A 52,488-nucleotide genomic window follows, 5' to 3' on the forward strand; every position below is an offset into this window, starting at 1 on the left:
CGCACGCTCGGCTATTCCGAGAGCCAGATCGCCGAGATCGAGGCCTATGCGGTCGGCCACGGCAATCTCAACCAGGCGCCCGGCATCAACCCCGGCTCGCTCAAGGCCAAGGGTTTCAGCGATGACAAGATCGCCGCACTCAATGCGGCGCTGAAGTCGGCCTTCGACATCAAGTTCGTATTCAACCAGTGGACGCTCGGCGCCGACTGGGTGAAGGAAACCTTCGGCTTCACCGACGAGCAGCTCAACGACTTCTCGTTCGAGATGCTGCCGGCGCTGGGCTTCTCCAGGAAGGACATCGAGGCCGCCAACATCCATGTCTGCGGTGCCATGACGCTGGAAGGCGCGCCCTTCCTCAAGGCCGAACACCTCGCCGTGTTCGACTGCGCCAGCCCCTGCGGCAAGATCGGCAAGCGCTCGCTTTCGATCAACAGCCACATCCAGATGATGGCCGCCGCGCAGCCCTTCATCTCGGGCGCCATCTCCAAGACCATCAACATGCCCAACGATGCGACAGTGGAGGACGCCAAGGGCGCCTACATGCTGTCGTGGAAGCTGGCGCTGAAGGCCAACGCGCTCTACCGCGACGGCTCGAAGCTGTCGCAGCCGCTCAATGCCTCGCTGCTCGCCGACGGCGAGGAGGATGAGGACGAAGCCGTCGAGCAGCTGATCCAGGCCCCGGCCGCGGCGCGCGCGGCGCAGATCACCGAGCGGATCGTCGAGCGCATCATCGAACGTGTCTCGCGCGAGCAGGAAAAGCTGCCCGGCCGCCGCAAGGGTTATACGCAGAAGGCCAAGATCGGTGGCAACACCATCTTCCTGCGCACCGGCGAATATGATGATGGCCGCCTCGGCGAGATCTTCATCGACATGAACAAGGAAGGCGCCACGCTGCGTGGCCTTCTCAACAACTTCGCCATCGCGATTTCGCTCGGCCTGCAATACGGCGTGCCGCTCGACGAATATGTGCACGCCTTCACCTTCACCAAGTTCGAGCCGGCCGGCATGGTCATCGGCAACGACGCCATCAAGAGCGCGACGTCGATCCTCGACTACGTGTTCCGCGAACTCGCCATCTCCTATCTCGGCCGCAACGACCTCGCCCATGTCGACCAGTCGGACTTTTCCAACACCGCGCTCGGCCGCGGCATCAGCGAAGGCAAGACCGACGCCGTCTCCAAGGGCCTGACCCGCGGTTCGCCGGTGAAGCTGGTGTCGAGGGCAATCGGCAACGAGCCGAAGGGCTTTGCCGGCGCCGGCATCCCTGCCCGCTCGGCGCCGACCGCCTTCTCCGGCTCCAACGTGCTGGCCCTGAAGCCGGCCAGCGACGAGGCGATCGCCTACAAGCGCGACTATGAGGAGCGGGCCAAGGAATTGGCCGAGGACATCGCCTTCGAGGAGGCGGCGGGCTCCGCTTCGGAGACTTCGGACGCCACGGCGGCACTGTTCACCGATGCGGCAGCGAACGAAGCCGCCGAAGCCAAGAAACTCGCCGCCGACCGCCGCGCCAAGTCACTGCTGCAAGGCTACACCGGCAATTCCTGCTCCGAGTGCCAGAATTTCACGATGGTGCGGAACGGGACCTGTGAGAAGTGCGACACGTGCGGCGCCACGAGCGGGTGCAGTTGAGGCCTGATGCCACCTCGGCTCACGGTTCGCGAGGTTATTCGCTTGCTGGAGGCCGACGGCTGGTATCTGGTTGCAACCAAGGGCAGCCATCGCCAATATAAGCACAAAATCAAAGCCGGCCGCGTCACCGTGGCCGGCAAGCCGTCTGAAGAGGTTGCGCCAGGCACACTGAACAGCATCCTTAAGCAGTCCGGTTTGAAGGAGTGACTATATGCGCTACGCGGTCGTGATCGAAAAAGCAGGAAACAATTTCTCCGCTTATGTGCCGGACTTACCGGGCTGCATTGCGACTGGTGCGACCGTGCCAGAAGTGGAAGTCGAAATTCGCGACGCAATACGCTTCCACATTGAGGGTCTGCGCGCAGATGGGCTGGACGTGCCAAAAGGCGTCAGCCTCGCAGAGTACGTAGAGGCATAGGGTAGGCAACCGCGCTCAGGAACTCGGCGCTTACCCCGCGGGCAACACTCGCAGCGTCTGCTCGTCGAACAACGGCTCGTCCTGGCCAGCGCGCACGAATAGCAGCTTCCGCCGCCGGCGAGGCGTCGCCGCTCACCCATCTCCATGTCGCTTTCCGGGTGAAGAACAAGGCGGAGGTCGAGGCCTTCTATCGCGCGGCACTTGAGGCGGGCGCCGAGGACAATGGTGCGCCCGGGCCGCGTCCGAATTACGCGGAGAATTATTACGCCTGCTTCGTGCTCGATCCAGATGGCTATAATATCGAGGCGATGATCAACGAGGGGTGACGCGCCCTTTCCTTCTCTCCTTGTGGGAGAAGGTGGATCGGCGGGATAGCGCCGAGACGGTTTAGGGGTGTTCCAGCGAAGTGAGGCGTTGGTGTTCTCTGGAACACCCCTCATCCTAGGGGCCCCACAAGGGGTGAAGGGAAAAGGTCCCTTCAAGCCGCCTTCACAGCCAGGAAGGTGTTCCATTCCTCGCTGTTGCGGCCGATGTTGAAATCGTCCCTGAGAAGCACCAGGCCGGCGGCTTCAAGACGGGCCGCGAAGTCGTCCCTGCGCCACAAAACAGTGTGATAGTTGCTGTCCGTCTCGCCGTCGCCATTGCGCATCGATACGAGGAAGGCACCGCCTGGCCGCAGCGACTGCGCTACCTTGGCAAGCACCTGGTCGGTCTGGTCGCGCGGCACATGGATCAGGACGGCGAGCGCGAGGACAGCGTCATAGGGGCCGCCGAGATCGTCGGTGAGGAGATCGAGAAGCTCACCATGCTTGCCGCGCGCGGCCTGCAGTTCGAGAAAGCGCTTCGTCGCGTCGGTGCGGCGGACCTTGACGCCCAGGGCCTCCAGAAAGTCCGCGTCGTAGCCCGCTCCGGACCCGACTTCCAGAATCCGGCCTGACGTGCCGGCAATCGCCACAAGCCGCTTCAGCGATGCCTGCTCTCTTTCGTTGGGGACATGCCGCACGATGGCATCGTAGCGATCCGCATAGTCCTCATAGGCGCTGATCGTTTGACGGCTCCTCGCCAGAGCCTGCGACAACAAATCCATCTTGCCCTCCCTTGCATCCATGTGAGCCAAAAAAAGCTTCTTCAGCGAATGGTGCCGGGAGGCACGTGGCCGTCAAGGACACCGATGTCGCGCAGGAAATGATCCGACAGCGAACGCTGGTCAAGCAGGCCGCGCCGGCTGGGCCTGAACGGCGCGGTGAAGAGATCGAGCACCGGGCGACGAAGCGTGTTGTAGAGGGTCATTGCCGTGGTCCTTTCGGGTTCGGGTTGATGACCAGATCATGCCTGTTCGCGGTCTTGGATTCCAATCGAACGTCGCGTACTATGCATCAGGAGGATTGATGCGTCATGAGTTGGGAGCTACCGCCCTTAGGGGCCATCCGAGTGTTTGAAGCCGCCGCACGGCTGGGCAGTTTCACCAAGGCGGCAGAAGAACTCGGCATGACCCAGTCGGCGGCCAGCTATCAGATCAAGGTGCTGGAAGAACGCGCCGGAACGCCGCTTTTCATAAGAAAAACGAGGCAGATCGCCTTGACCGAGGCCGGACAGCAGCTGGCGCCGCATGCATCCGGCGCGTTCTCGGCGCTGGCGGATGCCTGGGTCGCCACCAAGGGTGGAGCGACCGGCGTGCTGTCTGTCACGACCATGGAAACCTTCGCGACGAACTGGCTGGCCGTGTGGCTTGGAACATTCCAGCTGATGCATCCCGATCTTGCCGTGAAGGTCAATACATCGCCCCGGCTGGTCGATTTCACACGCGAGGACATGGATATCGGCATCCGGACCGGCACCGGAAATTGGCCCGGCCTGACGGCGCACTATTTGTTCAAGGCCGACTACACGCCCATGCTCAGTCCAAAACTGGCCGAGAGCGTGGGTGGCATCCGCCGCCCCGAGGACCTCTACAAGGTGCCGCTGTGCTGTGCCGACGATCCCTGGTGGAAAATCTGGTTCGAGGCAGCCGGGGTACCCTTCGAGCCCGATCGCGTCATTGCGGGCCCGATGCTGGGTTCGCAGGCCTACGACGCCATGGCGGCTTTGACCGATCGGGGCGCGGCCATCCTTACCCGCAATATCTACAGCGCCCTGCTGGCGAACGGCCAGTTGATACAGCCCTTCGAGGTCCTCGGATCCGACGGCGACGGCTATTGGCTGGTGCACCTGGAAAGCCGCCGCAACGTGCCGAAGATCAAGGTGTTCCGCGACTGGGTGCTGGCCCAGACCGCCGAGATTCGGGCGCAAGAAGAGCGCCGGGCGGAACCGGTGGGATTGGCGGCCCGTTAGCAGCCGCAGCGTTGCAAATGCCGTCGACACGATGACGTGATGGATGGGTAATTTGACGAGCGATGCGATCCGATGGAGAAATTCTCAGCGAGGATAGCCGGAAGGTGGCCATGAGTGACGAAACCGACGACGACACCGACATCGTCAACCAGCTCGCCTATGTCAGAGCCGATCCAACTCAGCACGACACGTTGACACTTCTCACCATGATCGACGCCGCGATTGCCGAGATCATGGCGTTGAGGAGACAGCTGCGGCTGAGCGAGGACAAGAATGCCGGAAGCGACCAGCTCCAATAGGCGGCAGAACCCGAGCGAAGGGCGATGCGAGCCCTAGTCCGCGTCGGCCATCATCTGACGGCCGCCGCCACCGGCCCAGGCGCGCCATTGCCGCTCGTCGCCATGGAAGACGTTGAGGTCGATGCGGCCGGTCACGCCGTGCGACAGGCCGGATCCGGAATACTGCCAGAACAGCCATTTGCGGCCGGGATAGACCTTTGACGGGTGCCGTGCCACCGCGCGCAGCCAGAACGGGTAGTCGAGAAAAGCGCCCTGGAGGTTGTCGCGATAGAAATCCGGGGATGTGTAGATGATCGGACGCTGACCGTAATGCCGTTCAAGCTTGTCCATGAACACCTGCATCTTCTCCAGCACTTTTTCCCTTGATGGGCGCCGCTGGCAGCTGGAATCGCCGTTCCATTCGACGTCGATGACCGGCGGCAGCGCACCATCGACCTTCGGCACGTTGCGGATGAACCAGTCGGCCTGCTCGCCGGCGGTGCGGCACCAGTAGAAGAAATGATAGGCGCCGCGCTTGAGCCCGGCGGCATCGGCATTGCGCCAGTTCCTGTTGAACATCGGATCGAGATGGTCGCCGCCATCGGTCGCCTTGATATAGGCGAAGTTGGCGCCCTGGGCGCGCAGCTTTTCCCAGTTCACGTCGCCTTGCCAGCGCGACACGTCGACCCCGTGCACGGCAAGGTGGCGGGGCGATGAGCGGCCGAAATTGATCGGCTTGGCATCGCGAAAGCCATAGCGCGTGACCGGCCCCGCAAGCATCAACGGTGCGGCGCGCGACAAGAGTTTCGGTGGCGAGACCAGGGCCGCGGGCTCAACGGGCGGATCGACATTGTCCGGCAATTCAGGCGCCGAAAGCGCCACGGTTTCTTCCTCGGCCAGTCCAAAGGGCCGGTCAGGACCGTCCTCGGGCGCGGCCTCGGCCGGCTTGCGCGCATTGCTGGCCTTGCTCACCGGAACCGATGCGATCGGTGCGCTTGGCCGCACCACCGAGCTGGTGGTTTCATTCGACGGCTTCTGCATGTCGAGGGCGTCCATGCCCGATGTCGACGAGCAGCCGGCGAGGCACAGCGATGCGATCACGAAACTGATGGCGCCTGGTAACCGCATCTGGACCTGTACTCAAAACACAACAGACCGAAGGCAACGGCCGACGGACAACCGGGCCAGTTATGAACGAGAAATTACCAATAAAGTTTGAATCAAGTTTTTTACCATGACTGTGACCCGTTTCAGACATTCGCCGTCGACGCCGCCGGCCCAGCCTTGACAGTGCCATGATGTGGCTGTTGAGACGGAAGGCGGCGTCTGCCGCAGGCATTCCCACGATTTCTAGAAAAGGCACCCGATGACTGCGTTGCAGCGGCTTCTCCTAGTCCCCCTGCTCGCGGCCCTCTCCTGCGGCGGTGCGCTGCTGGCCGAGGCCGCGCATGCCAGCGCGCTGATCGTCGTTCCCCCCGGCAATCGCTCCGAAACGCAGCCACCAATCCCGGATGCCTCGGCGACGCGAACCCGCGCCTTCAAGACCAGCTACGCGGAAAAATACAAGAAGATCGTCGCGCTGCTGAAACGCGAGAAGAAGTTGGTGGCGCATATCAAGCAGGTCGCGGCGGCTTACGATATCGACCCTATCCATATTGTCGGCGCACTGGTCGGCGAACACACCTACAATGTGACGGCTGTCGGCTCGGTCCAGACCTACTATGTGAAGGCGTTGTCCTATTCCGGTCTCGACTTTGCCTTCCGCTACAAGGGCGTGCCGGTGCAGAGCTTTGTCCAGCGGCCGGAATTCGCAGGCTGCGCCGAGGCGAAAGACAGTGCCTCCCTGTGGAGCTGCCGCGATAGGGTCTGGGTCGACCATTTCCGCGGCAAGACGGTCGACGGCGTCACCTACGACGCCCAGACCTTCCAACAGGCCTTCTTCCAGCCCTTCTTCGCCGGCCAGACATTCGGCCTCGGCCAGATCAGCCCGCTGACCGCGCTCGAGGTGACCGATCTGGTCAACAAGGTCAGCGGCTACGACAAGCTCACGCCGGACCATCCGCGGGCGATCTATCGCGATGTCATGGATCCCGACCGCAGCATAGTCTACATCGCCGCGATCGTGCGCGACGCCATCGACGCCTACAAGGAACAGGGCTTCGACATCTCGGACAATCCAGGCATCACGGCCACGCTCTACAATGTCGGCCAGCCCCGGCAGCGGGCGGCCGACCTGCGCGCGGCGCTCGCCGGCGGCAAGGGTCGCAAGCTGCCGGTCGAGAACTATTACGGCTGGCTCGTCAACGACAAGCTCGACGAACTCAGAAGCCTGCTCGATAGCGGCAGCTGAGAAACGCTTTCAACAGGAGCTTGCGTGCAGGCGTTCATCAACCAGAGCGTTTGTTTCATCGAGAACCATCAGGCGTGGGCCGGCCTCGTGGTCGGGCTGCTGGCCTTCGGCGAGTCGCTCGTGCTGGTCGGCATCCTCTTGCCCGGCACCACGGTGCTCATCATCGTCGGCGGCCTGGTCGGGGCCGGCATCGTCCAGCCTTTGCCGGTGCTTCTGGCCGCGATGATCGGGGCGGCGCTCGGCGATACCATCTCCTACTTCCTCGGCAAATGGTTGGGGCGCAGTGTCGTCCACAAATGGCCGCTCAATCGCTACCGCCGCGAGGTCGCCAGGGCGCGGCTGTTCTTTCACCGCTATGGTTTCGCAGCGGTTTTCGTCGGCCGTTTCTTCGGCCCGGTCCGCGCCACCGTGCCGCTGGTCGCCGGCATGATGGGCATGCACCGGCGCCGCTTCCAGATCGCCAACATCCTGTCGGCGATCATCTGGGCTCCGGTCGTGCTGTCGCCGGGTTGGCTGGTGGCCAAGGGCGCCGGCAGCATCCCCGAACTCGATGTGACCAGCCTGTTCGGGCTGGCGGCAATCGGCGTCGCCCTGATCATCATGGCGGTGATCGCGCTCAAGCTTCGGCGTAAGCGAACCGTCCGCGCCTAGCCGCGCTTCCTGAACACGCCGATCATCGGCCCCAGATTCCAGTAGTCGTCGTTGCGACCGATGGCAGGCGCGAACAGGCTCGATATCGTGCCATCGAGAAACAGCGCATTGTCGCAGCCGAGCGCATCGCGGAACAACCGGGCGAATGCATGGAAGTTCACCGTGCCGTTCGAAATGGCAAAGACCGCGACACCATCCTTGCGTACCCCGACGCCGTCGCGGGTCTTGCGCGAGGTGCCGTCGGACTGGAATTTCGGATGAAGCTGGCCGTCGATCACCAGCATCGGCCCGGACTGCGTTGCATAGTCGGTGGACGGCCGCTTCCTGACGAAGTCCCTAGTCTCCTGGACCGCGGCCTTGCCACCGCTGATGGAGAAGATACCATTCGGCTGCAGCGAAAAATTGCCGCTTCCCGATCCCGTCTTCACGCTGGCCTTTTCCTGGCCACGCTCGACATAAAGGCCAACCGGCCTCAGGTCGGGATGATACATGCCGGCATTGATGGCAAACAGCATGGTGCGGCCGGCCGCGCGCTGGGCCGCGTCGAGATTGTGGAGCGATTGGAAAGGCTTGCCGGCCGGATCCTTCCAAAACAGTTCGATCGAATACAGCTTCGGATCGACCTCGCAAATGAGATAGCTGGTCGCCTCGAAGGCAAAGTCGCGGCACGGCGGCAGCGACACGAACCATTGGCTGAATGCCATCGTGCTGGCGACGGCCTGCGGCAGCGCGGCTTTGACAAGGCCCAGCAGCAGGGGCGCCGAGTTCAGAAATGTCAGAAAGTCCATGCGCCTGCGGATGCCAGCTTCGATCAGCTGTGGTGGTTATCACCACTTGCTGGCACCATGGAAGACCGGCACGAAAGGATCGGTTCGAGGTTCATGCCGGGCGCGGGGGAGCCGACCCGGCTATTTGACGGCGCTGACCAGCTGTTCGTCACCACCCAGAATGGAGACCCAGTGCCCGGTGTTGTCGCTCGCCTGCCGCTTCAGGTAGCGATAGCTCGTCTGGTTCCAGAAGCGGACCTTGTCGGTCAGATTGTCGAGGATGAAGTCGCCCTTGTCGGTGCGCACCGTCAGCACGGCGTGACCCTCGCCATCAGGCTTGCGAACCACCGTCATCAAAAGATTGGCTATGGCAATGCCCATGCCGTTGAGCTCACGCCGCTTTTCCAGCGCGTAATCCTCGCAGTCGCCAAACCCATTGTCCGGATAGGCCCACCATTCGTCCTTGCCGTAATTGTCCATGTCGCTCATCGGCTTGACGCGCGTGTTGACAGAGAGATTCACGGCCGAGATATCGTGCAGCAGCTTGCTGGTCAGATGTTCCGGTACGCTGTCGGGCGAGCGGATCGAGCATTCGGCGACATGGATCTTGCAAAAATCATAGTGGCCGATCGGCTGGGAGGTCGAGCCGCCGACAACCATCGAAGCAGGCGCGGCATAGACCGAACCCGTCACCGAACAGAGAACGGCCACCGCAACCGCCAGCCCCTTCGCCTTTCGGCGCCAACCCATCGAGGATGCCATCCGGCCCCACCCACCTGTTTTGTTAACAGAATGTTAAGGGCGGTTACATTCCGAAGTCAATCAACCCTGGCGATCACATCTCCGAGGGAGCGACTCATGCACTCAACTGATGCCGGCACGCAACACTGGGCTGTCAAGCCAGCCATCCCATCGCCAGGCCGAGCAGCAGGACGGCGCCGAGCAGGCCGCGATAGATGACGAAAGGCCAGGCGGAGAAGCGTTCCAGCACCCGCATCAGACCCCAGATGGCAAAGAAGGCGGAGATCGAGGCGACGATCAACCCGGTGGCAAGAACCGACCAGCCATGGGCGTCGAGGTGAACCTTGTGCAATTCCCACAGCTCCTTGAGACCGGCAAGCGCGATCGCCGGCAGCCCGAGCAGGAACGAGAAGCGCGCCGCCTCGGCCCGCTTGAAGCCGAGCCCCAGCGCCGCCGTCAGGGTCGAGCCCGAGCGCGAGACGCCGGGGATAAGCGCGCCGATCTGGGCAACGCCGACAAGCAGCGCGTCGGCGAGCGACGCTTCGCCAATGGTGCGCCTGTGCCGGGCGAAAATCTCGGCCAGTGCCAGCAGGATCGCCATGGCGATACAGGACCAGCCGATCACGGTCAGGCTGCGCAGCGGCGAATTGCAGGCATTGAGAACGCCCGATAGCGCGACGCCGGCAATGACGATCGGGATCGTCGCCAGCACGATCCAGGACGCCAGCCGGAAATGCCGGTCGGAAAAATCGCGCCGCGTGAGCGCGTCGAGCGAGCCGAACAGGAGATCCCTGACATCGCCCCAGAAATAGCTGATTACGGCGGCAAGGGCGGCAAGCTGCATGGCGGCGGAGAAGGCGGAGCCCGGGTCCTGCCAGCCGAGTACCGCCGGCACGATGCGCATATGGGCGGTCGAGGAAATCGGCAACAATTCGGTGATGCCTTGCACCAGGCCGAGAAAGGCGACCTTGGCAAATCCCAGGCCGACAAAGCCCGTATCCACGCCCTGGGTGCAGATGTCAGCCATGTCGAGCCTTTCCGTCGGAGAATCTTGAAGAGCGGTCCGCGCGAGCAATAGACTCGCGATGCGCGGAATCCTATTTACGGATTTGTAAGGCGCCGCTTGACAAGCCGCCCGTTCATATTATTCTCCGCTAATCTTACACTGTAAGTTAAATGACGGAGGAGAGCCATGCTGACCGCCCTGTCAGAATTACAGCCCCTGCCCGAACCGCACTTGCCAGCCATCGCGATCGACGATGTCTCGCGCGACCTCAGCCGTATTATCGAGCGCGCCGAGGTGAACGCCTGGCTCGACCTCTATGCCGCAGCACCGGCCGATTTCGCCGCACGACAAGGCCTTTCGATAGCGGGAGAAGGCGACCTCGCCTGGACGACCTGCACGACGATCCCGTTCGTCCACTTCAACTGCGTGAAGAATTTCGGCGTCGACAGCCCGGCCTCCGAAAGCCAGCTCGACGCGCTGCTGGCGCACTACCGCGCCGCCGGCATTTCGCGGCCCTGGTTCTATGTCAATCCACACGCCGAACCATTACGCCTCAGATGCTGGCTCGAGGCGCGCGGCCTGCAGCGCCAGGGCGGCTGGGAGCGGATTTATCGCGAGGCCGAACCGCTCGCGTCCGAGCCGCTCTTTGCGGTTGACGGGGTTTCAGTCGAACGCGTGACGAGGGCAGCATCGGCAAGCGAGTGGGCCGGCTTTATCGACAAAAGCTACCGGCTGCCCACCTCACCCTGGCTGCTGGCTCTGGTCGGCCGACAGGGCTGGCATCACTATATGGCCAAACGGGATGGAGCAGTGGCCGCGGTGCGCTCGCTGTTCATCGGCGCCGACGGCGCGGCCTGGAGCGGCATCGACGCGCCGGTGCCGGGCATCATGGCGCCGAGCTTCGATCTCGACGCGGTGCTTGGAGAAGCGCTGGTGCGCGACGGGATTGCGGCCGGCGCCAAACTGTTCGTCGCCGACATCGAGGCGCCGCACGAGGAACGCGACGGCCCGGCCTATCGCAACTATGCGCGCCTCGGCTTCAGGATTGCCTATTTCCGCAGCCATTACAGCTATTTGCAGCCTAGCTCAAACTGACCGCGCCTAGCTGCGCAGCCATTGCTGGAAACAACTTCTGGCCACAATATGGGCCGGCGGAACGACCGGCTGATCGGCGTGTACGTCATCGGGCGCCCGGCTGCGGGCCTGCTCAAGCAGCATTCGTACCTGTTCTGGGCGCACACGGTCGCGCTCCATGACAAGCAGGACCATCGGATCGCTCAAAAGCTCGTCCAGGGTGCTGATGCTGTCGTTCATCCGTCGTCTCCTCGATGCCGGCCCGCGCAGCATAGATAGGAAGACAATGATGGCCCGCCAATGACGTTTTGCCGGCTATCGCGTGATGTTTTGGATCAATTTTTGGTCATGGTCCCGCCTTCCCTTTTCCCCTTGCGGGAGAAGGAAGACCTAGCCTGGCAGCGGAGCGCCTTCATATTGCGGCAGGCCGTCATCGAGCACCACCCAGGGCTGTTTCGAGGCGGTGAAAATATGCATCTGTGGCCTGAAGAAAGAGGGATCGTCGAGCGAGCCGGTGGTGATACCGATGATGCCGGCGGAGTCGCGCCGCGAAAACATCGTCGTGCCGCAGCTCGGGCAAAAACCGCGCTTGAGATCGGGCGAGGTGTTCACGGTCGCTAGCGGCCCTTCGATGGTCACATCATCGATGCGAAACAGCACGCGGGCATTGAAGGCGGCGCCGATCGCCTTCTGGCAAAGCCGGCAATGGCAGATGCGTTCGTTGATAGGCGCCGCGTCGGTGCTGTAGCGCACCGCTCCGCACAGGCACCCGCCCTGATGTTTGGCCATCACCGTGATCCATGATGAGAGTATGCGATCGAGGTAAATGGCGGGACGGATTGGGTCAATTGAAAAGCTTTGATACTGTTTCATCGATTACCGTGATGAGGGGACCGTGACGCAAGACATCGAAACCATCGGCATTGCGGATCTGTTCGGGCCGCCCTCGCCTCGCCGCGACCGCACCGACGCCCGCATCATGGCCGCGGCCTCGGGCATCGGCTTCATGGCGGTTCGAAATTTTCCAGGAGACGCCTGGCTGACGCCGGAACGCCGAGCGCAATTGCTGCGCATCTTCGCCCTTCCCGAAACCGAGAAGCAGAAATTGCTGCGCTGGAATTTCGACCGCACCAGGAAGAATGTCTATCGCGGCTGGTTTCCGCTGCAGCCGGCAGCCGTTTCCTACAAGGAAGGCATCGACATGGGGCCGGATATCGCCGATGCAGCCGGCGTTTCGGACTCGGACGATCCGCTGTGCGAGCCGACGCCCTTGCCGGCCGAGGACGCCCTGCCCGGCTGGCATATGGCGGCAGCCGATTATTATCGGGCAATTGAGAGGGTCGGCAACGCGCTGATGCGGTCGATCGCGCGCGGGCTTGGCCTGCCGGAAACGATCTTCGATCCCTATTTCGAGCATGGCATCTCGACGCTGCGCTTGATCCGCTACCCCCTGCGCGATGCCAATGCCGGTATCGACTTCAGCGGGCCTGACTTCTCGGTGATCCACAAGGGGGAAACTCGCACCATCATCGGCCGCGAGCATGCCGATTCCGGTTTCGTCACCTTGCTGGCGCAGGACGGTGTCGAAGGCTTGCAGGCCAAAAACCTCGCCGGCGAATGGATCGACGTGCCGCCCGCCGACGGCACGCTGGCGGTCAATTTCGGCCAGTTGCTGGAGCGCTGGACCGGCGGGCGGGTGCGGGCGACGCGGCATCGGGTGATCGCACCGAAGACAGCGCGGTTTTCGATCCCGTTTTTCTATGAGCCGCGTGTCAACGCCGAGATCGCGCCGCTGCCGCTGAGCGGCGCAGAGCTTTTCGAACCGTTTCTATACGGTGACTATCTCTGGGAGTCGGCGACGAATTTCGTCGAGATGAGCGGCATCAAGCATCTCAGGCAGCCGCGTCGGGCAAAAGCTTCCTAAACAATCCGCCGGCCGTCCCTCTCGAGACAGCCGGCGGAGATGGCATTCCGTCATTCCGTTTCGCTGACCACCTCGTCCCAGCTCTTCACATTGGTCTGGCCATTGAGGAACGGCAGTGCGGCGGCCGTCAGTTCAGGGGCGAAGAAGACGTCGTAATGGGTGCGGTTGGGCAGGATCGCCAAGCGGTTCTGCGACAAGTTCTCACGCATCCAGCCGGCGTCCTTCAGCCCGCCGCCGAGCATCTGGTAGAACTTGATTTCGTGCTCGGGCTTGTACATGTCGCTGTCGCCATAGGCCAGCATGACCGGCATCTTCAGCTTGGGAACATCGGCCGAGAAGTCATAGTCCTGACGCATCAAAATGCCGAGCGCGTCGAGCAGTTTCGGAAAGTCCTCCGGGTGCGGCGCCACCGCGACGTAGGATTTGTACATCGGCGTGTCCTTCATGAATTCGGCCGCCGCCGCGCCCACCTGCGCCTGCTGCGGGCGCATCTCGTCATAGAAGCCGTTGGCGGCATAGCCGGTCGAAACCAGCACAAGCCGGCGCACGGTCTCGGGATGCTGGACCGCCATGCGGAAGGCGACGCCGCCGCCCAGCGAATAGCCCATGACGTCGACTTTGTCATAGCCGAGCGCCTTGGCGATATCGGCCATGTCGTCGCCGATCGCCTCCAGGCGGAACGGCCGGTCGCCCAGCGCGGTGCGGCCATGTCCCTGCAGGTCGACGCCGATCACGGTGCGGTTTTCGGCGAGCTTGGGCAGGATCGGCGCGAACATGTCGATGGAGCCGAGACCGCCATGCAAGAGAAGCAGCGGTTCGCCCTTGCCGTAGACTGCGTAGTAGTAATTCAGGCCGTTGACCGGCAGCAGGCCGGACTTTTCGGGTTTCGGCAGTTTCGTTTCGATGGTCATGGCAGGTTTTGCCTCCTCGGCATTTGTGGTGCTCGGACAGCTGAGAAGCGCTGCGACCGAAGCAAGAATGGCGAAAAGCAGGGTCTTGGACATGTCGTTTTCCTCCGTCCTGCCGATTCAAAGCGTCTTGGCGAGGTCTTCGAGCTGGTCGGTGCACTGGCCCCAGCCCAGGTGAAAACCCATCGCCTCGTGTCGTTCGCGGTCGGCAACACTCCAGTGGCGGACGCGCGCGATATAGCGGGTCCGGCCCTCGCCTTCGTCCTCAAAGGTCAGCACACCGGTCATGAACGGCTTTTCCGAAGGCTCCCATGCCTGAGTGTAGGCATCGGTGAAGATGATCTTCGTGCCCGGAACGACTTCCAGGAACACCCCGGGGTTCGGAAATTCATTGCCGTCGGGGCCGGCCATGACGACAAGGCTCGAACCGCCCGTGCGCACATCCATTTCGGCGCGCGGCGTCGTCCAAGGTTTCGGGGCGAACCACTGCGTCAAAAGCCTGGTGTCGGTCCAGCAGCGATAGACGTTCTCGCGCCGCGCATCGATGATGCGCGCGACAACCAGTTCGCGGTCATTGGCGGGGGCGATGTCGAGCTTGGTGGTCAAGGTGGTCTCCTCGGTTTGATCTAGCTTCCGTCCCAAGGACGAGCCGACAGAACGCAACCCGACAAGGTCAGTGAAAAATTGCCGGCAGGCTTTCAATGCTGCGAGGACGAAGGAGGTGTCAGTGGCGCTTGGCTTGCACCAGATAGGCGTCGATCTCGGTCTCGCCGAGCCACCTGGCCGCTTCCAGCCGGTGCAGACCTTCAACAAGGATATGGCGCTTGCCGTCGTGGCGGACCTGGATCGGCGTCTTCATGCCGTTCTCCAGAATATCTTCTGCAAGATGGCGGACGGTCTCGGGGTGCAATGTCTTCTTGCGCGCCGTCGGCACGTAGATCTCGTCGACCTTGACCTTTTGCACTCTCAGCATACTGGCTCCCCAGGCGGAACATACCGCCTCGCCTGAAATAGTCGCTTTGCCGGATGCGGCCAAGGGCGGCTAAGCAATTGCTGGCCCGATCGTTTCCATTTGACGCTTGGCCGGCAGATGGCCGAAATGGCGGCCTTCGATCCTTTCCGGTGTTCATGACCCATCTGCCGACCGAATTCCCCGATTTCGGACTGACGCCCGAGCAGCGCCGCGAGGCGGTGCGCGGCCATTACTATGAGTGGCCAGGCATGGATGGCGAGCGCGGCGAAATCTGGTGCTACTCGGATCGCTTTTCCTATCGCGCCGGCGAGATGGTGACGCTGCATGTCAGTTCGACAGCGCCGACATTCGGCATGACGATTACTCGCGACGGCGGCAGCGAGACAAAAATGTTCGAGAAATCGGGTATTGCATCGCGCTGGCAGGAAAGCCCGGACCAATGCTCGGCCGAGGGCTGCGGCTGGGAAGCGTCCTTCGAATTTCGCGTCGGCAGCGACTGGCCGTCCGGCGCCTACCGGGTAACGCTGACCGCTGATGGCCGTGACGGCAACCCAATTCGCAGCCACCATCTCTTCATCGTCTCTCCCCAACCCGGCAAGAAGCCAGGCCGTGTGCTGCAGGTGGCGGCGACGGGCACCTGGCTTGCCTATAACACCTGGGGCGGCTCCAACCATTATCAGGGCATCACCGGGCCGGACCGCAATCAGTACTCGCCTGTTGTGTCCACGCAGCGCCCCTGGTGCCGCGGTTTCGTCGTGCTGCCAAAAGATGCGCCGCGCGTGCCAATCGAGGTGGCCGTGCCACCCAAGACGGTGCCACGCTACCCCCATATGGAATGGGCGCTGGCCACCGGTCATTCAAAGAAATACGCCTCGTCCGGCTGGGCGAGCTACGACAGCCACTTCTTCCGCTTCGCCGAGCGGGCCGGCTATGCCATCGACCTCGCCAGCCAGCACGATCTGCATGTCTCGCCCGACATTTTCGACGGCTATGACTGCGCCGTCTTCGTCGGCCATGACGAATACTGGACCTGGGAAATGCGCGACGCGGTCGACAATTATGTCGAGCGCGGCGGCCATGCCGCGCGTTTCGCCGGCAATTTCATGTGGCAGACCAGGCTGGAGGACGAAGGCCGCCGGCAGGTCTGCTACAAATACCGCGCCCGGGCCGAAGACCCGGCCTATCGCGGCGGCGACGTCACTCGTGCCACCAATTCCTGGGAAGCACCGGAAATCGGCCGGCCGGGTTCAGCAACCTTCGGGCTCAACGCGACGCGCGGCGTCTATGCCGGCTGGGGCGGCTGCGCGCCGCGCGGCGTACGTGGTTTTCCGGTCTACCGGCCGGAACACTGGGCCTTTGCTGGAACCGGCATCTATTACGGCGACCTGCTCGGCGCCGACAGCCATGTCTATGGCTACGAAGTCGACGGGCTCGACTTCGAGATCCGCGGCGGCCTGCCCTACCCCGCCGAGACCAGCGGAGCGCCGGATGGCTTGCAGGTTCTTGCCGTCGGCATGGCCAGCCAGGTCGAAGAAAGCGCCGACATTCCGATCGAGGACCAGTTTCTGACCGACGAGGATGGCCGCTTCACCGCCGAGACTTTGTTCGGCGAGGCGAGCGACGCCAATTTGGAAAAAGTCAAACGCGGCAATGGCATGATCGTCAATTTCCCACGCGGCAGGGGCGAGGTGTTCCATGCCGGGAGCTGCGAGTGGGTGGCCGGCCTGCTAAGGCAAGACCCGATGGTCGAACGCGTCACCCGCAATGTCCTTGATCGTTACCTTGGAAAGTCCTGACATGTCGAAAGTCCAGCCTTCCGCTCCAGACGCAGAAGCCCGCCACCAGTCGCATTTGTTCTATCTGTCCAGCCTGCGCCGGCCGCTGATCGATCGCGCCGAGGGTATCTATATGTGGACGCGGGACGGCCGCCGCTTTATCGACGGTTCGAGCGGCCCGATGGTCGCCAATATCGGCCATTCCAACCACAACGTGCTCGATGCCATGAAGCGGCAGATGGACCGCGCCACCTTTGCCTATCGCCTGCATTTCGAGAACGAGCCGGCGGAGGAACTCGCGCGTGAGCTTGCCGGCAAACTGCCGGAAGGCATGGACCGCATCTTCTTCGTCTCGGGCGGCTCGGAAGCGACCGAATCCTGCATCAAGCTGGCCCGGCAATGGGCGGTTGCCACCGGCCAGGCCAGCCGCTGGAAGGTGATCACGCGCTTCCCCTCCTATCATGGCGGCACGCTGGGTTCGCTCTCGATCACCGGCGACGACGCTCTGGCCGAAACCTTCGAGCCGATGATGCGGGTGATGCCCACCGTGCCGGCGCCTACTGGCTGGCGCGACCGCGACAATCTTTCGATGGAGCAGCGCGGCATCCGCTATGCCGACATGCTGGAGGACAAAATCCTCGCGGAAGGACCGGAAAGTGTCGTCGCCTTCATCATGGAGCCGATCGGAGGTGCCGCTACCGCGGCGCTTGTTGCGCCGGACAGCTACTATGCGCGTATCCGCGAAATCTGCGACCGCTACGGTATCCTGCTCATCCACGACGAAGTGATGAGCGGCGCCGGCCGCACCGGCAAATTCCTCGGCGGCGACCACTGGAACTGCAAGCCCGACATTGTCGCGCTGTCGAAGGGGCTGGGTTCGGGCTACGCCCCGCTCGGCGCACTGGCCGCACCAATGCGGCTGGTGCAGCCGCTGCTTGCTTCCGGCGGCTTCCAGCATGGCCATACCTATGCCGGCAATCCGCTGGCATGCGCCGCAGGCCTTGCCGTGCTTGGCGAGATGGACCGGCTCAACCTGATCGCCAATGCCGCCGCCATGGGCGACGTGCTGATGGACGGGCTGAAGGGGCTGGCGAAACGCTTTCCCTTCATCGCAGACGTGCGCGGCAAGGGCCTGCTGACCGGCGCCGAGATGGTCGCCGATCCCGAGACACTGCGGCCGATCGACCAGAACAAGAAAGCCACGCAGCGTCTGCTCGACCTCGCCTATGAGCGCGGGCTGATCATCTATGGCCGCCGGGTCAAGGGCGGCGTCGACGGCGACAATTTCATGGTCGCCCCGCCGATGATCGTCACCGCTGAACAGGTCGGCGAGATCATTTCCATCATCGGCGACTCGCTGGAGGTTCTGGCATCGGAGCTCGACCTGCCAGTCGAAGGCCGGAGGTAAAGAATGGCGCCGCGAAAAGTCATCATCACCTGCGCCGTCACCGGCTCGGTGCACACGCCATCGATGTCACCCCATCTGCCGGTGACGCCGGACCAGATCGCGGCGGATGCCATCGCAGCCGCCGAGGCCGGCGCGTCGATCCTGCATCTGCACGCCCGCGACCCCAAAGACGGTCGGCCGACCGCCGATCCGAACGTGTTCATGCAGTTCCTGCCACGCATCAAGCAGGCGACCGATGCGGTGATCAACATCACCACCGGCGGTTCGTCGCTGATGACCTTGGACCAGCGGCTGGCTGCCCCGTTGCGGGCCGAGCCCGAAATGTGCTCGCTCAACATGGGTTCGATGAATTTCGCGCTGTTTCCGATGCTCGACAAACCAAGGGAATGGCAGCATGAGTGGGAGCCGAAGTTGCTCGAGGCCACGCGCGACACCATTTTCAAGAACACCTTCGCCGACATGGAAGGCGTGCTTGAGCGGCTGGGCAAGGGTTGCGGCACGCGCTTCGAATTCGAATGCTACGACGTCGGCCATCTCTATTCGCTGGCGCATTTCCGCGACCGCGGCCTGGTGTCAGGGCCGCTGTTCATCCAGTTCGTGCTCGGCATTCTGGGCGGCATCGGCGCCGATCCGGACAATCTCGTCCACATGAAGCGCATCGCCGACAAATTGTTCGGCGACAGCTACCAGTTCTCCGTTCTGGCCGCCGGCCGCCAGCAGATGCCGCTGATTGCCATGGCCGCGGCGATGGGCGGCAATGTCCGTGTCGGGCTGGAAGACAGTCTCTATGACGGCCGCCAGCTGGCGAAATCCAACGCCGATCAGGTGCGGCGCATCCGGGGCATTCTAGACGGCCTGTCGCTGGAGGTCGCCACGCCGCCCGAGGCGCGCGAGATGTTGGCGCTGAAGGGCGGCGACCGGGTGGCTTTCTAGAAGCGAGGAAGGAGCTGATATGGAAAGGGTTCTCGTCTCCGCCTGCCTGCTCGGCAGCCATGTCCGCTACAACGGCTCCTATCGCCTAAACGGTCATCCCGTACTGACACGCTGGCAGGCGGAAGGACGGGTCGTGCAAATCTGTCCGGAGGTCGCCGCAGGCTTTTCCACGCCGCGTCCTGCAGCGGAAATTCACGGTACAGCCGACGCTGTGCTCCACGGCAAGGGGCGAGTGGTCGAGCAGACGGGGAGAGATGTGACCGCACTTTATCTCGACGCCGGGCAGCTCGCGCTCGAACTCGCCCAAGAAACAGGATGCCGCTATGCCGTTCTTACCGACGGCAGTCCGTCCTGCGGCAGCAGCTTCGTCTATGACGGCAGTTTTTCAGGCAAGCGCCTAGCCGGTCGCGGCACGACCGCCGCTCTATTGGAAGCCAATGGCATTCGCGTCTTTTCGGAAGACAGTATCGGCGACCTTGATGCTCTCCTGAATAGGCCCGGTTCAGTCGAAACTACGGCCTGATCCATGGCAGGCAAGATCCAGACCGTGACTAGCGATATCGTCATCCGCCCCGGACGAATCGAAGACGCCGAAACCATTCACGCCGCGCTTCTCAAACTCGGCACCCATATCGGCGCGCATCAGGAGATCACCTCCACACCCGATGATCTCCGCCGCTACGGATTCGGCGACAAGCCGGCCTTCTCCACCCTGATCGCCGAAGTCGACGGCGAATTCGCCGGTCTTTGCCTGTATTTCCCGATCTTTTCGACCTGGATGGGGCGGCCCGGCGTCTATGTGCAGGACCTCTATGTCGAGGACCGGTTCCGTGGCCGCAAGATCGGCGAGCAGCTGTTGCGGCGCGTGGCCGCGGAATGCCGGAAGGACGGCGGCGTTTATCTCAGGCTGTCGGTCGACACCGACAATGAGGGCGCCAAGGCTTTCTACGAGAGGCTGGGCATTGCCTGGTCGAGTTACGAACAGACGCAGAAAATCATCGGCGAGGCCTTTTTTGCCTTCGCCGACGCGCGAGAGGAGCAGGAATGAAGGCCTTTTACGCCGAAGAGCAGAAGCGCCACGACCCAAAGGCGTTTCTTTCCAGTGGTGCGGCGCAGCCTAACCCGGAAAAGCCCGAGCGCGTCGAGAGATTGTTAGCCGGCGTAAAATCTGCCGGCTGCACGATCGAGCGGCCGCGCAATCACGGTCATGGCCCTGTCTCCGCAGTGCATACGCCCGAATATCTCGACTTCCTCGAACATATTTTCGAGCGCTGGCAGCGCATCGAGGGCGCTTCGGCGGAAGTGATCCCCAACATCCATCCGATCGCGCGCAACGGCTCCTATCCGGCCTCGGCGGTCGGCCAGGCCGGTTATCATATGGCCGACACAGCCTGCCCGATCTCAGGCGAAACCTGGCAGAGCGCGCTGTGGAGCGCCTGGAGTGCGGTCGAGGCGGCGGAAACAGTGATGGCTGGCGCGCAGGCTGCCTATGCGCTGTGCCGTCCGCCTGGCCACCATGCCTTTGCCGATGTCGCCGGTGGCTTCTGTTTCATAAACAATTCGGCGGTTGCGGCGCAGGTGCTGCGCAAGCAGGCGGCGCGGGTGGCGATCCTCGACGTCGACCTGCACCACGGCAACGGCACGCAAGGCATCTTCTATGCCAGACCCGATGTGCTAACGGTCTCGCTGCATGCCGATCCGGTGCGGTTCTACCCGTTCTTCTGGGGTCATGCCGACGAGCGTGGCGAAGGCCCCGGCCTCGGCTATAATTTCAACTTGCCCTTGCCGCGCAAATCCGCCGACGCGGCGTTTCTGGAAGCGCTTGGCGTTGCGTTCCAGCGCATCCGCGCCTTTTCACCGGATGCGCTGGTGGTGGCACTCGGTCTCGACGCCTTCGAAGGCGATCCGTTCGGCGGGCTTTCGGTGACGACGTCCGGCTTCTCCCGCATTGGTGAGGCGATTGGCAAACTCGGCCTGCCGAGCGTCATCGTCCAGGAAGGCGGCTATCTCTGCGACGCACTCGGCGACAATCTCACCGCCTTCCTCACCGGGTTCGGCGGCAAGGTGCGGTGACGGTTTCTCCTGGCGTCAGGAGCGCAGCTGCCTGAGCATGGCGATGACCCGGTGCACGCTCTCCAGCGTCTCATCGATTTCGGCCGCCGTGTTGTAATGGGCGATGCCGATGCGCACGACACCCTGCTCGGCTGGAATGCCGAGCTGGTGGACGATCTCCCAGGCGTAGTTGTGGCCGGACCACAGGAAGATGTTTTCGGCATTCATCTGCCGCACGATCGTCTCCGGTACGATGCCGTCGACCGTGAAGGAGACCGTCGGCACCCGATCGGTTAGCCGCTCGCGATCGGTGATGCCATGGATGGTCAGGCCTGGAATGTCGGACAGGCCATCGATCAGCCTTTGCGCCAGCGGGTTCTCATAGGCGATGGAGACTTCGAACGCCTTGGAGATCTTCTGCCTGCGCGAACCACCCTCGCCCGCTGCCGCACCCAGCCCGGCAAAATAGTCGACCGCCGCCGTGAGGCCGGCCATCAGCTCGATCTGCGGCGTGCCGAGCTCGAACCGCTCCGGCAGGCCATTGGACGAACAGCGGCATTTGTAGGGGTTCAGGCCATCAATGATTTCGCGCCGCCCCCACAAAATGCCCATATGCGGACCGAAGAATTTGTAAGCCGAGCAGATCAGGAAATCGCAGCCGAGCTCCTGCACGTCGATCAGGCCATGCGGCGCGAACTGCACGGCGTCGACATAGACCAGGGCGCCGGCCCGTTTTGCGATGGCGGTCAGGGCTTTGACCCGGTTGATCGAACCGGTCAGGTTCGAGGCATAATTCAACGCGACCAGCCGTGTCCTGTCGGACAACAGCCCGGTCAGCGTCGCCTCCTCGACCTGCCAGCTCTTTTCATCGAATGGCAGCCAGCGCACCACGAGGCCCAAATCCTCGGCCAGTTGCAGCCAGGGCGACACATTGCCCTCGTGGTCCATGCGGGTGAGGACGAGCTCGTCGCCGGGCTTCAGCGCGCGGCCGAGTGTGCGCGACATGTGATAGGTCAGCGTCGTCATATTGGCGCCGATGATGATTTCCTCAGGGGTCGCCGCGCCGAGGAAGTCGGCCATCGCCTGATGCGCCTCGTCGACGACGGATTGAGCGGCGATCGTCGTTTCGAAATAACCGCCGAGATTGGCGTTGGTGGTGAGCAGGCAGCGCGACACCGCATCGGCGACGGCCTGCGGCACCTGCGTGCCGGCGGGGTTGTCGAGATAGATGCGACGGCGGCCCTTGTCGGCCAGGGAAAGCGCTGGAAATTGTCCACGCACGGCCTCGATCGAAAAATCCGCCATTGTCTCCACCCCTTTGTTATTCCATGATAATCCATCTCCGCCGATCAGGGACAGGGATTGCCGACCCGCTGGTGGATCGCGTCCACCGCCTTCTGCATCTCCTCGGTCCAGACAACATCCACCGAAGACAACGCCATTTCGAGCTGCGGAATGGTCGTTGCACCGATGATGTTGGAGGTAACGAACGGCCTGCTCGACACATAGGCATTGGCAAACAGCGCCGGTTCTAGGCCAAAGGAGCGCGCCAGTTCATTGTATTCGAGCAGCGCTTCCGCTGCATTCGGCGTCTCGTAGCGCTGGCCGCGATTGAACAGCTGCGTGCGCGAGCCCTCCGGCCGGGCGCCATGGTCGTATTTGCCGGTCAGATAGCCCTGAGCCAGCGGCGAGTAAGGCAGCAACGACACCTGTTCGCGCTCGCAGACCTCGGCAAGGTTCACCTCGAAGGTGCGGTTGACGAGATTGTAGGCGTTCTGGATCGACGCAACGCGCGGTCCGACGCCTTTGTCGGCCTCGGCGAGAAACCGCATGACGCCCCAGGAACTTTCGTTCGACAGGCCGAAATGACGGATCTTTCCCACCTTCACCAGTTCGTCGAAGACGGCAAGCGTCTCGGCGATCGGCGTTTCGTTGGCCGGTGCGCCATCGGCATCGGCACGCCGCGCTACGGCGCCGATGCGCGTCGGGTTGGCACCCCAGGGGATATCCCGTTCCGGCCAGTGGATCTGGTAGAGGTCGAGATAGTCTGTGCCGAGCTTGGCCAGGGATTTGTCAACGGCGTCAAATATATCGGCGCGTACCAATTGCGACGGCCTGTCGCCGCGAAACCAGCTGTTGGCGGTGCGGCCGACGACCTTGGAGGCAAGGATCACCTGGTCGCGATTGCCCTTGGCCTTCATCCAGCTGCCGATGATCTTTTCCGTCCGTCCCTGCGTCTCCGCCTTGGGTGGGATCGGGTAGAGTTCGGCGGTGTCGATGAAATTGACGCCGCGCAAAAAAGCCAGGTCCATCTGAGCGTGGCCTTCGGCCTCGGTGTTCTGCTGGCCCCAGGTCATGGTGCCCAGGCAGATCTGGGTAACAAGAAGATCGGTCCGACCAAGACGGCGCTTGTGCATGGAATTCTGCTCCGGAGGGAAAGTCTGTGCGGGAGGGAGGCTGCATGTATAGGGAAAGCTGCGGCGCTCTCCAACCCTCACGAGGCCGACTTTTGCGTGAACCAGCGATGTTCAGCTAGCGGCGGGCGCCGGCCACGGCGCGGCGCTTGGCCTCGTCGATCAGCATGTTGGCCACTTGCATGCGGATCATGGCGCGCTGACGCAGATGCGGGGCGACGCGATCGGGATGGTTGGTGAAAGCAAAGCTGCGGCGCATACGGCCGAAATCGGCGGCGCTCTTGGGCTGGTTCAATCCCAGTTCGGCCGCGATCGATTCCGGATCGATCGGCGGCAGTTTTTCCTCGGGCTTTGGGTCCTCGGTAGCCAGCGCCAGCTTGGCGTGTTCGAGCAAGGCGGCGAATTCGCTCGCGAGGTCAGCACCGGCCTCGCGATACTCGGCGGCCGACACCTTGATGCGGCCGGAATGGAGTTCGTCGGCGACCGACAGATAATCGAACGGAATGGACGGACGCGCGCCGGCCTCGTCGCTCTCGATAGCGTCGCCCTTGTCGGAGGCGACGAAGAGGTCGTCGAGCAGCGAAGCGAAATCGCGCTTGGCGCTGGTAGCGATGTCAGCCTCCCCCTTGCTGTCAGGTTCCAGACCATAGACCCGGCTCGTTAAAAATACATACCACCGATCTTAATGAATTTAGCCATTCGAGGATCGCGACCGGTCCCTCAAAACAAAAAGCCGGACTGCATTTTCATGCAGTCCGGAAATTCGCCAGGAGTGGCGAAGAAAACTGGCCATGAGCCAGCGTCGAAGCTTACGGTTTGTGCGGCGCGGAAGTTTCAGTGGGTTGCAAAAAATTTTAGGAAACTTATCCGGACATAGCAGGCATGCAAATGCTGCACTGCACAATTGTCACGATTCACCTATATTAGCGGCCGTGGAGGACCAACCAGGAGCCTGATCATGGGTTTCTTCACGGAAATGTTCGCCCGGCCGCGCCCGCAGGAACATCTGCGATACCGCGCGGCGCTCGCGCTGCTTCACTCGATGAGCAATGCCGACCGCGCCGATATCGGCATCAAGCCCGCCGATTTTCCGCGCGTCGCCCGCGAAATGTCCATTCGCTAGATGTGTCTCGCGAGATGTCCCGGACGGATTCGGGACATCTCAGAATGCCTGCGCCTTAACGCGATCCCAGGAATGTCGCCTTGCCAAGCGGCACGCCATTGTGGCGAAGGATGTCGTAAGCGGTGGTGAGGTGGAAGTAGAAATTGGGCATGGCCACGTGCAGCAGATACTGCATGCCGGCCAACGTCGTTTCGCGCCCGCCGAGTTTCAGTTCGATGACCTTGTCGTCGGAGCCGTCGATATCCGCTGCGGAGAACGTCGCCAGAAGCGCGAGCGTCTTGGCGATCCGCGCCTCGAGTTCGGCAAAGCTTGCCTCATTGTCCTCATATTTCGGCACCTCTCGGCCGGCCAGCCGCGACGGCGCGCCCTTGGCGTGGTCGGTGGCGATCTGCACCTGCCGGGTCAAGGCGAACATGTCGGGCGCAAGCCGCGCGGTCAAAAACACCTGTGGGTCGATCTTGCGCTCAAGCGCATTCTGTTCGGCAGCCGCCAGCACATTGGAAAGTGCTTTCAGCCTGGCTGAAAACACTGGCACGGATGCCTCATACATCGATATCGTCACGTCAGATCTCCTGTCCGGTCGGAACGCCGGCGCAGCGACGTAGCGCCTGCGCGCACGATTCTTCAAGCGCCGTGGGGTCCGCGTCACCACGCCGCCGCAATCGCCGTGGTAGAATTTCCGTTATCGAGCGGAGATTCCCGATGAGACGCGTCCTTCTCGCAGCGACTGCCCTTTTCTCCCTTGCCATATCAGGCCAAGCGGCGCTAGCCGCCGACGATGCGCCCGAAGCACCCTATGTAGACGACCGCTCGAGCGCCGAGGCGGTCATTCGCTCGCTCTACAGCGCCATCAACCGGCACGAATTCGCCCGCGCCTGGGGATATTATGGCGATACGAAGCCGGCTAAAGATTTTGAAAGTTTCGTCAAGGGTTATGACGGCACCAACAAGGTGGAGGTCACGACCGGAGCTATTTCGGACGACGGAGCCGCCGGCAGCATCTTCTACAACGTCCCGGTCGCCATCCGTGCCACGGACAAGAGCGGCGGCGAAAAGGTCTTTGCCGGCTGCTACACACTGCGCCAGGTCAATGCACAGGCCCAGGCCGCCCCACCTTTCGATCCGATCCATATCGAAAAAGGCGCGTTGAAACCCTCAACGGCGGATTTCGAGGAGGCGCTGCCGCCGAGCTGCGGCGACGGCCCGCCGCCGCCGAAGAAGGATACGGCACTCGAGCAGGTCAAGAAAGCCTTCCAGGCGACCTATGGCGACCAGTGCGACAAGCAGTTCCTGGGCGGCGAGCCGGAGGTCTTTTCGATCAAATACAAGGAAAAGGATGCGCAACCCGGCGATCCTGACAAGGAAACACGGCTGTTCCATTTCTCCTGTTCGGCCGCGGCCTACAATGAGAGTTCGGTCTACTACATGACCGACGAATTGTCGGCCGTGAAGCAATTGCAGTTCGCCGAACCGGAGACCGATATCCGCTACGAGAACAACAACAGTGACGGCAAACTGTTAAGTGTGACGGTGATCGGCTTCCACACCACGGGATGGGCCACCAATTCCAACTATGACCCGAACGCCCATACGATAACCACTTTCAACAAATGGCGCGGCGTCGGCGATGCCTCCGATTCGGGAACCTATCTGTTCCGTAACGGCGATTTCTCGCTGGTCCAGTATGACGTCGATGCCTCCTATGACGGCGAGGAGAACCCACAGACGGTCGTCGACTACAACACCGCGCCCTGAGCGCTGAGTGGCTGCCAGGCAGCGCCGGTCAGGGCGCCTTCGACAGCATCCAGTTCAGCGTGCCGCGCCAGTCGACCATGCGGATCGGCGTGCCATGCGTGCCGGTCTCGAAGCGGACGAAGCGGGTCGGATAGGGATAGGCCTTCGACCCGGCGATGATGGAGCGGAAGAAGGCTTCCTGGTTCGCCACGGGAAAGACCACGTCATGGCTGCCCTGGCCAAAGAAGACCGGGACATGACGCCTGAAGGCGGGACTAGCGAGAAAACTCTCGTCCCACAAAGACCCGAGCAGCAGCAGCCCGTTGATGCGCCGGCCGGTGTCGTTGCGGGCGGCAAGCTTCCAGCACAGCGCGCCGCCCATCGAGCCGCAGGCGACAAAGATCTTCGCGCCCGGCGACTGTTCGGCGTAGTGATTGATCAAGGCCGCGACCTGCGCGGCGCCATTGTCGCCGAAATCGGGGAAATCCGGCGAGAGATAGAGCCCGCCATTGCCGGCCATCAGGTTCTTGATGCGGTTGAAATTGCCGCCGAAAGTGAAATCGTCGACGCCCTGCTTGCGGCTGCCGCCCTGCCCGTGCAGGTAAAGCACAATGATGCCGGCTCCTTCCGTCTTGCCGACGGCGATATGCCGGACATCGCCGGCATCGGTCTTCAGCATCAGATCTTGCTGCACCTTGCGCACACTGACGTCGGTGTACTGCGGATGCACGCGCTTTTCCGGCACTTCGTCGCGCTGGTTGATGTCGCGCATCTCGCTATAGTCGATGACTGTGTAAGCGCCGCCGTCGCCGGTCGACAACGTCGCCGGATAGGCGAAGAGATCGTCCTTGAAGGGTTTCAGTTCGAGCGCATCGGCCTGGGCGGCAGAAAACAGAAAAAACAGCGAAATCAGAAAGGCATGGAGCGTGACCGCCCCCCTCTGGCCTGCCGGCCAGGCCGGCAGGCCAGAGGGGGGCGGTAGAGGCGCAAAGGTGGACGGAAGAAAAGCCATCCTCAAGGCATGTTAATTCAGTTCGGGTTTGTCAATCCTGCAACACGCCGCCGGCGCCTTCGAGCGCCTCCCGGGTGTCGACATCGACAGAGGCGCCCTCGCCGATCTCGACATCGATGACATCGAGCCCCTCGGCCTCGACCAGATGGCGTGCGCCGGTATCGCCTTCGAGATGGGCGATGGCCGGGAACAGAGCGCGCGGCAGGAGCACCGGGTTGCCGCGCTTACCCTGATGCGAGGCGCGGACCACCGAATTGCCTCCGGCCTTGCTGAAGGCATCGATCAGCCGGTCGAGATCGCCTGACACAACGCCAGGCATGTCTCCCAGAACGATCATCACGCCGGCGGTGTCTTCTGGCAGATAGGCAATGCCGGCCTTCAGCGAGGTCGACAGGCCATCGGCAAAATCGGGATTGTCGGCGAAAGTGACGTCGAGGCCAGACAAAGCCGCGCGTACGCGCTCGCGCTGATGGCCGGTGACGACGATCGTGCCCGATGCCTTCGAGGCGAGCGCGCGCTCGGCGGTGCGGCGCACCAGCGGCTTGCCGTCGAAGAGCGCCATGAGCTTATTTGGGCCGCCCATGCGGCTCGACCGGCCAGCCGCCAGAAGCACGATTGCCACCTTGAGCCGGCTCTTGGCCGGCAGCGGTTCGCGCGGCTGCGGCCGCGTCGGGATTTCCATCAGCAGCCCACCGACCCCCATGCTGGCAATATCCTTCGCGGTGACGTCGAGGCCGGCAACCAGCCGGTCGAGCACCCAGTCGAAGCCGTTTTCCTTAGGGCTGCGGGCGCAGCCGGGCGCGCCGATAATGCGCTTGCCGCCGAGTGTTCCGAGCACCAGCAGGTTGCCGGGATCGACCGGCATGCCGGCGCGGACAACTGTTCCGCCGGCCCTCTCGATCGCTGCCGGCACCACATCGGCGAAGTCGCTCATCGCCGAGGCGCCGAAGATCACCACCAGGTCATTGTCGCGCGCCAGCAAGGCGGCGGCCTGCGCCACGGGCGCGATCTCATGCGGCGTGCGGCGCTCCGCCATCAACCTGCCGCCGGAGCGCGCCAGCCGCGCTTCGGTGACGCGCAGCGTCTTGTCAAGCACACTGGGCTTGATGCCCGGCAGGACCGTCTGGATGACGCCAACGCGCACCGGCAGATAGGCGTTGACGGCAAATATCTCGCCGCCGGCGCAGATTTTCACAACAATGTCGACCAAGGTGGAGGCGACCGCGAAGGGGATGATCTTCACCGTTGCCACCATCTGACCCTTTTCGACCGGCGCATGCTGCGCCAGCGTGGCAAGGGTGATGGCGGGATCGACGGCGTTTATGGCGTCGATCATCGCAGCATCGACCGTGAAGATGCCTGATGCCTTGGCATGGAGATTGACTCGGCCGGTGGCGGCCGGTCTCGCCTCTATGCCGCTGAACCTCATGCTCTCGGCAATTCTTTGCGCCGCCGCGTCCTCGCCAAGATCATCCGAGGAAAGCACGGCCGCGACGACCTGCACGATGCCTGCCCGCTTGAGTACTGAGATGTCTTCGGCACTCAGCCTTTGCGCCTTGCGGAAGCGCTTTTCGCCGGCCGTGGTGGCATGCGCCAGCACCGCGCCTTCGGCGGTTTCAATGGGGATGGGACCGAACTTCACGCCGCTGCGCCCGCAGAGCGCCGCGCGTCCACTTGGACGCGCAAAGGACGCTCTGCTGCTTTGAGCCTACGCATCGTGCTTCTCCAAAATCGATTCCGATCTTTGGGCCGATGCGGAGGCATCGAGGCCGCGCGAGCGAAAGGCGTAGATGGTCTGCGCGAGAACCGCGACAGCGATCTCGGCGGGGCTGGCGGCACCGATATCGAGCCCGATCGGCGCGTGAATGCGGGCGATCTGGTCGGCAGCAGCGCCCAGCGCCAGCAGGCGCTCGACGCGCTTGGCGTGCGTTTTGCGGCTGCCGAGCGCGCCGACATAGAAGCAGTTGGCGTCGAGTGCGGCCTTCAGCGCGAAATCGTCGATCTTCGGGTCATGGGTGACGGCGGCAAGTGCGGTGTAGCTGTCGAGCGGCTGGCGCTTCAGCACATCTTCCGGCCACTCGGCATGCAGAACGACATCGGGAAACCGGTCCGGCGTGGCAAAGGCGGTGCGCGGATCGATGATCTCCAGGGGATAGCCGGCAATCCGGGCCATTGGTGCGAGCGCCTGGCTGATATGGACGGCGCCGATCACCACCAGGCGCGGCTGCGGCAGATGCGCGTTGAGAAAGAAGGTCCGCCCTTCCGCCTCGACGGAACCGGAATTTCCTGACCGAAACGCCCTGGCGATAGCGGCTCCAAGGTCGCCGGCGACCTGGTCGCCCTCGCGTACGATGCGGTCGCGGCCATCACCGAGATCGGTGACGAGGATCGCCGCGCGGCGGGCGCGGCGCTCGGCATTCAAGGTTTTCAGGGCGTATGGATCCATCTGAGATCAGCCCAACCGCTCGACATACACCTTGATACGGCCGCCGCAGGACAGGCCGACCTGCCAGGCGGTTTCGTCGGCAACGCCGAATTCGAGCATTTTGGCCTTCCCAGAGTCGATGACGTCGATCGCCTCGCTCACCACCGCACCCTCGACGCAACCGCCCGAGACCGAGCCATGGAAATTGCCGTCCGCATCGATGACCAGATGGCTGCCGATAGGCCTCGGCGCCGAACCCCAGGTCTCGACCACGGTGGCAACGGCGACATCCTTGCCATCCTTCATCCAACCTTCCGCGATGATCAGCGGATCGCGGGCCTCATCGAGATAAAGACTGTCGTTCATCGTTGCTTCTCTCACGGTCTGTTTTCCAGGGCCAGGAAAACATATGGCTACGCGGCGTGCCTCGCGCCAGCTTCCATCCATCGGCGCGGATCGACGGACTGTGCCGACTTCTTGTCCAGCGACGCGCAAAGGTCGGCGAGCGCATCGAGATTGTGCACCGAGCGGAATTCATCGACGTGCGGCAGCATCGCCTTGACGCCGCGGGCGCGTGCCTGAAAACCGTCGAAACGCAGCAACGGATTGAGCCAGATCAGCCGCCGGCAGGATTTGTGCAGCCGCTCCATCTCCTGCGAAAGGCCGACGACATCGTCGCGCTCCAGCCCGTCGGTGATCAGAAGCACGACCGCGCCCTGCCCCAGCACGCGTCGCGACCAGATCAGGTTGAACTCGGCCAGTGTGTCGCCAATACGCGTGCCGCCGGACCAGTCCTTCACCGCCGCCGAACAATCGGCAAGGGCAGCATCGGGTTCGCGGTGGCGCATCTGCCGGGTCAGATTGGTCAGCCGCGTGCCGAAGACGAAAGTGTGGACGCGCCGGCGTTTTTCCGTCAGCGCATGCAGGAAATGCAGGAAGATGCGCGTGTACTGGCTCATCGAACCGGAAATGTCGGCCAGCACCACCAGCGGTGGGTGGACTTCGCGGGCCGAGCGGAATTTCGGCAGGATCAATTTACCGCCGGTGCGCGCGGCCGAGCGCATCATGGCACGGGGGTCGATACGACGGCCATGCGCATCGGCTTTGAAGCGCCGGGTCCGCACCATGTCGAAAGGCAATCGCAGCTCGGCGATCGCTTTCTTGGCGTCCGCCATTTCGGCTGCATTCATCTGGGCAAAGTCCTTGCCCCGCAACACCTCGTTGCCGGAAAAGGTGAAGCGGGCATCGACCTCGATCTCAGGGACTTCCTGAGGCGGCTGGTTCTTCTGATGACCTTCGAACATCGCCTGGCTGACGCGGGTTTCGGCAGCGCGTGGCTTCTGCTTCTCCTTGGCGTCGGGCGCCACCGGCGAAAACATCGCCAGCAATTTCTCGATCAGTTCGCGCGATTTCCAGAACAGCCGGAAGGCCTCGTCGAAGACGGGGTGATCCTCGTGCCTGGACACCAGCACCGCGTGCAGCGTCCAGTAGAAATCGTCGCGCGAGCCGATGCCTGCGGCCAGCACCGCCTCGATGGCATCCTTGACCGAGGCCGGCCCGACCCGCATGCCCGCCTTGCGCAAGGTGCGGGCGAAATAGACGATGTTGTCGGCGATGCGCCCGTCCGCCGTCGCCTCATTGGGGTCGGCCTCTTTGGGGGAAGCACCCGGCGCCTTCATCGCGCTACTCCGCCGCCGCGAGCTCGGCCTTGACCTCGTCGAGGATGCGCCGGCCCTCGCCCGTACCGATGCGGGCAATGTCATCCTGATATTTCAACAGCACGCCGATCGTGTCGGAAACGGTCTCCGGGTCGAGCGCCACCTTGTCGAGTTCGGTCAGCGCGCCGGCCCAGTCTATGGTCTCGGCGACGCCCGGCACCTTGAACAATTCAATCTGGCGCAGCTTCTGGATGAAGGAGACCACCTCCGCCGAAAGCCGCTGATTGGCTCGCGGCACCTTGCGGCGCACGATCTCCAATTCGCGCTCGGCATTGGGATAATCGACCCAGTGATACAGGCACCGCCGCTTCAACGCGTCGTGGATCTCGCGGGTGCGGTTGGTGGTGATAATGACGATCGGTGGCTCTTGCGCCTTGATGGTGCCGAGTTCGGGCACCGTCACCTGGTAATCGGAGAGGATTTCGAGCAGGAAGGCTTCGAAAGCTTCGTCGGTTCGGTCGAGTTCGTCGATCAGGAAGACCGGGGCCGCCCCGGTCTTGCCGGTCAGCGCATCGAGCACCGGGCGGCGGATCAGGTATTTTTCCGAGAAGACGTTGCGCTCCATGGCGGAGCGGTCGACCTTGCCGGCCGCCTCCTCCATGCGGATCTCGATCATCTGCGCGGCGTAATTCCACTCGTAGACGGCAGACGAAACGTCGAGGCCTTCATAGCACTGCAAGCGGATCAGCCGGCGGCCAAGCGCCTGCGCCAACACCTTGGCGATCTCGGTCTTGCCGACGCCGGCCTCACCCTCGAGGAACAATGGCCGGTTCATGCGCAACGACAGGAACAGCACCGTCGCGAGCGACCGGTCCGCCACATAATCCGCGCCGGTCAGGAGATCGAGCGTCTCGTCGATCGTCCGCGGTACGGGGCGCGGTTTCAGTGCGGTCATTCTTTCTCCGTGAACGCCGCCCCGCTGTCCAGGACATGGTAGCCGCGGGCGTGGTAGATCAGCGGCCGCAAATTATCGCCCATGCGAAGCCCTGTCACCTTGCCAAAAAGCACACGATGCGTGGCCAGATCCTTGGTGTCGATCAACTCGCAGTCGAACACGGCGAGCGCGCCCTTCAGCGTCGGCGCGCCGGTGGAAATCACATCCCATTCGCCGAGCGCGAAACGCTCCTCGACCGGCAGGCCGGTGATGCCGGAAAAGCCGACCGACAGCGGTTCCTGGTGCGAAGCCAGCGTGTTCAGGGCAAACCGGCCGTTTTTCACGAACAGCTCATTATTGGCATTTTCGCGATTGAGACAGACCAGGATGGTCGGCGGCGTGTCCGACACCGAACAGGCAGCGATCACCGTCGTGCCGCGCTTGCCGGCGGGCCCGTCGGTGGTGACCACATGGACGTGGCCGGCAAAATGGCTCATCGCGTCGCGATAGGCCTGCGGTCCAATGTCATTCTTCTTCAGCACCGGGAATTGTCCATAGCCAGAACCCTACCGCTATATATGGCCAGACATGACATGCCACAAGCGAAGTGCTTGGCCCATATCCCCAAATTCGCGTGTTGCACCAAGGCCGGGCAGCCTTTAGGTCTTGGCGGGAATTGGTGCCTGCGCTGTTATAGCGGGCTTGGGAGGAACTCTTCGGCAGGATGCGACCCGGGGCAACGATATCGGCCGCGCTGGCTTGGCTGTTCCTGGCCGGCGGCGCCAGCGCCCAGACGCTGACGATCGGTGTTGTTGCTCCGTTGTCGGGACCGTCGGCCATCCTCGGCAAGCAGATCGAGGCCGGTGCCGGGCTCGCGGCGCAAGCAAACGGAGTCGAACTCAAGACCGAAGATGATGCCTGCACGGCCGATGGCGGTGCAGCCGCAGCCCGGGCTTTTGCCGCGGCCAAGGTCAGCGTCGTGGTCGGCTTCCTCTGCACTGAAGCCATCGAGGCGGCGATGCCGATCCTCAAGGACGCCAATATCCCGGTCATCACCGTCGGCGTGCGCACCGAAAGCCTCACCGACCGCCGCGCCAAGACCGGCTGGCCGGTCTATCGCCTAGGGCCGCGCGGCGACGATGAACGCAACGCCGTCGCCTCCACCCTCACCCACCTGTGGCAGAAGGAGCTGTTCGCCATCATCGACGACGGCACCATCTACGGCCGCGAGATGGCGGAGACATTTCGCGCCGCGGCCGAGCAAGCAGCGCTGAAGCCGGTGTTCGTCGACACGTTCCGGCCGCAACTCGACAACCAGATAGGGATGATCGGGCGACTGAAGAAGGCCGGCGCCACGCATGTCTTTGCCGGCGGCGACGGTGACGACATCGCCATTATGGGCCGCGACGCAGCGCAGCTTCAGGCCGGCATCGTTTTTGCCGGCGGCGAAAACCTGCGCACGCCGCCCGCAGACGTGCCCTATGCGACGGGAACCCTGATGATCGCGCCGCCCGAATGGGCCGATGTCGCCGACGCAAAAGTGATGGAAAGCTTCTCCGCGCAGAAAATCGTGCCGGACGGCTATACGCTGCCGGCCTATGCGGCGGTGGAGATCGCCAAGGCAGCGTCGGCCTTGTCCCCGGACAAGCCGATGACCGAGGCGCTGAGCGGGCACGATTTCACCACGGCGATCGGTCCGGTCCGCTTCGACGCCAAGGGCGACCTCAGCCAGAGCCCCTACCGCGTCTTCCGCTTCGACGGCACGCGCTTCGTGCCTTTGGAAAGCAATTGATGTTCCGCACCGGTCCGCGCAATCTGATCACCGACGTTGCCGGCCTGCGCGTCGGCAATGCTTCCAACGCCCGGCTGAAATCCGGCGTGACGACTATCCTTTGCGACGAACCGGCGGTGGCCGGTGTCCAGATCCTGGGCGGCGCGCCGGGCACGCGCGAGACGGATCTGCTCGAACCGCACAATTCGGTCGAGGCTATCCACGCCGTGGTGCTGTCGGGCGGCTCGGCTTTCGGCCTCGACGCTGCGTCCGGCGTGCAGGCGGCGCTGCGCGAGCGCGGCATCGGCTTCGAGGTGGGCGGCTTTCGCGTGCCGATCGTGCCGGCGGCTATCCTGTTCGACCTGCGCAATGGCGGGAACAAGGACTGGGGTCGTTATCCCCCATATCGCGACCTCGGCTATGAGGCTGCGCAATCCGCCGGCACAGATTTCCAGCTCGGCACGGTCGGTGCCGGCACCGGTGCCTTGACCGCCGGGCTCAAGGGCGGGCTGGGCTCCGCTTCGACGCTGCTGGACACCGGCGTTACCATCGGTGCGCTGGCAGCCGTCAATCCGACCGGATCGGTGACCGTCGGCCGCACCCGCCATTTCTGGGCAGCGCCCTTCGAAATCGGCGGCGAATTCGGCGGGCTCGGCTATCCGTCGCCCATGCCTGCCGATGCCAGGAGCATCTTGCTGAAATACCGCGACAGGCAGGCAGGCGGGCAGATGGAAACCGGCGGCAACACCACCATCGCCGTCATTGCCACGGATGCGGTTCTCACCACGGCCGCGGCGAAACGCCTGGCAATGTCGGCGCATGACGGCTTCGTGCGCGCCATCTGGCCGACGCACACGCCGGCCGACGGCGACCTGGTGTTCGCACTGGCGACGGGCAAGAGCGGCATCCGGCTCGAAGCCGATGCGGCAATCGACCTCTATGCCACTGCCGGCGCCACCATGGCGCGCGCCATCAGCCGCGGCGTGTTTGCCGCAACGCCAGCCGACAACGACCTGTTTCCCGTCTGGTCGTCGCGTTCGGGCTGAATCTGACGATCAGACCGGATCGGATTTTTCTTCCTCGAATGTTACGGCGACATCGGAATTCGCCGACAGCCACACCTTCTTGCCATCGACCTCGGCAACCAGGGCCAGAGGAATGAAGTGGTGATGACCCTTGTGAGCGCCTTCGCCGCTGTCGGCCTTGGTCAGCTTGATGCGCTGGCCGTCGACCTTGTCGACAGTGCCGATATGCACGCCATCTGCGCCGACGACTTCCATATGCTCACGAATCTTGCTGGTGTCGGTCATGGTGGTTCTCCATTGGGATTGCCGACAATAACAAATGACGAGCCGATTGGATGCATCGGGTTTTGTCCCGCACGATGTTTCGATTCGGCCGTGCTAGGGATTGCAACGATCACGGCTACCGGAGTGAAAAAAGATGCGAATGCTTCTCCTGTTTGCCGTTCCCCTGGCCGCGCAGCTTGGCGCCCCGATCGCCGCCCGGGCTGGCGATGCCGCCGAGCTTGAAATCCTTGGCTTCAGCAAGGACGGCGGCGTGTTCGCCTTCGAGGAATACGGCGTCCAGGACGGGTCGGGCTTCCCCTATGCCAACCGCTATTACATCGACACCAGCACCGACAGCTTTCTCAAGGGCACGCCGATCAAGGTCCGGCTCGACGACGAGAACGCCAAGCTGGATGCGGCGCGCCTTCAGGCCCGGCAAAAGGGCGAAGCCATCGTCAGTCAGGCCGAGTTGAGCGCCAACCGCGGCATCACCGCCGGCTTCAACCCGGTGACCGAGCTTTCGGCCGATCCGCACCGGATGGCGGTCAATCCACGACCGATCTTCTCTCCGGTCGACCAACCGCTCGAGTTCCGGCTGGACGAGATCGGCATGAACAACACCGAAGGCTGCGACAGTCAGGGCGAGATCAATGGCTTCCGGCTGCTGCGCATCGAAGCGCAGGATGGCGGAGCCACCAAATTGCTGCATGAGGACAAGTCTATCCCCAAAAGCCGCGGCTGCCCGAACGGCTACCGCATCGGCGCGGTCCAGACATTCTCCATGGATAGCCTCAGCGCCTATGCGGTGCTGATCGCGGTGCGCCAATATGGCTTCGAGGGATCGGACTTCCGCTGGATCGCCGTGACCGGCCGCCTGTGACACCGCACGCATCCATACTTAGCCGCAATTGGAACGTCGTCCGCCGCGCCTTGCCAGGGTGGCGTGCGGCGCTTTTCGGCTCGCTCTCGTGGGCCGTGACCATGGGCGCCAGTGCGCTCATCAACCTGTTGCTGGATGATTGGATGACGCCGGAGAAAATCCGCACCGTGTCGCTGCTGTTTGCGGGCGGAGGCGCGCCAGCCTTTCCGGTTGGCCTGTTCGCGGCACGGCTGGTCTCGCTCGGAAGGAGCCGGGAGGTTGCCTTCGCGGCGGCAATGGTGTGCCTTGCCGCCGCGACGATCGGGCTGACCGACGGGCTTTATGCCCTGCAATACCGGTCCTACTATGCCGAATGGCATGCACCCGTCTTCACCCTCACCTGGGGGTTTCAGCTCGCCTTCACGATGGCGGTAGCGTCCTACCAGTTCGTTGTGCTGGGCATCCGGCTCTATTTTCCGCTTGGCTTCATCGCCTTGTTTGCCGCCAGCCTCTGGTTTGCGCAGCAGCGGCGTTGAGCATTTCGTCCGCCTCTGTTAGGACGCGGGCTACCCAGAGTGGTTCAGCGTTTGGTGGAACCGCCGACCCGCTCTAACTCCTTCTTTTTCGCAATTCCCGTGGGAAAACCACTGCACACTTTTCCTGGAATTGCTCTAGACACATCAGGACTGACCGATGATCCCTCGCTATTCCCGGCCGGAAATGGTCGCCATCTGGTCGCCCGAAACCCGGTTTCGCATCTGGTTCGAGATCGAAGCCCATGCCTGCGATGCGCTGGCCGAACTCGGCGTCATCCCGAAGGAAGCGGCCAAAACCATCTGGGAAAAGGGCAGTGCTGCGAAATTCGACGTCGAGAAGATCGACGAGATCGAGCGCGTCACCAAGCACGACGTCATCGCCTTCCTCACCCATCTCGCCGAATTCGTCGGCCCGGACGCGCGTTTCATCCACCAGGGCATGACCTCTTCGGACGTCCTGGACACCTGCTTTGCCGTCCAGCTTACCCGCGCCAGCGACATCCTGCTCGCCGACATTGACGGCCTGCTTGCGGCGCTCAAGCGCCGCGCTTTCGAGCACAAGGACACCGTCACCATCGGCCGCAGCCACGGCATCCATGCCGAGCCGACAACTTTCGGTATCAAGCTGGCGCAGGCCTATGCCGAATTCTCGCGCTGCCGCGAGCGGCTGGTGCACGCGCGGGAGGACATCGCCACCTGCGCCATTTCCGGTGCGGTCGGCACCTTCGCCAACATCGAACCCTATGTCGAGGAGCATGTCGCGGCAAAGCTCGGGCTGAAGCCGGAACCGGTGTCGACCCAGGTGATCCCGCGCGACCGTCACGCCATGTTCTTTGCCACGCTCGGCGTCATCGCCTCGTCGATAGAGCGGCTGGCGACCGAGATACGGCACCTGCAGCGCACAGAGGTGCTAGAGGCGGAAGAGTATTTTTCGCCGGGCCAGAAAGGCTCGTCGGCAATGCCGCACAAGCGCAATCCGGTGCTGACGGAAAACCTCACCGGCCTTGCCCGCATGGTGCGCTCGATGGCGCTGCCGGCGATGGAGGACGTAGCGCTCTGGCACGAGCGCGACATCTCGCACTCCTCCGTCGAGCGCATGATCGGGCCGGACGCCACGGTGACGCTGGATTTCGCGCTGTCACGCCTGACCGGCGTCGTCGACAAGCTTGTCGTCTATCCCGAGAACATGCTGAAGAACATGAACAAGTTCCGCGGCCTGGTGCATTCGCAGCGGGTGATGCTGGCGCTGACGCAGGCCGGCCTGTCGCGCGAGGACTCCTACCGGCTGGTGCAGCGCAACGCCATGAAGGTGTGGGAGCAAGGCGCTGATTTTCTTGAGGAACTTTTGGCCGACAAGGAAGTCACCGCCGCGCTCCCCGAGGCGGAAATTCGCGAGAAATTCGACCTGGGCTACCACACCAAGCATGTCGACACGATCTTCAGGCGGGTGTTTGGGGAGGCTTAATCTCCCTTTTCCCCGTTTACGGGAGAAAGAGGCTGTGCCGACGCCGATCACGCCTTTCCAGGCACAGTCCTGATCACCGTGCCCCAGGGATCCTTACGGGTCGTTTCCCCGGTCACCTTGTCCGAACGCATCTCGACCCAGGCGAGGCCCGAGCGCGACGGGTCGCGACGGCCGGCGCCGGCGCTCTGCCAGGCATTGGCGCCGATGTGATGATGGTAATGGCCTGACGACAGGAACACCGCTTGGCCGCCATATTTGGCCACCGTGTCGAAGCCGAATTCCTGGTTCCACCAGGCTTCCGCTTCTTCCGGCCTGCCGACGCGCAGATGAACATGGCCAACAATGCTGTTTTCCGGCGCGCCTTGCCAGCCGGCGTCACCAGCCGGCACTTCGCCGACGACCGCGGGAATATTCAGCCGCTCGGTCGCCATGGCGATCTTGTCGCCATTCCACTTCCAGTCCTGTGGACGGCGGTCGGCATAGATTTCGATGCCGTTGCCTTCGGGGTCGGTCAGGTAGAGCGCCTCGCTGACCAGATGGTCGGATGCGCCCTCGATGGCGATCTTGTCCGATATGGCATGGTTGATCCAGCGGCCGAGATCGGCACGGCTGGGCAGCAGGAAAGCCGTGTGGAACAGGCCAGCGCTGCGCGGATCGTCCGGCTTGGCGGAAGAATCCGGCTCAAGGACCAGCAACGGACGGCTGCCGGCGCCTAGCGTTATCGCGCCGTCGGCACGGCTCAATTCCTGCAAGCCGACGACCCTGCGGTAATAGGCGGCAAGGCTTTCGGCGTCGCGCGCCTTCAGCCCGACGCGGGCAACGCTCACCGGCGTGGTGGCGGCAAATGGCAATTCGCTCATCATTGTCTCCGTTGCGGCAACGCTTGATGAAGCTCCCAATGCCAGGAGCCCGGCGCCGCCGATCATTGTACGTCGTGTCAGGCCCAAAATCCCGGCCCTTCACGGCTCTTTCTCTGCTGATGACAGATCGTCGATTGCAATCGTTCACACAAGACGACGAAAAGCGAACATGGTGTTCACCATCATGACCAGAAGCTTGGCCATCGACGACGGTTGCATGAGGCAATCGCGCTCGCTATCTCAGCGCCATGAAAGTCAAAGACGCAGATATCCTGATCGTTCCGGGCTACACCAATTCCGGACCCGAGCATTGGCAAACCCGCTGGCAATCGAAACTGTCGACGGCGCGGCGCGTCGAGCAGGCTGAATGGTCGAAGCCGGTGCGCGAGGACTGGACGGCGAGCGTGGCCAAAGCGGTCAACGAGGCCGAGAGGCCGGTGGTCATCGTCGCGCATTCGCTGGGGGTGGCTGCGGCCGTGCAGGCCATCCCGCAATTCGTCAAGCCGGTCGCCGGCGCCTTCTTCGTGGCGCCGCCCGATGTCGCCAACCCCGGGATCAAGCCGAAGCACCTGATGACCTTCGGCCCCTATCCGCGTCAGCCGCTGCCTTTTCCGTCGATCGTGATCGCTAGCCGCAATGACCCGTTCTGCCCCTTCGATGTCGCCGAGGACATAGCCGGCGCCTGGGGCTCGCTGTTCATCGATGCCGGCGAGGCCGGCCATCTCAACCAGGATTCGGGCTTCGGCCCCTGGCCCGAAGGCTCGATGACCTTCGCCAAGTTCCTGACGGATCTGTGATTCAGACCCAAAGTCGGCGTAGGGAGTCCATGAAGAAACCGCCGAGCTCCAATAAACAATAATTTAAGGCGGCTCGCGATACTTCTTTACGCGCGGCGAACTCCGCTCGCCGTGCCTATGCGATATTGCTCAACGACAGTTCTTCACGCTCCAACGAAGGTAAGCGCTTGCGCAAGGACGCTTCACTCGAATTCTTGAGGGGTGCCGCAGCGCTGGTCGTTTTGAATGGGCATATTTTGCGTGCTTTTGCCCCGTCGGCGGCGGGCGGAGACGGAGACAACGCCGCGCAATCCCTCAAGACAAGTCTGGCTTTCATCGCCTTCAATGGCGGCTCTGCCGTCTACTTGTTTTTCGTCCTCTCTTCCTATGTGCTTGTGAAGCGCTATTTCCAGTCCCGCGAGGCGCAAGATCTGCTGCTGGGTGCGATAAAGCGTTTGCCTCGTCTGGCCGGACCAGTGCTTGCCACGGTTCTGGCATCCTGTGTCATCTTCAAGCTCGATCTGTATTTCTTCCAGGATGCGGCTGGTATCACCCAGTCCGAGTGGCTGAGCAGATTCGGCAACGCCTCAAAGTTGCTCTCGCGGGACACAGCGAGTTTCGCCGATGCGTTCCAGCAAGGGGCCTGGCGGACGTTCATCTACGGCGACAAATATTATGACAGCAGCCTGTGGACCATGACGGTCGAGTTCTGGGGGAGCATGTTGACCTTCGCCCTCGCCCCGATCGTCTTTTTCCTCCTGGGCCGCTGGACGCTGCTTTCCTGGTTCTGCATAGCAACAGGCGTGTTCCTGGCGCTGCAAGTCAGCTTCTTCTTCTGTGCCTTTCCGGCCAGCCTCATGCTCTATCCGCTTCTCGCCATGGGTTTGCGCCCGAATCGCTGGGTAAGAGGCGCCATGGTGATCGTTTCCCTTGCGCTACTGGGCTATGCGGGGAGTGCTGTCGGCATATACCGGCCCTTTGGGCTGCTTGAGACCGCGGTTTCCGATGATGTCGGCCTGAGGCAAGCCTGCGTGGCCATCCCAGCAAGCATCCTGCTTGTCTACACTATGCTAAGTGTTGACGAGCCCCCAGCACGGCTCTCGGGCAAGGCGGCACGGTTCCTGGGCGACCTGTCCTTTCCCCTCTACCTCGTGCATGTACCCGTTATCTGCTCGCTGGGGTCATGGGTCCTGTTGGTCAGCGGTTCCACCGCACTCGGTGCCGCCGCCGCCATACTGGGTTCGATCCTCGCGGCGTTGCCGCTGATGATCTTCAACAACTGGTGGGTCCAGCTGCTCGGCGCCCTGTTCAACAGGTTCAGGCGCGGCAGCCCTATCGCCGCGCCGGCTGCAGCAAGCGCCTGACCGACGACGCCGTGACGGCAGTTCGTCCGGTTTGGATTCAGGCTCCGATCGAGTCCTGTATGCTCTTCAGGAGGGTCTTTGCCCCCAACGAAATCAGCGCATGCTCGGACCCGGTGGCGAGCAGGCGATAGCCCATCGAGACGACACGACCGGCAATTGCCGGTTCGACGACATAGATCGCGGCATGTTTTCCGGCCTTGCGGGTGCGCTCGGCCACCGACGCCACCGTCTCCATCATGCTCTCCAGCGTCGAGCTGACCGTGGCGCCATTGGTCCAGGCAATCGAGAAATCCGACGGCCCAAGGAAGATGCCGTCAATGCCCGGCGTGTCGAGAATGCCGTCGAGCGCGTCGAGCGCGGCGCGTGTCTCGACCATGGCAAAGGCCATGGTGCGCTGATTGGTGTCGCGCAGCCATTCGGCATAGTCGCCCTTGCCGTGGCGCGGAAAGGCATAGGTGGGGCCCCACGACCGCTCGCCGAGCGGTGGATATTTCATCGCCGCGGCGAACAGTCTTGCATCGGCCACCGAATTCACCATCGGCGCGATCACCGCCTCGGCGCCGAAATCGAGCGCCCGGCTTGCCATGTCGAAACGTCCAACCGGGATGCGCACCAGCGCCGGCTTGTTTGCAGCAAGCACCGGCAAGAGGCCGCGCAGCACGCTGTCCTCATGATGACCGCCATGCTGCATGTCGAGCGTGATGGCATCGAAGCCCTGTTTTGCGAGAATCTCGACGGTCAGGGCGTCCGGCACTCCTGACCAGGCGGTGACCAGCGTTTCATCGGCGGCAAGGCGGGACTTCAGGGACATCTAATCTGTTTCCTCGTTAACGTCAGCAGTTCAGCCGGAAACCATGCCAAAGGCAAAGAAAAACCGCCCGGCCTAGCCGGGCGGTCGATTGGTCCAGTCATTCTCTTCTGCTGCAGGGTTCGTCGCAAAACCGGGACGCTCTTGCGAACCTGCGTCGGCCCAGATCAGGTGTTCTTGATCTGCTCGATCGCCTGCGCCATCAGTTCGTCCATGGTGCGGCGGATCTGATGGTCCGACTGGTCGACGCCGGCAGCATCGAAATCCTTGCGGATCTTGCGGAACACATCGTGATCGCCGGCTTCCTCGATGTCGGAAACAACCACTTCCTTGGCATAGGCATCGGCGTCGGCACCCGACTTTCCGAGCTTTTCGGCGGCCCACAGGCCAAGTGCCTTGTTGCGGCGCGCCGACGCCTTGAACCGAAGTTCTTCGTCGAATGCAAATTTGCGCTCGAAGCCTTCTTCGCGATCTTTCATGCTGCTCATGGCGTCCCTCCGGGTCAAATCCGATTCGTTGGCAAGTGATATGTGTGTTGCCAAAGCACAAACCAAAAGGTCGCGAGCCGGTCAATACGCTTCGTCATATGCTGCGCTGCGGCATTTCAGTCCCGAAAGCGGTTGATTGGACGGATTTGCCGATTGAGCAAACGGTGTGATTGGGATAGACCCGGCATTGAACCCAACCGTCGCCGCACTAATATAGGCAGACGGACAGGAACTGGTCGCTTGCCGCCTGCCCGCAAATCCAGAGAAAAAATCAGATGAAAAATCGCCGCCGCATTTATGAAGGCAAGGCCAAGATCCTCTATGAGGGACCGGAGCCGGGTACGCTCATCCAGTTCTTCAAGGATGACGCGACCGCTTTCAACAAGAAGAAACACGAGGTCGTCGACGGCAAAGGCGTGCTCAACAACCGCATTTCCGAGCATATCTTCAACCACTTGAACCGCATGGGCATCCCGACCCACTTCATCCGCCGGCTCAACATGCGTGAGCAGCTGATCAAGGAAGTCGAGATCATTCCGCTCGAAGTGGTGGTGCGCAATGTCGCCGCCGGCTCGCTGTCCAAGCGCCTCGGCATCGAGGAAGGCACCGTCCTGCCGCGCTCGATCATCGAGTTTTATTACAAGGCCGACGCGCTCGACGATCCGATGGTGTCGGAAGAACACATCACCGCCTTCGGCTGGGCAAGCCCGCAGGAGATCGACGACGTGATGGCGCTCGCCATCCGCGTCAACGACTTCCTCTCCGGCCTGTTCATGGGCGTCGGCATCCAGCTCGTCGACTTCAAGATCGAGTGCGGCCGCCTGTTCGAGGGCGACATGATGCGCATCGTCGTCGCCGACGAGATTTCGCCGGACTCCTGCCGCCTGTGGGACGTAGCGACGCAGGACAAGCTCGACAAGGACCGTTTCCGCCGCGACATGGGCGGCCTCGTCGAGGCCTACCAGGAAGTCGCCCGCCGCCTCGGCATCATGAACGAGAACGAGCCGCCGCGCCCGACCGGTCCAGTGCTTGTCGCCTCGACCGACGGCCTCAAAGGCAAGCCGCACTGATAGCGGCCTACAACTCAATATTCGAACAGGAGCATGTCCAGCGTGATCAAGGCCCGCATTACCGTCACCCTCAAGAACGGCGTTCTCGACCCGCAAGGCAAGGCGATCGAACACGCTTTGTCCGGCCTGGGCTTCGGCGGCGTCGGCGCGGTGCGGCAGGGCAAGGTGTTTGACGTCGAACTGACGGAAAGCGACAAGGCCAAGGCCGAGGCCGATCTGAAAGCCATGTGCGACAAGCTGCTGGCGAATACGGTGATTGAGAACTATAGTGTGGCCATAACCTGAGGTTGTGTCGGGGGCACTATGCCGGAAGTCACGATGAGCCGATGTTCGAGCTTCTGAAGCGCGTTCACCACGAGATTGCTGAGCTTCGTCAGGATGTTTCTGAAACGAAACGAGAATTGAATGTGATGCGGGGTCACATGGTGGCGACGCAAAGCGATATCCATAACATCTACGGAATTCTCGCCCGTCAGGATGATCGGCTCGAACGTATTGACCGCCGTCTCGACCTGCGCGAACTTCCCGAAGCTCAGAGGCCTTTCGAACCAAAATGAAATCCGCCGTCGTCCTCCTGCCTGGCCTCAACCGCGACCGCGACATGATCGCGGCGCTGACCAAGATTTCGGGAAAACCACCGGTTACCGTCTGGCAGACCGACACTGAAATCCCCGATGTCGACCTGATCGCCATCCCCGGCGGCTTCTCTTTCGGCGACTATCTGCGCTGCGGCGCGATCGCCGCGCGCATGCCGGTGATGCGGGCGGTCGCCGAAAAGGCCGCCAAGGGTGTTACCGTCATCGGCGTCTGCAACGGTTTTCAGATCCTGGTCGAGGCCGGCCTGCTGCCGGGGGCGCTCATGCGCAACACCTCGCTGAAGTTCGTCTGCCGGCAGATCAAGCTCGAGATCACCAACGCCAACACCATGTTCACCCGCCGCTACCAGCCGGGCCAGATCATCCGCTCGCCCGTGGCGCATCATGACGGCAATTATTTCGCTGACGCCGAAACCCTTACCCGCCTCGAAGGCGAAGGCCAGGTGGTGTTTCGCTACGCCGAGGGGACCAACCCCAACGGCTCGATCAACGACATTGCCGGCATCATCAACGAACAGGGCAATGTGCTTGGCCTGATGCCGCATCCGGAAAACCTGATCGAGGCCGCACATGGCGGCAGCGACGGCCGTGCGCTGTTCGAAGGCGCGCTCGGTATCGCCGCTTGACGAACTCAGCTGCGAACGCGGTTAAATTCATAGGGACATCACGTCCACTGCTCTGGGGAGAGAGACGGTCATGAAACTCTATTCGCGGCCGTTGTCGCCCTATTCGTCGATCGTGCGGGCGCTGGCCTATATCAAGGACGTGCCGCTCAAGATCATCGCGCCGCCGCCGGGTTTTCCGATCCCCGAAGAATTTCGCGCCATCTCGCCGATGAACCGGATTCCGGTGCTGATCACCGGCTCGGGCGAAACCATCGTCGAATCGGTGGTCATCGCTGAATATCTCGAGGAACGGTTTCCGAAGCCGGCGCTGCTGCCGCCGGACTCCAGGGATCGCGCGCTGGTGCGCATGTTCGCCCGCATCACCGACCTCGACGTGCTGACGCCGACAATGAAACTTTTCGAGCTGCATTTCGTGCCGAAGCGCAACAATGCCGAAATCGACGCTCAATTCGCCCGCCTGCATCACGGGCTGGCGGGGATCGAGGCGCGTATGGCGCAAGGCCCCTTCGCGCTGGGCGACGACATCAGCTTTGCCGACGCCTGGCTGACGCCGACGCGGTTCATCTTCAACAATTTCCGCGCCATGACGGGCCACCACAACCTGCTCGACGCCTATCCCAAATTCGATGCCTATGAGCAGATCGCCTCGCAGCATCCGGCCTTGTCGCGGGTGTGGGGCGAGATGACCGACGGCCTGAAGATCTTTCTGTCCGAACTCGAGATGGGTGCCGCTTGATCAAGAGCAAGACGATCGTTCTCGTCGCAGCCGCGGGCTTTGCCCTGGCGTCATGCCAATCGACCCCGAAGAGCACGCCTGCGCCCTCAGGCAAAAGCGCGGCGCTGCTGGCCATGGAACAGGTGGCGATCGCTGCCCACAAATGCTGGATCGCCAGCAAGGATCCGGCCTTCAAGCAATATCAGATGGCCAATGAGCTGAACTCGTTCAGCGGCACGCCGCGTTTCCTTCTGGTGCCGGTCAAGCATTATGGCGGCAAGCCGCTGCTGGTCGTGCAGGCGCAAGGCAATTCGAGCCGCGTCGACGTGTTCGGACCGCTGATGAACGACCCGCTCGGCGCGCGCATCGGCTCGGACATTGCCCGCTGGCAGGCCGGCAATCCGGCCTGCGCGGCGACCGCCTGAGCATGGGCCGCTTCCTGCAGATCGCGGGCCTGGCCATCGGCCTGGCCGGCCTCGTCCTGCAGTTCTGCATCACCGTTCCGGCATCGATGGAGGTAGGCCGCAGCCTGCTCGGTTCGATCGTCTTCTACTTCAGCTTCTTCACCATCCTGACTAATATTGGCGCCGTGCTGGTGTACACATCCCTGCTGTCATCCAGCGGCTATGCCTGGCTGCCGGCTTTCGCCGGGCCGCGGATGCGTGCGGGTGTTGCGGTTTCGATCACCCTCGTCTTCATCGTCTATGCCACGGTTCTGGCACGTCTCTGGCAGCCGCAAGGCCTGTTCCTGCTTTGCGACGTGCTGCTGCACTATGTGACGCCGGCGCTGTTCGTGCTGTGGTGGCTGGCAGCAGGGGCAGACGGCAGAACGAGGTGGAACGACATTTCCTGGTGGGTGCTCTACCCCATCGCCTATCTTGTCTACGCGCTGGTGCGGGCACCGATCGCGGGCGAGGTGCCCTACCCCTTCCTCGATGTCGCCAAGGACGGTGCCGCCAGCATCGCCATTGCGGCTTTGGCCATCACAGCGCTGTTCCTGATGATCTCCATCGTTGCCGTTTTTATCGATCGCGGCATCGGCCATCGCGGGGCTAAACGGGTCCGTTAAGACTGGCCCTTATTCCCAAAAGCGCCTGATGCCCTCGCGGTGAGCATCGCAGCGGGAGATGCCGATATCCTTGAGCTGATCGTCGGTCATCTCCAGCAATGCCAGCCGACCGCGCCGGCGCTCCAGCAAATGGTTGATCCATCGTGCCAGCGACCTGACCATGCGCACCAGGCGGCCGACAAAGCCTCGCTGGCCGGACGGGCGCAGCGCCTCGCCTGGAAACGTGGCTCTGGGATGACGGATTGTCGCGATTGTATCCATTTTCTTTCTACCAAGGCTCTCAATTGCACCCATTTTGGTGCGCGATTGATATGTATTGACTCATATTCCGGTGCAATATAGAAAATTGTCACCATGACAAATTGGCTTCCAGATCTGACCGGCGGCGCCGGACCGCTCTACCAACGCCTTGCGGACTCCGTTGAAGCGGGCATCGACCAGGGCGTGATCGGCGCCGGGACAAAACTGCCACCGCAGCGTGACCTCGCCTATGACATCGGCACCACGGTCGGCACGGTCGGCCGCGCCTACCAGTTGCTGCGCGAGCGCGGGCTGGTGAGCGGCGAAGTCGGGCGTGGAACCTTTGTGCTTGGCCGGCGCGCCGACGGCGTGAAACCGGAGGCGCCCGACGTCGGCGTGGAAGGCACGTGCTACGTCGATGCCCCTCAGGACAAGCTGCGTTTCGACAGCACGGCGGCACCCGATGTCGGCCAGGGCACTGATGTCGCCGATGTGCTGTCGCGCACAGCGCAGGATCATCCCCACGAAATCTCGAGCTATACGCGCGATTTTCCTTTCCGCTGGTACGAAGCCGGCGCCCGCTGGCTCGCCCGAAACTCGTTCCGCCCGGCCGCCGACAGCATCGTTCCGACGCTCGGCACCCATGCCGCGGTGATGGCGGCGATCGCCGCACTCACCACGCCCGGCGACTATGTCGCCTTCGAACACCTCACCTATTCGCAGATCTCCCGCAGCGCCGGGCTGATCGGCCGGCGCACCGCTCTGGTGGCCTCGGACGACGAAGGCCTCGATCCGGCCGATTTCGAGCGCGTCTGCGCGCAAAAGCACCCGAGGATGATCTTCCTGATGCCGACGGCGCAGAATCCGACCCTGACGACACTCTCCGCCGGGCGCCGCGAGGCGATCGCGCGTGTCGCTCGCGAATACAACGTCATCCTGATCGAGGACGATCTTTACGGCCACCTGACCGACGATCCGACACCGCTGCTGGCCGAATATGCGCCAGAGAGAACCATCGTCGCCGGCGGCCTGTCGAAATCGGTCGCCGCCGGAATCCGCGGCGGTTGGCTTTCTTGCCCGCCCGCCTATCGCCACCGGATCCGTGTCGCCCACAAGATGATGACCGGCGGCATGCCCTTCCTGCTGGCGGAGGTGAATACAAGGCTGGTGCTTTCCGGTCAGGGCAGCGATATCCGCAAGCGCTGCATCGCCGAAATCAGCGCCCGCATCGCGATCGTGCGCGAGACCCTGGCTGGCTTCGCGCTCAAGTCACACGACAAGGTGCCCTTTGTCTGGCTGACGTTGCCCGACCCATGGCTTTCCGGCACCTTCAAGAATGCCTGTCTCGAACATGGCGTGCTGATCGACGACGAGGACGAGTTCAAGGCAGGCCGATCCGAACAGGTCTTTCATGGCGTGCGCTTCGGCACCTCGCAACCCAGACAGCGCAGCGATGTCGCCAACGGCGTCGCCGTCATCCGTCGCCTCCTCGACGAAGGCCGCGCCGGCTATGACAGCTTCTCCTGAGGAAACTGAACTGGGGTCAGCCCTCGGCCTTGAAGTTTCTGGCTTCCTCCTTGGCCTTGTCCTTGCCGTGCTTTTCGGCCAGTTCCTTGGCCTGTCCGGGCGAAACGTCGGTGGTTTCCGCGATATGAAGGGCCTCCTTGTCCGAGAGGCGATTGTCTTTCTTATCTTGCTTGGTAGCCATGGTCCTGATCTCCTGAAGGGTTGGAACCCAACGGCCGGGAATGCCATAGCGTTCCCATTCGGCTTTGCATTCCTCCCGGTGACCCCGCCGGTCGCCGTTGGCCCGACGGGCGCCTGAAGGCCCCCGGTGCGGGCTTACCCCGGTCATCACCTTGTTGCTTTCTGTCTTTTTTCGCTCTTCGACGGGTGTATCGGCCGCAAAGCTTGCGATAAGAGGGGACTCAAAATCCCCGCTCCCATGGACATAAATCGCCGCCCATGACCATTTCCAATTCCGTGCCGATCACCCCAGAGCTCATTGCCGCGCATGGGCTGAAGCCTGACGAATATCAGCGCATTCTCGAACTCGTCGGGCGCGAACCGAGCTTTACCGAGCTCGGCATCTTCTCGGCGATGTGGAACGAGCACTGCTCCTACAAATCCTCGAAGAAGTGGCTGCGCACGCTGCCCACCACCGGGCCACAGGTCATCCAGGGACCGGGCGAGAATGCCGGCGTGGTCGACATTGGTGACGGCGACTGCGTCGTCTTCAAGATGGAAAGCCACAACCACCCCTCTTTCATCGAGCCTTACCAGGGTGCGGCGACCGGCGTCGGCGGCATTTTGCGCGACGTCTTCACCATGGGCGCGCGGCCGATCGCGGCGATGAATGCACTGCGCTTCGGCGCGCCCGACCACCCCAAGACCAGGCATCTCGTCGCCGGCGTGGTTTCGGGCGTCGGCGGCTACGGCAATTCCTTCGGCGTGCCGACAGTCGGTGGCGAGGTCAATTTCGACGCCCGCTACAACGGCAACATCCTGGTCAACGCTTTTGCCGCGGGCCTCGCCAAGTCCAATGCCATCTTCCTGTCGGAAGCCAAGGGTGTCGGCCTGCCGGTTGTCTATCTTGGCGCCAAGACCGGCCGCGACGGCGTCGGCGGCGCCACCATGGCGTCGGCCGAGTTCGACGACAAGATCGACGAGAAGCGCCCGACCGTGCAGGTCGGCGACCCCTTCACCGAAAAGTGCCTGCTCGAAGCCTGCCTCGAACTGATGGCCTCGGGCGCCGTCATCGCCATCCAGGACATGGGCGCGGCCGGCCTCACCTGTTCGGCGGTCGAGATGGGCGCCAAGGGCGACCTCGGCATCGAGCTCGATCTCGACAAGGTGCCGGTGCGCGAGGAGCGCATGAGTGCCTATGAGATGATGCTGTCGGAAAGCCAGGAACGCATGCTGATGGTGCTGCGCCCAGAGAAGGAAAAGGAAGCCGAGGCGATCTTCCACAAATGGGGCCTCGACTTCGCCATTGTCGGCAAGACCACCGACGATCTGCGTTTTCGCGTGCTGCATCAGGGCGATCAGGTCGCCGATCTGCCGATCAAGGATCTCGGCGACAAGGCGCCGGAATATGACCGCCCCTGGATCGAGCCGAAGAAGCCGGCTCCGCTTGCCGCCAACGACATTCCGCAGGCCGATGTTGCCGACGCGCTGCTGAAACTGCTCGGCGGACCGGACCTGTCGTCGCGCCGCTGGGTCTGGGAGCAGTACGACACGCTGATCCAGGGAAATTCGCTGCAGCTTCCCGGCGGCGATGCCGGCGTGGTGCGGGTGGAAGGCCATGCGACCAAGGCGCTCGCCTTCTCCTCCGATGTGACGCCGCGCTATTGCGAAGCCGACCCCTATGAAGGCGGCAAGCAGGCCGTGGCCGAATGCTGGCGCAACCTGACCGCCACCGGCGCGCTACCGCTGGCGGCGACCGACAACCTCAATTTCGGCAACCCGGAGCGGCCCGAGATCATGGGCCAACTGGTCGGCGCGGTGAAGGGCATTGGCGACGCCTGCCGCGCGCTCGGCTTCCCGATCGTGTCGGGCAATGTCTCGCTCTACAACGAGACCAACGGTCAGGGCATCCTGCCGACACCGACCATTGGCGGCGTCGGCCTGATATCAGATTGGTCGAAGATGGTGCGCACCGGCTTTGCGGCCGAGGGCCAGATGATCCTGCTGGTCGGCGCTCCCGCCTCCTGGGGCACGCATCTTGGCCAGTCCGTCTATTTCAGGGACATCCATGGCCGCACCGACGGTCCGCCGCCGCCGGTTGACCTCGCGCATGAGAAGCGCGTCGGCGACCATGTCCGCTCGCTGATAGCCTCCGGCATCGTCACATCAGCCCATGACGTTTCCGATGGCGGCGTCGCCGTGGCGCTGGCCGAAATGGCGATGGCGTCAGGCATCGGCGCGACCGTTCCCGGCCTGGTCGGCACCGATCCGATCCCGGTCTGGTTCGGCGAGGATCAAGGACGCTATCTGCTGACGCTGTCGATCGACCCGCATGGCGAGGGATGGGATGCCATCCGCAAGCAGCAGGGCGAACTCGGCATTTTCGCGCCGTGGATCGGCTCGACCGGCGGCGATGCGCTGAAGCTCGGCGATGCCAGGGCGATTCCGGTCAGCGACCTGAAGGCGGCCCATGAAGGCTGGTTCCCCCGCTTCATGGACCAGGCCAGTTGAGCACACTGGCTGCCCGGGCGCTGCTTGCAGTCGTTTTCTGGCCGTCGCTGTTCTTCTTCTGGTTCCTCGGGCCGTTCGTCTTTTTCCTGCTGTCGACGACCTCGAGCGAGGTTTGCCCTAGGCTGGAAACGCGTTCCGAATTCCTTGACGCCGCCAATGGCGCGCTGCCGATGCTGATGCTGCAGAACCTCATCTATGCGGTTCCAATTGTCTGCCTGGTGCTCTGGAGCCGGCTTCTGCCCGAGCCGGCAAGGGCAAACCGGGTCGTCACCTGCATCAAGCTTTTCGCCGTCGCGGCCGTCCTGGGCGCCCTGTGGGAATATGGTTCTTCGCTTGTCTGCGATGGCTACGGCCAGCCGTTCTTCTCGCCCGTCTGGCAGATGACCAGCTACCTGCCGATCGCCAATCTTGCGGTCAACATCCCCCTCTATGTTCTGGTTTTCAACCTCGGCCGGGCCTTCTCGATGCGCGACGACGACCCCGCTTCCGATGCGGACCATCCCGACGGGAATGCGTCCTAGGCGACAATCGCGTAGGTGCTGGACGGAACCGCTTCAATCGCGGCCGGAAAGGCTTTAGGTTTACCCCGACTCTCATCACACGGGCGGCCACGTTGCCGCCCGCCCGAAACAGGAATTGTGCAATGGCAATGGATGCCCACGACATCGAAAAACTGATCAAGGACGGCATTCCGGATGCCAAGGTCACGATCCGCGACCTCGCCGGCGACGGCGACCACTATGCGGCTGAAGTCGTCGCCGAGAGCTTTCGGGGAAAGAGCCGCGTCCAGCAGCACCAGATGGTCTATGACGCGCTGAAGGGTAATATGGGCGGCGTGCTGCACGCACTGGCGCTGCAGACCAGCGTTCCCGATTGAGGCCGTTCCGGCCAGCACCCGCTTGGCCCAAGCCCGCCCATCCTTTGCGCCATTTCGGCCATGGCGTGGCTAATGTCTTGTTTCGGGCAACCTATGGGTTTATTTGAAAGACATGCTTCGAGCCTGACTCCCACAGGCGTGAAAGGATATTCCATGAGCGGTATCAACGACTACATCGACAATGAAGTGAAGGGCAACGACGTCGTCCTTTTCATGAAGGGCACGCCCGGTTTTCCGCAGTGCGGTTTTTCTGGCCAGGTCGTCCAGATCCTCGACTATATCGGCGCCGACTACAAAGGCGTGAATGTCCTGGATTCAGCTGAACTGCGCCAGGGCATCAAGGACTATTCCAACTGGCCGACGA

The 52,488-nt window shown here is 62.8% G+C and carries 65 protein-coding genes and 1 pseudogene (2 of these 66 cut by a window edge); 38 read left to right on the forward strand and 28 right to left on the reverse strand.

Annotated features, from left to right (window positions below):
* From ACWGS8_RS15235 to ACWGS8_RS15250, 4 genes and pseudogenes are all read left to right on the forward strand, one after another.
* Positions 1–1,629 carry the end of a vitamin B12-dependent ribonucleotide reductase gene (locus ACWGS8_RS15235; RefSeq protein ID WP_454581685.1) on the forward strand. The gene continues 2,154 nt to the left of window position 1, outside the view, so only the last 1,629 of its 3,783 coding nucleotides appear in the window; its start codon lies beyond the left edge, outside the window; it ends in the stop codon at positions 1,627–1,629.
* 6 nt (positions 1,630–1,635) lie between these two features.
* Positions 1,636–1,836: a type II toxin-antitoxin system HicA family toxin gene (locus tag ACWGS8_RS15240; RefSeq protein WP_436161726.1), complete on the forward strand. Its 201-nt coding sequence runs from the start codon at positions 1,636–1,638 to the stop codon at positions 1,834–1,836.
* Positions 1,837–1,840: 4 nt separating this feature from the next.
* Positions 1,841–2,047 (forward strand): type II toxin-antitoxin system HicB family antitoxin, encoded by a 207-nt coding sequence (locus ACWGS8_RS15245; RefSeq protein ID WP_454581686.1) that lies wholly within the window; start codon positions 1,841–1,843, stop codon positions 2,045–2,047.
* Positions 2,048–2,175: 128 nt separating this feature from the next.
* Positions 2,176–2,373 (forward strand): annotated as a pseudogene (locus tag ACWGS8_RS15250) (VOC family protein); the annotation flags it as partial.
* A gap of 152 nt (positions 2,374–2,525) precedes the next feature.
* On the opposite strand, the gene ACWGS8_RS15255 reads toward ACWGS8_RS15250, so the two are convergent.
* Positions 2,526–3,134 carry a class I SAM-dependent DNA methyltransferase gene (locus ACWGS8_RS15255; RefSeq protein ID WP_454581687.1) on the reverse strand — a complete coding sequence of 203 codons (609 nt, stop codon included), beginning with the start codon at positions 3,132–3,134 and terminating at the stop codon, positions 2,526–2,528.
* A gap of 41 nt (positions 3,135–3,175) precedes the next feature.
* Positions 3,176–3,337 (reverse strand): hypothetical protein, encoded by a 162-nt coding sequence (locus ACWGS8_RS15260; RefSeq protein WP_454581688.1) that lies wholly within the window; start codon positions 3,335–3,337, stop codon positions 3,176–3,178.
* A gap of 105 nt (positions 3,338–3,442) precedes the next feature.
* Between ACWGS8_RS15260 and ACWGS8_RS15265 the strand changes: the two genes are divergently transcribed.
* On the forward strand, positions 3,443–4,378 hold the full coding sequence (locus ACWGS8_RS15265) for a LysR family transcriptional regulator (protein ID WP_454581689.1): 936 nt from the start codon (positions 3,443–3,445) through the stop codon (positions 4,376–4,378).
* 110 nt (positions 4,379–4,488) lie between these two features.
* Positions 4,489–4,677, forward strand: coding sequence for a hypothetical protein (locus tag ACWGS8_RS15270; RefSeq protein WP_454581690.1), 189 nt, complete (start codon positions 4,489–4,491; stop codon positions 4,675–4,677).
* A gap of 33 nt (positions 4,678–4,710) precedes the next feature.
* Here ACWGS8_RS15270 and ACWGS8_RS15275 read toward each other — a convergent pair whose 3' ends face one another.
* On the reverse strand, positions 4,711–5,784 hold the full coding sequence (locus tag ACWGS8_RS15275; RefSeq protein WP_454581691.1) for a glycoside hydrolase family 25 protein: 1,074 nt from the start codon (positions 5,782–5,784) through the stop codon (positions 4,711–4,713).
* Positions 5,785–6,022: 238 nt separating this feature from the next.
* Here ACWGS8_RS15275 and ACWGS8_RS15280 point away from each other — a divergent pair, with 238 nt between their 5' ends.
* Together ACWGS8_RS15280 and ACWGS8_RS15285 are read left to right on the forward strand one after the other, a co-directional pair.
* Positions 6,023–7,006 carry a DUF1402 family protein gene (locus ACWGS8_RS15280; protein WP_454581692.1) on the forward strand — a complete coding sequence of 328 codons (984 nt, stop codon included), beginning with the start codon at positions 6,023–6,025 and terminating at the stop codon, positions 7,004–7,006.
* Between the two features lie 24 nt (positions 7,007–7,030).
* A complete protein-coding gene (locus ACWGS8_RS15285; RefSeq protein ID WP_454581693.1) occupies positions 7,031–7,657 on the forward strand; it encodes a DedA family protein in 627 nt (208 codons plus the stop codon).
* Here ACWGS8_RS15285 and ACWGS8_RS15290 read toward each other — a convergent pair.
* The 3 genes from ACWGS8_RS15290 to ACWGS8_RS15300 all read right to left on the reverse strand — a co-directional run bounded on the left by ACWGS8_RS15290 (position 7,654) and on the right by ACWGS8_RS15300 (position 10,192).
* On the reverse strand, positions 7,654–8,445 hold the full coding sequence (locus tag ACWGS8_RS15290; RefSeq protein ID WP_454581694.1) for a phosphodiester glycosidase family protein: 792 nt from the start codon (positions 8,443–8,445) through the stop codon (positions 7,654–7,656). The genes ACWGS8_RS15285 and ACWGS8_RS15290 overlap by 4 nt on opposite strands.
* 120 nt (positions 8,446–8,565) lie before the next feature.
* Entirely contained in the window at positions 8,566–9,186 is a 621-nt protein-coding gene (locus ACWGS8_RS15295) for a transglutaminase-like cysteine peptidase (protein ID WP_454581695.1), read from the reverse strand.
* 133 nt (positions 9,187–9,319) lie between these two features.
* A complete protein-coding gene (locus ACWGS8_RS15300) occupies positions 9,320–10,192 on the reverse strand; it encodes an undecaprenyl-diphosphate phosphatase (RefSeq protein WP_454581696.1) in 873 nt (290 codons plus the stop codon).
* Positions 10,193–10,357: 165 nt separating this feature from the next.
* Between ACWGS8_RS15300 and ACWGS8_RS15305 the strand changes: the two genes are divergently transcribed.
* Complete coding sequence (locus ACWGS8_RS15305; RefSeq protein WP_454581697.1) at positions 10,358–11,266, forward strand: hypothetical protein; 909 nt, start codon at positions 10,358–10,360, stop codon at positions 11,264–11,266.
* A gap of 6 nt (positions 11,267–11,272) precedes the next feature.
* Here the strand turns inward: ACWGS8_RS15305 and ACWGS8_RS15310 are convergent, their stop codons facing one another.
* On the reverse strand, positions 11,273–11,485 hold the full coding sequence (locus tag ACWGS8_RS15310) for a hypothetical protein (protein ID WP_454581698.1): 213 nt from the start codon (positions 11,483–11,485) through the stop codon (positions 11,273–11,275).
* Between the two features lie 150 nt (positions 11,486–11,635).
* A complete protein-coding gene (locus ACWGS8_RS15315; protein WP_454581699.1) occupies positions 11,636–12,034 on the reverse strand; it encodes a GFA family protein in 399 nt (132 codons plus the stop codon).
* Positions 12,035–12,140: 106 nt separating this feature from the next.
* Here ACWGS8_RS15315 and ACWGS8_RS15320 point away from each other — a divergent pair, with 106 nt between their 5' ends.
* Complete coding sequence (locus ACWGS8_RS15320) at positions 12,141–13,169, forward strand: isopenicillin N synthase family dioxygenase (protein ID WP_454581700.1); 1,029 nt, start codon at positions 12,141–12,143, stop codon at positions 13,167–13,169.
* Between the two features lie 50 nt (positions 13,170–13,219).
* Here ACWGS8_RS15320 and ACWGS8_RS15325 read toward each other — a convergent pair whose 3' ends face one another.
* From ACWGS8_RS15325 to ACWGS8_RS15335, 3 genes are all read right to left on the reverse strand, one after another.
* Complete coding sequence (locus ACWGS8_RS15325) at positions 13,220–14,173, reverse strand: alpha/beta fold hydrolase (RefSeq protein WP_454581701.1); 954 nt, start codon at positions 14,171–14,173, stop codon at positions 13,220–13,222.
* 24 nt (positions 14,174–14,197) lie between these two features.
* Positions 14,198–14,683 carry an SRPBCC family protein gene (locus ACWGS8_RS15330; RefSeq protein ID WP_454581702.1) on the reverse strand — a complete coding sequence of 162 codons (486 nt, stop codon included), beginning with the start codon at positions 14,681–14,683 and terminating at the stop codon, positions 14,198–14,200.
* A gap of 118 nt (positions 14,684–14,801) precedes the next feature.
* Positions 14,802–15,050 carry a ParB N-terminal domain-containing protein gene (locus ACWGS8_RS15335; RefSeq protein WP_032930073.1) on the reverse strand — a complete coding sequence of 83 codons (249 nt, stop codon included), beginning with the start codon at positions 15,048–15,050 and terminating at the stop codon, positions 14,802–14,804.
* Between the two features lie 155 nt (positions 15,051–15,205).
* Between ACWGS8_RS15335 and ACWGS8_RS15340 the strand changes: the two genes are divergently transcribed.
* Genes ACWGS8_RS15340 through ACWGS8_RS15365 form a run of 6 tightly spaced genes read left to right on the forward strand, consistent with a single transcriptional unit; the run spans position 15,206 to position 21,239 of the window.
* The gene (locus ACWGS8_RS15340) at positions 15,206–16,846 is read left to right on the forward strand and encodes a N,N-dimethylformamidase beta subunit family domain-containing protein (protein WP_454581703.1); all 1,641 of its coding nucleotides are present in this window, start codon (positions 15,206–15,208) and stop codon (positions 16,844–16,846) included.
* Between the two features lies 1 nt (position 16,847).
* Positions 16,848–18,233 carry an aminotransferase family protein gene (locus ACWGS8_RS15345; protein WP_454581704.1) on the forward strand — a complete coding sequence of 462 codons (1,386 nt, stop codon included), beginning with the start codon at positions 16,848–16,850 and terminating at the stop codon, positions 18,231–18,233.
* 3 nt (positions 18,234–18,236) lie between these two features.
* Positions 18,237–19,166, forward strand: coding sequence for a 3-keto-5-aminohexanoate cleavage protein (locus tag ACWGS8_RS15350; RefSeq protein ID WP_454581705.1), 930 nt, complete (start codon positions 18,237–18,239; stop codon positions 19,164–19,166).
* 19 nt (positions 19,167–19,185) lie between these two features.
* Positions 19,186–19,689 (forward strand): DUF523 domain-containing protein, encoded by a 504-nt coding sequence (locus ACWGS8_RS15355; protein WP_454581706.1) that lies wholly within the window; start codon positions 19,186–19,188, stop codon positions 19,687–19,689.
* Positions 19,690–19,692: 3 nt separating this feature from the next.
* Positions 19,693–20,214 (forward strand): N-acetyltransferase family protein, encoded by a 522-nt coding sequence (locus ACWGS8_RS15360; protein WP_454581707.1) that lies wholly within the window; start codon positions 19,693–19,695, stop codon positions 20,212–20,214.
* Complete coding sequence (locus ACWGS8_RS15365) at positions 20,211–21,239, forward strand: histone deacetylase family protein (RefSeq protein WP_454581708.1); 1,029 nt, start codon at positions 20,211–20,213, stop codon at positions 21,237–21,239. Before ACWGS8_RS15360 ends, ACWGS8_RS15365 begins: the two co-directional genes overlap by 4 nt.
* 15 nt (positions 21,240–21,254) lie before the next feature.
* Here the strand turns inward: ACWGS8_RS15365 and ACWGS8_RS15370 are convergent, their stop codons facing one another.
* From ACWGS8_RS15370 to ACWGS8_RS15380, 3 genes are all read right to left on the reverse strand, one after another.
* Positions 21,255–22,523 carry a cysteine desulfurase-like protein gene (locus ACWGS8_RS15370; protein ID WP_454581709.1) on the reverse strand — a complete coding sequence of 423 codons (1,269 nt, stop codon included), beginning with the start codon at positions 22,521–22,523 and terminating at the stop codon, positions 21,255–21,257.
* Positions 22,524–22,567: 44 nt separating this feature from the next.
* The gene (locus tag ACWGS8_RS15375; protein ID WP_454581710.1) at positions 22,568–23,635 is read right to left on the reverse strand and encodes an aldo/keto reductase; all 1,068 of its coding nucleotides are present in this window, start codon (positions 23,633–23,635) and stop codon (positions 22,568–22,570) included.
* A 115-nt stretch (positions 23,636–23,750) separates the two neighbouring features.
* Complete coding sequence (locus ACWGS8_RS15380; protein WP_454581767.1) at positions 23,751–24,170, reverse strand: hypothetical protein; 420 nt, start codon at positions 24,168–24,170, stop codon at positions 23,751–23,753.
* Here ACWGS8_RS15380 and ACWGS8_RS15385 point away from each other — a divergent pair.
* On the forward strand, positions 24,099–24,296 hold the full coding sequence (locus ACWGS8_RS15385) for a hypothetical protein (RefSeq protein WP_454581711.1): 198 nt from the start codon (positions 24,099–24,101) through the stop codon (positions 24,294–24,296). The genes ACWGS8_RS15380 and ACWGS8_RS15385 overlap by 72 nt on opposite strands.
* A gap of 294 nt (positions 24,297–24,590) precedes the next feature.
* Complete coding sequence (locus ACWGS8_RS15390; protein ID WP_080511763.1) at positions 24,591–24,755, forward strand: hypothetical protein; 165 nt, start codon at positions 24,591–24,593, stop codon at positions 24,753–24,755.
* Positions 24,756–24,810: 55 nt separating this feature from the next.
* On the opposite strand, the gene ACWGS8_RS15395 is transcribed toward ACWGS8_RS15390, so the two are convergent.
* Positions 24,811–25,317 (reverse strand): DUF1993 domain-containing protein, encoded by a 507-nt coding sequence (locus ACWGS8_RS15395; RefSeq protein WP_454581712.1) that lies wholly within the window; start codon positions 25,315–25,317, stop codon positions 24,811–24,813.
* Between the two features lie 140 nt (positions 25,318–25,457).
* Here ACWGS8_RS15395 and ACWGS8_RS15400 point away from each other — a divergent pair, with 140 nt between their 5' ends.
* The gene (locus ACWGS8_RS15400) at positions 25,458–26,510 is read left to right on the forward strand and encodes a DUF1176 domain-containing protein (RefSeq protein ID WP_454581713.1); all 1,053 of its coding nucleotides are present in this window, start codon (positions 25,458–25,460) and stop codon (positions 26,508–26,510) included.
* Between the two features lie 28 nt (positions 26,511–26,538).
* On the opposite strand, the gene ACWGS8_RS15405 is transcribed toward ACWGS8_RS15400, so the two are convergent.
* From ACWGS8_RS15405 to ACWGS8_RS15435, 7 genes are all read right to left on the reverse strand, one after another.
* Entirely contained in the window at positions 26,539–27,501 is a 963-nt protein-coding gene (locus tag ACWGS8_RS15405) for an alpha/beta hydrolase (RefSeq protein ID WP_454581714.1), read from the reverse strand.
* A gap of 31 nt (positions 27,502–27,532) precedes the next feature.
* Positions 27,533–29,143 carry an NTP transferase domain-containing protein gene (locus ACWGS8_RS15410; RefSeq protein WP_454581715.1) on the reverse strand — a complete coding sequence of 537 codons (1,611 nt, stop codon included), beginning with the start codon at positions 29,141–29,143 and terminating at the stop codon, positions 27,533–27,535.
* Positions 29,144–29,209: 66 nt separating this feature from the next.
* The gene (locus ACWGS8_RS15415; RefSeq protein WP_454581716.1) at positions 29,210–29,947 is read right to left on the reverse strand and encodes an XdhC family protein; all 738 of its coding nucleotides are present in this window, start codon (positions 29,945–29,947) and stop codon (positions 29,210–29,212) included.
* Positions 29,948–29,953: 6 nt separating this feature from the next.
* The gene (locus tag ACWGS8_RS15420; protein ID WP_454581717.1) at positions 29,954–30,292 is read right to left on the reverse strand and encodes an XdhC family protein; all 339 of its coding nucleotides are present in this window, start codon (positions 30,290–30,292) and stop codon (positions 29,954–29,956) included.
* Between the two features lie 47 nt (positions 30,293–30,339).
* Positions 30,340–31,605: a vWA domain-containing protein gene (locus tag ACWGS8_RS15425; RefSeq protein WP_454581718.1), complete on the reverse strand. Its 1,266-nt coding sequence runs from the start codon at positions 31,603–31,605 to the stop codon at positions 30,340–30,342.
* A 4-nt stretch (positions 31,606–31,609) separates the two neighbouring features.
* Positions 31,610–32,539, reverse strand: a complete 930-nt coding sequence (locus tag ACWGS8_RS15430; protein WP_454581719.1) for an AAA family ATPase — start codon at positions 32,537–32,539, stop codon at positions 31,610–31,612.
* Entirely contained in the window at positions 32,536–33,060 is a 525-nt protein-coding gene (locus ACWGS8_RS15435; RefSeq protein ID WP_454581720.1) for a flavin reductase, read from the reverse strand. Before ACWGS8_RS15435 ends, ACWGS8_RS15430 begins: the two co-directional genes overlap by 4 nt.
* 182 nt (positions 33,061–33,242) lie before the next feature.
* Here ACWGS8_RS15435 and ACWGS8_RS15440 point away from each other — a divergent pair, with 182 nt between their 5' ends.
* Both ACWGS8_RS15440 and ACWGS8_RS15445 read left to right on the forward strand, forming a co-directional pair.
* A complete protein-coding gene (locus ACWGS8_RS15440; RefSeq protein WP_454581721.1) occupies positions 33,243–34,310 on the forward strand; it encodes a branched-chain amino acid ABC transporter substrate-binding protein in 1,068 nt (355 codons plus the stop codon).
* Positions 34,310–35,335 carry a P1 family peptidase gene (locus ACWGS8_RS15445; RefSeq protein WP_454581722.1) on the forward strand — a complete coding sequence of 342 codons (1,026 nt, stop codon included), beginning with the start codon at positions 34,310–34,312 and terminating at the stop codon, positions 35,333–35,335. The genes ACWGS8_RS15440 and ACWGS8_RS15445 overlap by 1 nt, the downstream gene beginning before the upstream one ends.
* Positions 35,336–35,344: 9 nt before the next feature.
* Here the strand turns inward: ACWGS8_RS15445 and ACWGS8_RS15450 are convergent, their stop codons facing one another.
* The gene (locus ACWGS8_RS15450) at positions 35,345–35,599 is read right to left on the reverse strand and encodes a DUF2171 domain-containing protein (RefSeq protein ID WP_454581723.1); all 255 of its coding nucleotides are present in this window, start codon (positions 35,597–35,599) and stop codon (positions 35,345–35,347) included.
* 133 nt (positions 35,600–35,732) lie between these two features.
* Between ACWGS8_RS15450 and ACWGS8_RS15455 the strand changes: the two genes are divergently transcribed.
* The 3 genes from ACWGS8_RS15455 to purB all read left to right on the forward strand — a co-directional run bounded on the left by ACWGS8_RS15455 (position 35,733) and on the right by purB (position 38,438).
* Positions 35,733–36,458 (forward strand): DUF2259 domain-containing protein, encoded by a 726-nt coding sequence (locus ACWGS8_RS15455; protein WP_454581724.1) that lies wholly within the window; start codon positions 35,733–35,735, stop codon positions 36,456–36,458.
* Complete coding sequence (locus ACWGS8_RS15460) at positions 36,455–36,973, forward strand: hypothetical protein (protein ID WP_454581725.1); 519 nt, start codon at positions 36,455–36,457, stop codon at positions 36,971–36,973. The genes ACWGS8_RS15455 and ACWGS8_RS15460 overlap by 4 nt, the downstream gene beginning before the upstream one ends.
* 157 nt (positions 36,974–37,130) lie before the next feature.
* Entirely contained in the window at positions 37,131–38,438 is a 1,308-nt protein-coding gene (purB, locus tag ACWGS8_RS15465) for an adenylosuccinate lyase (RefSeq protein WP_454581726.1), read from the forward strand.
* Positions 38,439–38,485: 47 nt separating this feature from the next.
* Here the strand turns inward: purB and ACWGS8_RS15470 are convergent, their stop codons facing one another.
* A complete protein-coding gene (locus ACWGS8_RS15470; protein WP_454581727.1) occupies positions 38,486–39,298 on the reverse strand; it encodes a VOC family protein in 813 nt (270 codons plus the stop codon).
* Positions 39,299–39,546: 248 nt separating this feature from the next.
* Here ACWGS8_RS15470 and ACWGS8_RS15475 point away from each other — a divergent pair, with 248 nt between their 5' ends.
* Both ACWGS8_RS15475 and ACWGS8_RS15480 read left to right on the forward strand, forming a co-directional pair.
* Positions 39,547–40,095 carry an RBBP9/YdeN family alpha/beta hydrolase gene (locus tag ACWGS8_RS15475; RefSeq protein WP_454581728.1) on the forward strand — a complete coding sequence of 183 codons (549 nt, stop codon included), beginning with the start codon at positions 39,547–39,549 and terminating at the stop codon, positions 40,093–40,095.
* Between the two features lie 167 nt (positions 40,096–40,262).
* The gene (locus tag ACWGS8_RS15480) at positions 40,263–41,438 is read left to right on the forward strand and encodes an acyltransferase family protein (protein WP_454581729.1); all 1,176 of its coding nucleotides are present in this window, start codon (positions 40,263–40,265) and stop codon (positions 41,436–41,438) included.
* A gap of 37 nt (positions 41,439–41,475) precedes the next feature.
* Here ACWGS8_RS15480 and ACWGS8_RS15485 read toward each other — a convergent pair whose 3' ends face one another.
* Positions 41,476–42,249: an HpcH/HpaI aldolase family protein gene (locus ACWGS8_RS15485; protein WP_454581730.1), complete on the reverse strand. Its 774-nt coding sequence runs from the start codon at positions 42,247–42,249 to the stop codon at positions 41,476–41,478.
* A 164-nt stretch (positions 42,250–42,413) separates the two neighbouring features.
* Positions 42,414–42,734: a DUF1476 domain-containing protein gene (locus ACWGS8_RS15490; RefSeq protein WP_056562205.1), complete on the reverse strand. Its 321-nt coding sequence runs from the start codon at positions 42,732–42,734 to the stop codon at positions 42,414–42,416.
* 275 nt (positions 42,735–43,009) lie between these two features.
* On the opposite strand from ACWGS8_RS15490, the gene purC reads away from it, so the two are divergent.
* The 7 genes from purC to ACWGS8_RS15525 all read left to right on the forward strand — a co-directional run bounded on the left by purC (position 43,010) and on the right by ACWGS8_RS15525 (position 46,810).
* On the forward strand, positions 43,010–43,804 hold the full coding sequence (purC, locus tag ACWGS8_RS15495) for a phosphoribosylaminoimidazolesuccinocarboxamide synthase (protein ID WP_214471819.1): 795 nt from the start codon (positions 43,010–43,012) through the stop codon (positions 43,802–43,804).
* 42 nt (positions 43,805–43,846) lie between these two features.
* Positions 43,847–44,089: a phosphoribosylformylglycinamidine synthase subunit PurS gene (purS, locus tag ACWGS8_RS15500; protein ID WP_454581731.1), complete on the forward strand. Its 243-nt coding sequence runs from the start codon at positions 43,847–43,849 to the stop codon at positions 44,087–44,089.
* Between the two features lie 41 nt (positions 44,090–44,130).
* Positions 44,131–44,361: a hypothetical protein gene (locus ACWGS8_RS15505; protein WP_454581732.1), complete on the forward strand. Its 231-nt coding sequence runs from the start codon at positions 44,131–44,133 to the stop codon at positions 44,359–44,361.
* Positions 44,358–45,026 carry a phosphoribosylformylglycinamidine synthase subunit PurQ gene (purQ, locus tag ACWGS8_RS15510; RefSeq protein WP_454581733.1) on the forward strand — a complete coding sequence of 223 codons (669 nt, stop codon included), beginning with the start codon at positions 44,358–44,360 and terminating at the stop codon, positions 45,024–45,026. Before ACWGS8_RS15505 ends, purQ begins: the two co-directional genes overlap by 4 nt.
* Before the next feature lie 70 nt (positions 45,027–45,096).
* A complete protein-coding gene (locus ACWGS8_RS15515) occupies positions 45,097–45,762 on the forward strand; it encodes a glutathione S-transferase family protein (protein WP_454581734.1) in 666 nt (221 codons plus the stop codon).
* Positions 45,759–46,166 (forward strand): hypothetical protein, encoded by a 408-nt coding sequence (locus ACWGS8_RS15520; protein WP_454581735.1) that lies wholly within the window; start codon positions 45,759–45,761, stop codon positions 46,164–46,166. Before ACWGS8_RS15515 ends, ACWGS8_RS15520 begins: the two co-directional genes overlap by 4 nt.
* Positions 46,167–46,168: 2 nt before the next feature.
* The gene (locus ACWGS8_RS15525) at positions 46,169–46,810 is read left to right on the forward strand and encodes a Pr6Pr family membrane protein (protein WP_454581736.1); all 642 of its coding nucleotides are present in this window, start codon (positions 46,169–46,171) and stop codon (positions 46,808–46,810) included.
* Positions 46,811–46,819: 9 nt separating this feature from the next.
* On the opposite strand, the gene ACWGS8_RS15530 is transcribed toward ACWGS8_RS15525, so the two are convergent.
* Positions 46,820–47,071 (reverse strand): DUF1127 domain-containing protein, encoded by a 252-nt coding sequence (locus tag ACWGS8_RS15530; protein WP_454581737.1) that lies wholly within the window; start codon positions 47,069–47,071, stop codon positions 46,820–46,822.
* Positions 47,072–47,164: 93 nt separating this feature from the next.
* Here ACWGS8_RS15530 and ACWGS8_RS15535 point away from each other — a divergent pair, with 93 nt between their 5' ends.
* The gene (locus ACWGS8_RS15535; protein ID WP_454581738.1) at positions 47,165–48,577 is read left to right on the forward strand and encodes an aminotransferase-like domain-containing protein; all 1,413 of its coding nucleotides are present in this window, start codon (positions 47,165–47,167) and stop codon (positions 48,575–48,577) included.
* A gap of 16 nt (positions 48,578–48,593) precedes the next feature.
* Here ACWGS8_RS15535 and ACWGS8_RS15540 read toward each other — a convergent pair whose 3' ends face one another.
* Positions 48,594–48,758, reverse strand: a complete 165-nt coding sequence (locus tag ACWGS8_RS15540) for a hypothetical protein (RefSeq protein WP_454581739.1) — start codon at positions 48,756–48,758, stop codon at positions 48,594–48,596.
* Positions 48,759–49,015: 257 nt separating this feature from the next.
* Between ACWGS8_RS15540 and purL the strand changes: the two genes are divergently transcribed.
* The 4 genes from purL to grxD form a co-directional block, all read left to right on the forward strand.
* Entirely contained in the window at positions 49,016–51,247 is a 2,232-nt protein-coding gene (purL, locus tag ACWGS8_RS15545; RefSeq protein ID WP_454581740.1) for a phosphoribosylformylglycinamidine synthase subunit PurL, read from the forward strand.
* Entirely contained in the window at positions 51,244–51,768 is a 525-nt protein-coding gene (locus ACWGS8_RS15550; protein ID WP_454581741.1) for a hypothetical protein, read from the forward strand. Before purL ends, ACWGS8_RS15550 begins: the two co-directional genes overlap by 4 nt.
* Positions 51,769–51,890: 122 nt before the next feature.
* Positions 51,891–52,124, forward strand: coding sequence for a BolA/IbaG family iron-sulfur metabolism protein (locus tag ACWGS8_RS15555; RefSeq protein ID WP_010909092.1), 234 nt, complete (start codon positions 51,891–51,893; stop codon positions 52,122–52,124).
* A 153-nt stretch (positions 52,125–52,277) separates the two neighbouring features.
* On the forward strand, positions 52,278–52,488 hold the 5' portion of the coding sequence (grxD, locus tag ACWGS8_RS15560) for a Grx4 family monothiol glutaredoxin (protein WP_010909091.1). It continues 125 nt past the right edge of the window; the window shows 211 of its 336 coding nt (coding positions 1–211); the start codon lies at positions 52,278–52,280; the stop codon falls past the right edge of the window.

The organism is Mesorhizobium sp. 43Arga (genome assembly GCF_053714255.1).

What these genes read in the sequence shown, in the direction of transcription:
- ACWGS8_RS15240 (WP_436161726.1), top strand. Translation starts at nt 1,636, where the DNA reads ATGCCACCTCGGCTCACGGTTCGCGAGGTTATTCGCTTGCTGGAGGCC.
- ACWGS8_RS15245 (WP_454581686.1), top strand. Translation starts at nt 1,841, where the DNA reads ATGCGCTACGCGGTCGTGATCGAAAAAGCAGGAAACAATTTCTCCGCT.
- ACWGS8_RS15255 (WP_454581687.1), bottom strand. Translation starts at nt 3,134, where the DNA reads ATGGATTTGTTGTCGCAGGCTCTGGCGAGGAGCCGTCAAACGATCAGC.
- ACWGS8_RS15260 (WP_454581688.1), bottom strand. Translation starts at nt 3,337, where the DNA reads ATGACCCTCTACAACACGCTTCGTCGCCCGGTGCTCGATCTCTTCACC.
- ACWGS8_RS15265 (WP_454581689.1), top strand. Translation starts at nt 3,443, where the DNA reads ATGAGTTGGGAGCTACCGCCCTTAGGGGCCATCCGAGTGTTTGAAGCC.
- ACWGS8_RS15270 (WP_454581690.1), top strand. Translation starts at nt 4,489, where the DNA reads ATGAGTGACGAAACCGACGACGACACCGACATCGTCAACCAGCTCGCC.
- ACWGS8_RS15275 (WP_454581691.1), bottom strand. Translation starts at nt 5,784, where the DNA reads ATGCGGTTACCAGGCGCCATCAGTTTCGTGATCGCATCGCTGTGCCTC.
- ACWGS8_RS15280 (WP_454581692.1), top strand. Translation starts at nt 6,023, where the DNA reads ATGACTGCGTTGCAGCGGCTTCTCCTAGTCCCCCTGCTCGCGGCCCTC.
- ACWGS8_RS15290 (WP_454581694.1), bottom strand. Translation starts at nt 8,445, where the DNA reads ATGGACTTTCTGACATTTCTGAACTCGGCGCCCCTGCTGCTGGGCCTT.
- ACWGS8_RS15295 (WP_454581695.1), bottom strand. Translation starts at nt 9,186, where the DNA reads ATGGCATCCTCGATGGGTTGGCGCCGAAAGGCGAAGGGGCTGGCGGTT.
- ACWGS8_RS15300 (WP_454581696.1), bottom strand. Translation starts at nt 10,192, where the DNA reads ATGGCTGACATCTGCACCCAGGGCGTGGATACGGGCTTTGTCGGCCTG.
- ACWGS8_RS15305 (WP_454581697.1), top strand. Translation starts at nt 10,358, where the DNA reads ATGCTGACCGCCCTGTCAGAATTACAGCCCCTGCCCGAACCGCACTTG.
- ACWGS8_RS15310 (WP_454581698.1), bottom strand. Translation starts at nt 11,485, where the DNA reads ATGAACGACAGCATCAGCACCCTGGACGAGCTTTTGAGCGATCCGATG.
- ACWGS8_RS15315 (WP_454581699.1), bottom strand. Translation starts at nt 12,034, where the DNA reads ATGGCCAAACATCAGGGCGGGTGCCTGTGCGGAGCGGTGCGCTACAGC.
- ACWGS8_RS15325 (WP_454581701.1), bottom strand. Translation starts at nt 14,173, where the DNA reads ATGTCCAAGACCCTGCTTTTCGCCATTCTTGCTTCGGTCGCAGCGCTT.
- ACWGS8_RS15335 (WP_032930073.1), bottom strand. Translation starts at nt 15,050, where the DNA reads ATGCTGAGAGTGCAAAAGGTCAAGGTCGACGAGATCTACGTGCCGACG.
- ACWGS8_RS15340 (WP_454581703.1), top strand. Translation starts at nt 15,206, where the DNA reads ATGACCCATCTGCCGACCGAATTCCCCGATTTCGGACTGACGCCCGAG.
- ACWGS8_RS15345 (WP_454581704.1), top strand. Translation starts at nt 16,848, where the DNA reads ATGTCGAAAGTCCAGCCTTCCGCTCCAGACGCAGAAGCCCGCCACCAG.
- ACWGS8_RS15350 (WP_454581705.1), top strand. Translation starts at nt 18,237, where the DNA reads ATGGCGCCGCGAAAAGTCATCATCACCTGCGCCGTCACCGGCTCGGTG.
- ACWGS8_RS15355 (WP_454581706.1), top strand. Translation starts at nt 19,186, where the DNA reads ATGGAAAGGGTTCTCGTCTCCGCCTGCCTGCTCGGCAGCCATGTCCGC.
- ACWGS8_RS15360 (WP_454581707.1), top strand. Translation starts at nt 19,693, where the DNA reads ATGGCAGGCAAGATCCAGACCGTGACTAGCGATATCGTCATCCGCCCC.
- ACWGS8_RS15365 (WP_454581708.1), top strand. Translation starts at nt 20,211, where the DNA reads ATGAAGGCCTTTTACGCCGAAGAGCAGAAGCGCCACGACCCAAAGGCG.
- ACWGS8_RS15370 (WP_454581709.1), bottom strand. Translation starts at nt 22,523, where the DNA reads ATGGCGGATTTTTCGATCGAGGCCGTGCGTGGACAATTTCCAGCGCTT.
- ACWGS8_RS15375 (WP_454581710.1), bottom strand. Translation starts at nt 23,635, where the DNA reads ATGCACAAGCGCCGTCTTGGTCGGACCGATCTTCTTGTTACCCAGATC.
- ACWGS8_RS15385 (WP_454581711.1), top strand. Translation starts at nt 24,099, where the DNA reads ATGGAGTTCGTCGGCGACCGACAGATAATCGAACGGAATGGACGGACG.
- ACWGS8_RS15390 (WP_080511763.1), top strand. Translation starts at nt 24,591, where the DNA reads ATGGGTTTCTTCACGGAAATGTTCGCCCGGCCGCGCCCGCAGGAACAT.
- ACWGS8_RS15400 (WP_454581713.1), top strand. Translation starts at nt 25,458, where the DNA reads ATGAGACGCGTCCTTCTCGCAGCGACTGCCCTTTTCTCCCTTGCCATA.
- ACWGS8_RS15405 (WP_454581714.1), bottom strand. Translation starts at nt 27,501, where the DNA reads ATGGCTTTTCTTCCGTCCACCTTTGCGCCTCTACCGCCCCCCTCTGGC.
- ACWGS8_RS15415 (WP_454581716.1), bottom strand. Translation starts at nt 29,947, where the DNA reads ATGGATCCATACGCCCTGAAAACCTTGAATGCCGAGCGCCGCGCCCGC.
- ACWGS8_RS15420 (WP_454581717.1), bottom strand. Translation starts at nt 30,292, where the DNA reads ATGAACGACAGTCTTTATCTCGATGAGGCCCGCGATCCGCTGATCATC.
- ACWGS8_RS15425 (WP_454581718.1), bottom strand. Translation starts at nt 31,605, where the DNA reads ATGAAGGCGCCGGGTGCTTCCCCCAAAGAGGCCGACCCCAATGAGGCG.
- ACWGS8_RS15430 (WP_454581719.1), bottom strand. Translation starts at nt 32,539, where the DNA reads ATGACCGCACTGAAACCGCGCCCCGTACCGCGGACGATCGACGAGACG.
- ACWGS8_RS15440 (WP_454581721.1), top strand. Translation starts at nt 33,243, where the DNA reads ATGCGACCCGGGGCAACGATATCGGCCGCGCTGGCTTGGCTGTTCCTG.
- ACWGS8_RS15445 (WP_454581722.1), top strand. Translation starts at nt 34,310, where the DNA reads ATGTTCCGCACCGGTCCGCGCAATCTGATCACCGACGTTGCCGGCCTG.
- ACWGS8_RS15450 (WP_454581723.1), bottom strand. Translation starts at nt 35,599, where the DNA reads ATGACCGACACCAGCAAGATTCGTGAGCATATGGAAGTCGTCGGCGCA.
- ACWGS8_RS15455 (WP_454581724.1), top strand. Translation starts at nt 35,733, where the DNA reads ATGCGAATGCTTCTCCTGTTTGCCGTTCCCCTGGCCGCGCAGCTTGGC.
- purB (WP_454581726.1), top strand. Translation starts at nt 37,131, where the DNA reads ATGATCCCTCGCTATTCCCGGCCGGAAATGGTCGCCATCTGGTCGCCC.
- ACWGS8_RS15470 (WP_454581727.1), bottom strand. Translation starts at nt 39,298, where the DNA reads ATGAGCGAATTGCCATTTGCCGCCACCACGCCGGTGAGCGTTGCCCGC.
- ACWGS8_RS15475 (WP_454581728.1), top strand. Translation starts at nt 39,547, where the DNA reads ATGAAAGTCAAAGACGCAGATATCCTGATCGTTCCGGGCTACACCAAT.
- ACWGS8_RS15485 (WP_454581730.1), bottom strand. Translation starts at nt 42,249, where the DNA reads ATGTCCCTGAAGTCCCGCCTTGCCGCCGATGAAACGCTGGTCACCGCC.
- ACWGS8_RS15490 (WP_056562205.1), bottom strand. Translation starts at nt 42,734, where the DNA reads ATGAGCAGCATGAAAGATCGCGAAGAAGGCTTCGAGCGCAAATTTGCA.
- purC (WP_214471819.1), top strand. Translation starts at nt 43,010, where the DNA reads ATGAAAAATCGCCGCCGCATTTATGAAGGCAAGGCCAAGATCCTCTAT.
- ACWGS8_RS15505 (WP_454581732.1), top strand. Translation starts at nt 44,131, where the DNA reads ATGTTCGAGCTTCTGAAGCGCGTTCACCACGAGATTGCTGAGCTTCGT.
- purQ (WP_454581733.1), top strand. Translation starts at nt 44,358, where the DNA reads ATGAAATCCGCCGTCGTCCTCCTGCCTGGCCTCAACCGCGACCGCGAC.
- ACWGS8_RS15515 (WP_454581734.1), top strand. Translation starts at nt 45,097, where the DNA reads ATGAAACTCTATTCGCGGCCGTTGTCGCCCTATTCGTCGATCGTGCGG.
- ACWGS8_RS15525 (WP_454581736.1), top strand. Translation starts at nt 46,169, where the DNA reads ATGGGCCGCTTCCTGCAGATCGCGGGCCTGGCCATCGGCCTGGCCGGC.
- ACWGS8_RS15530 (WP_454581737.1), bottom strand. Translation starts at nt 47,071, where the DNA reads ATGGATACAATCGCGACAATCCGTCATCCCAGAGCCACGTTTCCAGGC.
- ACWGS8_RS15535 (WP_454581738.1), top strand. Translation starts at nt 47,165, where the DNA reads ATGACAAATTGGCTTCCAGATCTGACCGGCGGCGCCGGACCGCTCTAC.
- ACWGS8_RS15540 (WP_454581739.1), bottom strand. Translation starts at nt 48,758, where the DNA reads ATGGCTACCAAGCAAGATAAGAAAGACAATCGCCTCTCGGACAAGGAG.
- purL (WP_454581740.1), top strand. Translation starts at nt 49,016, where the DNA reads ATGACCATTTCCAATTCCGTGCCGATCACCCCAGAGCTCATTGCCGCG.
- ACWGS8_RS15555 (WP_010909092.1), top strand. Translation starts at nt 51,891, where the DNA reads ATGGCAATGGATGCCCACGACATCGAAAAACTGATCAAGGACGGCATT.